At 65.8% G+C, this 57,671-nt stretch carries 49 protein-coding genes and 4 pseudogenes (1 of these 53 running past the window's edge); 39 read left to right on the forward strand and 14 right to left on the reverse strand.

Annotated elements, in window-relative coordinates; all coding sequences use genetic code 11:
• The 17 genes and pseudogenes from B8W69_RS23180 to B8W69_RS23260 form a co-directional block, all read left to right on the forward strand.
• A pseudogene (locus B8W69_RS23180) lies at positions 1-530 on the forward strand (hypothetical protein); the annotation flags it as partial.
• Positions 527-2,602, forward strand: coding sequence for a peptidoglycan D,D-transpeptidase FtsI family protein (locus B8W69_RS23185; protein WP_085292101.1), 2,076 nt, complete (start codon positions 527-529; stop codon positions 2,600-2,602). The pseudogene B8W69_RS23180 and the gene B8W69_RS23185, both read left to right, overlap by 4 nt.
• A gap of 129 nt (positions 2,603-2,731) precedes the next feature.
• Positions 2,732-4,324 (forward strand): UDP-N-acetylmuramoyl-L-alanyl-D-glutamate--2,6-diaminopimelate ligase, encoded by a 1,593-nt coding sequence (locus B8W69_RS23190; RefSeq protein ID WP_085292102.1) that lies wholly within the window; start codon positions 2,732-2,734, stop codon positions 4,322-4,324.
• The gene (locus tag B8W69_RS23195) at positions 4,321-5,889 is read left to right on the forward strand and encodes a UDP-N-acetylmuramoyl-tripeptide--D-alanyl-D-alanine ligase (RefSeq protein WP_085292103.1); all 1,569 of its coding nucleotides are present in this window, start codon (positions 4,321-4,323) and stop codon (positions 5,887-5,889) included. Before B8W69_RS23190 ends, B8W69_RS23195 begins: the two co-directional genes overlap by 4 nt.
• Positions 5,886-6,965, forward strand: a complete 1,080-nt coding sequence (gene mraY, locus B8W69_RS23200; RefSeq protein WP_085292104.1) for a phospho-N-acetylmuramoyl-pentapeptide-transferase — start codon at positions 5,886-5,888, stop codon at positions 6,963-6,965. The genes B8W69_RS23195 and mraY overlap by 4 nt, the downstream gene beginning before the upstream one ends.
• The gene (gene murD / locus B8W69_RS23205) at positions 6,965-8,434 is read left to right on the forward strand and encodes a UDP-N-acetylmuramoyl-L-alanine--D-glutamate ligase (protein ID WP_085292105.1); all 1,470 of its coding nucleotides are present in this window, start codon (positions 6,965-6,967) and stop codon (positions 8,432-8,434) included. Before mraY ends, murD begins: the two co-directional genes overlap by 1 nt.
• A gap of 7 nt (positions 8,435-8,441) precedes the next feature.
• Positions 8,442-10,157, forward strand: coding sequence for a putative lipid II flippase FtsW (gene ftsW, locus B8W69_RS23210; RefSeq protein WP_085292142.1), 1,716 nt, complete (start codon positions 8,442-8,444; stop codon positions 10,155-10,157).
• Positions 10,154-11,380: an undecaprenyldiphospho-muramoylpentapeptide beta-N-acetylglucosaminyltransferase gene (gene murG / locus B8W69_RS23215; RefSeq protein ID WP_085292106.1), complete on the forward strand. Its 1,227-nt coding sequence runs from the start codon at positions 10,154-10,156 to the stop codon at positions 11,378-11,380. The genes ftsW and murG overlap by 4 nt, the downstream gene beginning before the upstream one ends.
• Positions 11,377-12,843, forward strand: coding sequence for a UDP-N-acetylmuramate--L-alanine ligase (murC, locus tag B8W69_RS23220; protein ID WP_085292143.1), 1,467 nt, complete (start codon positions 11,377-11,379; stop codon positions 12,841-12,843). The genes murG and murC overlap by 4 nt, the downstream gene beginning before the upstream one ends.
• The gene (locus B8W69_RS23225) at positions 12,840-13,844 is read left to right on the forward strand and encodes a cell division protein FtsQ/DivIB (RefSeq protein WP_085292107.1); all 1,005 of its coding nucleotides are present in this window, start codon (positions 12,840-12,842) and stop codon (positions 13,842-13,844) included. The genes murC and B8W69_RS23225 overlap by 4 nt, the downstream gene beginning before the upstream one ends.
• A gap of 272 nt (positions 13,845-14,116) precedes the next feature.
• Positions 14,117-15,277 (forward strand): cell division protein FtsZ, encoded by a 1,161-nt coding sequence (ftsZ, locus tag B8W69_RS23230; protein WP_065030825.1) that lies wholly within the window; start codon positions 14,117-14,119, stop codon positions 15,275-15,277.
• A 79-nt stretch (positions 15,278-15,356) separates the two neighbouring features.
• On the forward strand, positions 15,357-16,064 hold the full coding sequence (gene pgeF, locus B8W69_RS23235; protein WP_085292108.1) for a peptidoglycan editing factor PgeF: 708 nt from the start codon (positions 15,357-15,359) through the stop codon (positions 16,062-16,064).
• 5 nt (positions 16,065-16,069) lie between these two features.
• Positions 16,070-16,846, forward strand: coding sequence for a YggS family pyridoxal phosphate-dependent enzyme (locus tag B8W69_RS23240; RefSeq protein WP_085292144.1), 777 nt, complete (start codon positions 16,070-16,072; stop codon positions 16,844-16,846).
• Between the two features lie 66 nt (positions 16,847-16,912).
• Positions 16,913-17,557 (forward strand): cell division protein SepF, encoded by a 645-nt coding sequence (locus tag B8W69_RS23245; RefSeq protein WP_085292109.1) that lies wholly within the window; start codon positions 16,913-16,915, stop codon positions 17,555-17,557.
• A gap of 153 nt (positions 17,558-17,710) precedes the next feature.
• On the forward strand, positions 17,711-18,001 hold the full coding sequence (locus tag B8W69_RS23250; protein ID WP_007770770.1) for a YggT family protein: 291 nt from the start codon (positions 17,711-17,713) through the stop codon (positions 17,999-18,001).
• Between the two features lie 282 nt (positions 18,002-18,283).
• Positions 18,284-19,090: a DivIVA-like cell division protein Wag31 gene (gene wag31, locus B8W69_RS23255; protein ID WP_085292110.1), complete on the forward strand. Its 807-nt coding sequence runs from the start codon at positions 18,284-18,286 to the stop codon at positions 19,088-19,090.
• Positions 19,091-19,181: 91 nt separating this feature from the next.
• Positions 19,182-19,517, forward strand: coding sequence for an SUR7/PalI family protein (locus tag B8W69_RS23260; RefSeq protein WP_085292111.1), 336 nt, complete (start codon positions 19,182-19,184; stop codon positions 19,515-19,517).
• 19 nt (positions 19,518-19,536) lie between these two features.
• Here the strand turns inward: B8W69_RS23260 and B8W69_RS23265 are convergent.
• A pseudogene (locus B8W69_RS23265) lies at positions 19,537-20,214 on the reverse strand (phosphoribosyltransferase); the annotation flags it as partial.
• Between the two features lie 112 nt (positions 20,215-20,326).
• Here B8W69_RS23265 and B8W69_RS23270 point away from each other — a divergent pair.
• The 5 genes and pseudogenes from B8W69_RS23270 to B8W69_RS23280 all read left to right on the forward strand — a co-directional run.
• Positions 20,327-20,545, forward strand: coding sequence for a hypothetical protein (locus B8W69_RS23270; protein WP_133058020.1), 219 nt, complete (start codon positions 20,327-20,329; stop codon positions 20,543-20,545).
• Positions 20,546-20,753: 208 nt separating this feature from the next.
• The gene (locus tag B8W69_RS30060; RefSeq protein WP_110882034.1) at positions 20,754-20,981 is read left to right on the forward strand and encodes a nucleotide-binding domain-containing protein; all 228 of its coding nucleotides are present in this window, start codon (positions 20,754-20,756) and stop codon (positions 20,979-20,981) included.
• Positions 20,982-20,994: 13 nt separating this feature from the next.
• Complete coding sequence (locus tag B8W69_RS31590; RefSeq protein ID WP_245843347.1) at positions 20,995-21,150, forward strand: hypothetical protein; 156 nt, start codon at positions 20,995-20,997, stop codon at positions 21,148-21,150.
• On the forward strand, positions 21,147-21,341 hold the full coding sequence (locus tag B8W69_RS31595) for a hypothetical protein (RefSeq protein WP_245843348.1): 195 nt from the start codon (positions 21,147-21,149) through the stop codon (positions 21,339-21,341). The genes B8W69_RS31590 and B8W69_RS31595 overlap by 4 nt, the downstream gene beginning before the upstream one ends.
• Before the next feature lie 96 nt (positions 21,342-21,437).
• Positions 21,438-22,269, forward strand: a pseudogene (locus B8W69_RS23280) (integrase core domain-containing protein); the annotation flags it as partial.
• Positions 22,270-22,573: 304 nt separating this feature from the next.
• Here the strand turns inward: B8W69_RS23280 and B8W69_RS23285 are convergent.
• From B8W69_RS23285 to B8W69_RS23310, 6 genes are all read right to left on the reverse strand, one after another.
• A complete protein-coding gene (locus B8W69_RS23285; protein WP_245843349.1) occupies positions 22,574-23,002 on the reverse strand; it encodes an NUDIX hydrolase N-terminal domain-containing protein in 429 nt (142 codons plus the stop codon).
• Positions 23,003-23,243: 241 nt separating this feature from the next.
• Complete coding sequence (gene dmpG, locus B8W69_RS23290; RefSeq protein ID WP_085292114.1) at positions 23,244-24,299, reverse strand: 4-hydroxy-2-oxovalerate aldolase; 1,056 nt, start codon at positions 24,297-24,299, stop codon at positions 23,244-23,246.
• Positions 24,296-25,243, reverse strand: a complete 948-nt coding sequence (locus tag B8W69_RS23295; protein ID WP_085292115.1) for an acetaldehyde dehydrogenase (acetylating) — start codon at positions 25,241-25,243, stop codon at positions 24,296-24,298. The genes dmpG and B8W69_RS23295 overlap by 4 nt, the downstream gene beginning before the upstream one ends.
• Complete coding sequence (locus B8W69_RS23300; protein ID WP_181447468.1) at positions 25,240-26,064, reverse strand: 2-keto-4-pentenoate hydratase; 825 nt, start codon at positions 26,062-26,064, stop codon at positions 25,240-25,242. The genes B8W69_RS23295 and B8W69_RS23300 overlap by 4 nt, the downstream gene beginning before the upstream one ends.
• Before the next feature lie 100 nt (positions 26,065-26,164).
• Complete coding sequence (locus B8W69_RS23305; RefSeq protein WP_220084568.1) at positions 26,165-27,004, reverse strand: alpha/beta fold hydrolase; 840 nt, start codon at positions 27,002-27,004, stop codon at positions 26,165-26,167.
• A 3-nt stretch (positions 27,005-27,007) separates the two neighbouring features.
• Entirely contained in the window at positions 27,008-27,958 is a 951-nt protein-coding gene (locus tag B8W69_RS23310) for a 3-carboxyethylcatechol 2,3-dioxygenase (protein WP_085292117.1), read from the reverse strand.
• A 285-nt stretch (positions 27,959-28,243) separates the two neighbouring features.
• Here B8W69_RS23310 and B8W69_RS23315 point away from each other — a divergent pair, with 285 nt between their 5' ends.
• The 4 genes from B8W69_RS23315 (at position 28,244) to B8W69_RS23330 (ending at position 32,891) form a co-directional block, all read left to right on the forward strand.
• Complete coding sequence (locus B8W69_RS23315) at positions 28,244-29,533, forward strand: LLM class flavin-dependent oxidoreductase (RefSeq protein WP_165762673.1); 1,290 nt, start codon at positions 28,244-28,246, stop codon at positions 29,531-29,533.
• The gene (locus tag B8W69_RS23320) at positions 29,530-30,345 is read left to right on the forward strand and encodes an alpha/beta fold hydrolase (RefSeq protein WP_085292119.1); all 816 of its coding nucleotides are present in this window, start codon (positions 29,530-29,532) and stop codon (positions 30,343-30,345) included. The genes B8W69_RS23315 and B8W69_RS23320 overlap by 4 nt, the downstream gene beginning before the upstream one ends.
• 102 nt (positions 30,346-30,447) lie before the next feature.
• Positions 30,448-31,242 (forward strand): 2-keto-4-pentenoate hydratase, encoded by a 795-nt coding sequence (locus tag B8W69_RS23325; protein WP_085292120.1) that lies wholly within the window; start codon positions 30,448-30,450, stop codon positions 31,240-31,242.
• Positions 31,243-31,280: 38 nt separating this feature from the next.
• Complete coding sequence (locus B8W69_RS23330; RefSeq protein WP_085292121.1) at positions 31,281-32,891, forward strand: acyl--CoA ligase family protein; 1,611 nt, start codon at positions 31,281-31,283, stop codon at positions 32,889-32,891.
• A 215-nt stretch (positions 32,892-33,106) separates the two neighbouring features.
• On the opposite strand, the gene B8W69_RS23335 is transcribed toward B8W69_RS23330, so the two are convergent.
• Genes B8W69_RS23335 through B8W69_RS23345 form a run of 3 tightly spaced genes read right to left on the reverse strand, consistent with a single transcriptional unit; the run spans position 33,107 to position 35,891 of the window.
• A complete protein-coding gene (locus B8W69_RS23335) occupies positions 33,107-33,592 on the reverse strand; it encodes a flavin reductase family protein (RefSeq protein WP_085292122.1) in 486 nt (161 codons plus the stop codon).
• On the reverse strand, positions 33,589-34,821 hold the full coding sequence (locus tag B8W69_RS23340) for a bifunctional 3,4-dihydroxy-2-butanone-4-phosphate synthase/GTP cyclohydrolase II (protein ID WP_110882035.1): 1,233 nt from the start codon (positions 34,819-34,821) through the stop codon (positions 33,589-33,591). The genes B8W69_RS23335 and B8W69_RS23340 overlap by 4 nt, the downstream gene beginning before the upstream one ends.
• 44 nt (positions 34,822-34,865) lie before the next feature.
• A complete protein-coding gene (locus B8W69_RS23345) occupies positions 34,866-35,891 on the reverse strand; it encodes an AraC family transcriptional regulator (protein WP_133058021.1) in 1,026 nt (341 codons plus the stop codon).
• Positions 35,892-36,371: 480 nt separating this feature from the next.
• On the opposite strand from B8W69_RS23345, the gene B8W69_RS23350 reads away from it, so the two are divergent.
• From B8W69_RS23350 to B8W69_RS32320, 8 genes are all read left to right on the forward strand, one after another.
• Entirely contained in the window at positions 36,372-37,385 is a 1,014-nt protein-coding gene (locus tag B8W69_RS23350; protein WP_085292125.1) for an AraC family transcriptional regulator, read from the forward strand.
• Positions 37,386-37,580: 195 nt separating this feature from the next.
• Positions 37,581-38,666 (forward strand): LLM class flavin-dependent oxidoreductase, encoded by a 1,086-nt coding sequence (locus B8W69_RS23355; RefSeq protein WP_085292126.1) that lies wholly within the window; start codon positions 37,581-37,583, stop codon positions 38,664-38,666.
• A gap of 351 nt (positions 38,667-39,017) precedes the next feature.
• Entirely contained in the window at positions 39,018-40,070 is a 1,053-nt protein-coding gene (locus B8W69_RS23360; RefSeq protein ID WP_165762674.1) for an LLM class flavin-dependent oxidoreductase, read from the forward strand.
• A 105-nt stretch (positions 40,071-40,175) separates the two neighbouring features.
• Complete coding sequence (locus tag B8W69_RS23365; protein WP_085292146.1) at positions 40,176-41,474, forward strand: lipase family protein; 1,299 nt, start codon at positions 40,176-40,178, stop codon at positions 41,472-41,474.
• Positions 41,475-41,787: 313 nt separating this feature from the next.
• On the forward strand, positions 41,788-41,952 hold the full coding sequence (locus B8W69_RS30730) for a recombinase family protein (RefSeq protein ID WP_165762675.1): 165 nt from the start codon (positions 41,788-41,790) through the stop codon (positions 41,950-41,952).
• 507 nt (positions 41,953-42,459) lie between these two features.
• Positions 42,460-42,687, forward strand: coding sequence for a Site-specific recombinase (locus B8W69_RS23370; RefSeq protein WP_085292147.1), 228 nt, complete (start codon positions 42,460-42,462; stop codon positions 42,685-42,687).
• Between the two features lie 195 nt (positions 42,688-42,882).
• The gene (locus B8W69_RS23375; protein ID WP_080691182.1) at positions 42,883-43,587 is read left to right on the forward strand and encodes a MerR family transcriptional regulator; all 705 of its coding nucleotides are present in this window, start codon (positions 42,883-42,885) and stop codon (positions 43,585-43,587) included.
• Positions 43,584-44,342: a hypothetical protein gene (locus tag B8W69_RS32320; protein ID WP_071509895.1), complete on the forward strand. Its 759-nt coding sequence runs from the start codon at positions 43,584-43,586 to the stop codon at positions 44,340-44,342. The genes B8W69_RS23375 and B8W69_RS32320 overlap by 4 nt, the downstream gene beginning before the upstream one ends.
• A 32-nt stretch (positions 44,343-44,374) precedes the next feature.
• Here the strand turns inward: B8W69_RS32320 and B8W69_RS23385 are convergent, their stop codons facing one another.
• The gene (locus B8W69_RS23385; RefSeq protein WP_133058023.1) at positions 44,375-47,152 is read right to left on the reverse strand and encodes a tetratricopeptide repeat-containing protein; all 2,778 of its coding nucleotides are present in this window, start codon (positions 47,150-47,152) and stop codon (positions 44,375-44,377) included.
• A gap of 994 nt (positions 47,153-48,146) precedes the next feature.
• Here B8W69_RS23385 and B8W69_RS23390 point away from each other — a divergent pair.
• On the forward strand, positions 48,147-48,572 hold the full coding sequence (locus tag B8W69_RS23390) for a PAS domain-containing protein (protein ID WP_051445881.1): 426 nt from the start codon (positions 48,147-48,149) through the stop codon (positions 48,570-48,572).
• A gap of 275 nt (positions 48,573-48,847) precedes the next feature.
• Positions 48,848-49,456, forward strand: a complete 609-nt coding sequence (locus tag B8W69_RS23395; RefSeq protein ID WP_133058024.1) for a hypothetical protein — start codon at positions 48,848-48,850, stop codon at positions 49,454-49,456.
• Positions 49,457-49,890: 434 nt separating this feature from the next.
• On the opposite strand, the pseudogene B8W69_RS31600 reads toward B8W69_RS23395, so the two are convergent.
• Positions 49,891-51,227: pseudogene (locus B8W69_RS31600) on the reverse strand (IS256 family transposase); the annotation flags it as partial.
• A 296-nt stretch (positions 51,228-51,523) separates the two neighbouring features.
• Here B8W69_RS31600 and B8W69_RS30735 point away from each other — a divergent pair.
• From B8W69_RS30735 to B8W69_RS23425, 3 genes are all read left to right on the forward strand, one after another.
• The gene (locus tag B8W69_RS30735; RefSeq protein WP_042911646.1) at positions 51,524-51,742 is read left to right on the forward strand and encodes a hypothetical protein; all 219 of its coding nucleotides are present in this window, start codon (positions 51,524-51,526) and stop codon (positions 51,740-51,742) included.
• Positions 51,743-52,093: 351 nt separating this feature from the next.
• On the forward strand, positions 52,094-53,272 hold the full coding sequence (locus tag B8W69_RS23420; protein WP_372506962.1) for a glycosyltransferase family 4 protein: 1,179 nt from the start codon (positions 52,094-52,096) through the stop codon (positions 53,270-53,272).
• Positions 53,269-55,398, forward strand: a complete 2,130-nt coding sequence (locus B8W69_RS23425; RefSeq protein WP_042911647.1) for an amylo-alpha-1,6-glucosidase — start codon at positions 53,269-53,271, stop codon at positions 55,396-55,398. The genes B8W69_RS23420 and B8W69_RS23425 overlap by 4 nt, the downstream gene beginning before the upstream one ends.
• Positions 55,399-55,549: 151 nt before the next feature.
• On the opposite strand, the gene B8W69_RS23430 is transcribed toward B8W69_RS23425, so the two are convergent.
• A complete protein-coding gene (locus B8W69_RS23430; RefSeq protein WP_042911648.1) occupies positions 55,550-56,011 on the reverse strand; it encodes an Hsp20/alpha crystallin family protein in 462 nt (153 codons plus the stop codon).
• Positions 56,012-56,427: 416 nt separating this feature from the next.
• Positions 56,428-57,671, reverse strand: partial view of an MFS transporter gene (locus B8W69_RS23435; protein WP_230493386.1) — the 3' portion only. The gene runs 13 nt beyond the window's last position; only the last 1,244 of its 1,257 coding nucleotides appear in the window; the start codon falls outside the window, past its right edge; it ends in the stop codon at positions 56,428-56,430.

A 57,671-nucleotide genomic window follows, 5' to 3' on the forward strand; every position in this document is an offset into this window, starting at 1 on the left:
CCCCCGGCGGCCCCGCCCCGGCCAGGTCCGGGCCCGAAGCGCTGCTGCGCGCGCCCGACGGCGCGTCGACGGTGGGCGGTCAGCACCTGCCGCCGGCGGTCCCGCCGGTGCCCGGCGCGCCTGCCGCACCCGGCGTGCCGGTGCCGGGTACGCTGCCCGGCATGCCAGGCGGACCGGCGACGGGTGCATTGCCCGGCATGCCCGCTGTTCCGGCCACCGGCGCGTTGCCCGGTACGCCCGCCGGCCCGGTCACCGGGCGCGCACCCGGTGTGCTGCCGGGATTGCCGACGCCGGGACTGCCCATGCCGGCCGGACCGGCGACCCCTCCAGTGCCGGCCGAGGTGCCGATTCCCTTAGGCGGGTTGCCGATTCCTGCTCCCGGCCAGATGCCGGCGCCGTTGCCCGCCGAGATTCCGGTCCCGCTGCAGCTGGGCCGCCCGGCGACGCCGGCCCAACCGATGGCCCCCGCCGCGCCGGCTAACGGCCTGCCCGGGCCGGCGCTCGGCGCGCCGCCAGGTGCGCCCAGGTGAGCCGCGGAGAATCCCCGCGGGCACGCCGGTCACAGTCGGCACGGCCGACACGTGGTCCTCGTAAGGATCTGGCGGGCAAGGGCGTACGGCAACCCAAGCATCGCCCGAAACCGCAGCAAGCCGACGTCGGCCGAGAAGTGAAGGAGCCGAAGCGATTCCGGAAGGCCAAGCAGGCCAAGGGCGTCGGGGCGGCACAGCGGTCCGTGTCGGTGACGGCCGGGCACTCGGCGCGGGAGCGTCGCACCCGCCAGGTCGTGGAGTTGACCAGCCGCGGTGGGTCATTCGTCTTCCGGCACCGCGCCGGCAACGTGGTCATCCTGGTGCTCATGCTGGTGGCCGCCTCCCAGCTGTTCGTCCTGCAGGTGACCAGCGCCCCGTCGCTGCGCGCCCAGGCCGCCGGCCAGCTCAAGGTCACCGATGTGGAAAAGGCGGTGCGCGGCAGCATCATCGACCGCCGCAAAGACCAGCTTGCCTTCACCATCGAGTCGCGTGCGTTGACGTTTCAGCCGAAACGGATCCGCAAGCAGCTGGAGGAAGCCAAGGCCAAGAACTCGACCGCCCCGGATCCGCAGCAGCGGTTGCGCGATATCGCCAAGGAGGTCTCCAGCCGCCTGGGCAACAAGCCCGACTCGGCGACCGTCTTGAAGAAGCTGCAAACCGACGACAACTTCGTCTACCTGGCGCGCGCCGTGGATCCCGCTGTCGCCAGCGCGATCTCGGACAAGTATCCCGAGGTCGGTTCCGAACGCCAGGACCTGCGCCAGTATCCGGGTGGATCGCTGGCGGCCAACATCGTCGGCGGCATCGACTGGGACGGTCACGGCCTGCTGGGGCTGGAGGAGGCCATGGACTCGGTGCTGTCGGGCACCGACGGTGCGGTCACCTATGACCGCGGATCCGACGGTGTGGTCATCCCCGGCAGCTACCGCAACCGGCATCGGGCGGTCAACGGCTCGATGGTCCAGCTGACCCTCGACGACGACATCCAGTTCTACGTGCAGCAGCAGGTTCAGCAGGCAAAGAATGTGTCTGGCGCGCACAATGTTTCGGCCGTCGTGCTCGACGCGAAGACCGGCGAGGTGCTGGCCATGGCCAACGACAACACCTTCGACCCCTCCCAGGACATCGGTCGGCAGGGCGACAAACAGCTGGGCAACCTGGCGGTGTCCTCGCCGTTCGAGCCCGGCTCGGTGAACAAGGTGATCACCGCGTCGTCGGTCATCGAGTACGGCCTGTCCAATCCCGATGAGGTGTTGCAGGTCCCCGGCACGATCCAGATGGGCGGGGTGTCCATCCACGACGCGTGGGATCACGGCGTGATGCCCTACACCACCACCGGCGTGTTCGGAAAGTCCTCCAACGTCGGCACTTTGATGCTCGCCCAGCGCGTCGGCCCGGAGCGCTTCTACGACATGGTCCGCAAATTCGGTCTGGGGCAACGCACTAACGTGGGCCTGCCGGGTGAGAGCGCCGGGCTGGTGCCGCCGATCGACCAGTGGTCGGGCAGCACCTTCTCGAACCTGCCCATCGGCCAGGGTCTTTCGATGACGCTGCTGCAGATGACGGGCATGTACCAGGCGATCGCCAACGACGGCCTGCGGATACCGCCGCGGATCATCAAGGCCACCATCGCCCCCGACGGCACCCGTACCGAGGAGCCGCGCCCGGACGGCGTGCGGGTGGTCTCGCCGCAGACGGCGCAGACCGTGCGCAACATGCTGCGTGCCGTTGTGCAGAAGGACCCGATGGGATACCAGCAGGGCACCGGCTCGGCCGGCGCGGTCACGGGCTACCAGATGGCCGGCAAGACTGGTACCGCGCAGCAGATCAACCCGGCCTGCGGCTGCTACTTCGACAACGTCTATTGGATCACGTTCGCCGGGATGGCCACCGTCGACAACCCCCGGTACGTCATCGGCATCATGATGGACAATCCGGAGCGCAACGCCGACGGCACGCCCGGACACTCGGCGGCTCCGCTGTTCCACAACATCGCCGGCTGGCTCATGCAGCGCGAGAATGTACCGCTGTCGCCCGACCCCGGCCCGCCCCTGACGCTGCAGGCCACCTAGCGGCGATCGCCAGCACGGTCGCAGCGGGTCGCTGCCAGACGGCCGGGGCCGGGGACCTCCGTGGAGCCGCCCGGCGGCCCCGTCGGCGCGCGGTTCGCCTCCCGCCCGGTTGCGGCTAGGTAGGGTGTCATGGCCGATCATGAGGATCACGCGGCGTCGGAGGGAGGTGTGACCGTGCCGGTGCCCACCGGGTTACGCCCCAGCGCCGCGGCGGGCGCGCGGCTGCCCGCCCTGGCCGACCAGATCGGCGCGGTGCCGGCCGACTCCCCAGGCCAGGGCGGCGTCGTGTCCGACGTGACGATCACCGGCGTGACGCTGCGCGCCCAGGACGTGCGGCCCGGTGACCTGTTCGCCGCGCTGCCCGGCCTGACGACCCACGGGGCCCGCTATGGCGCCGACGCGATCGAACGCGGCGCGGCCGCCGTGCTTACCGATCCCGCCGGTGTCGCCGAGATGACCGCGGCCGGCGCCCCAACCGTGCCGACGCTGGTGCACCCGGACCCCCGCGGCGTGCTCGGCGCCCTGGCCGCCACGGTGTACGGGCGCCCGTCCGAGCGGGTGGCCGTCATCGGCGTCACCGGCACCTCCGGCAAGACCACCACCACTTATATGGTCGAGTCCGGTCTGCGCGCCGCCGGCCGCAGAGCCGGGCTGATCGGCACCATCGGCATTCGCATCGACGGCGCCGACATCCCCAGCGCGCTCACCACTCCCGAGGCCCCCGCACTGCAGGCGATGCTGGCGGCGATGGCCGAACAGGGCGTGGACACCGTCGTGATGGAGGTCTCCAGCCACGCGCTGGCGTTGGGTCGGGTGGACGGAACCGGCTTCGCGGTCGGCGGTTTCACCAACCTGTCCCGCGATCACCTCGACTTTCACCCGACCATGGAAGACTACTTCGACACAAAAGCCCTGCTGTTCGACCCGAATTCGCCGCTGCGGGCGCGCCGCGTGGTGGTGTGCATCGACGACGAGGCCGGGCGGGCGATGGCGGCTCGGGCCGGCGACGCGATCACCGTCAGCGCCGAGGGCCGGCCCGCGAATTGGCGCGCCGTCGACGTGGCCCCGATGGGCGCCGGGGGACAACAGTTCACCGTCATCGACCCCGCCGGAGCGAAGCATCAGGTCGGGGTTCCGCTGCCCGGGCACTACAACGTCGCCAATTGCCTTCTGGCGCTGGCCCTTCTGGATGCGGTGGGGGTGTCGCCGGAGCGGGCGGCGCCGGGACTGCGGCAGACCCGCGTGCCGGGACGCATGGAAAAGATCGACGCCGGGCAGGACTTCCTGGCGCTGGTCGACTACGCCCACAAGCCGGGCGCCTTGCGCGCGGTGCTGACCACGCTGGCTCGTCCGGGCCGCCGCGTGGCGGTGGTCTTCGGCGCCGGCGGCGAGCGTGATCCGGGCAAGCGGGGGCCGATGGGCGCGACGGCCGCCGAGCTGGCCGACCTGGTCGTCGTCACCGACGACAATCCGCGCGGTGAGGACCCGGCGTCGATTCGCCGCGAAATCCTGGCGGGTGCGACCGAAAGTGGTTGCGCGGCAGAGGTTGTCGAGGTGGCTGACCGGCGTGATGCGATCAGGCACGCCGTCGCCTGGGCGGGCGCCGGTGACGTGGTGCTGATCGCCGGCAAGGGCCACGAAACCGGGCAGCGCACCGGCGACGTGGTCCGCCCGTTCGACGACCGCGTCGAGTTGGCGCAGGCGTTGGAGGATCGCGCATGATCGACCTGACCATCGCGCAGATCGCCGAGATCGTCGGCGGCACTTTGTCCGACATCTCGCCGCGCGACGCCGCGGAACTGCGCGTCACCGGAACCGTCGAATTCGACTCGCGCGCCGTCAAACCCGGCGGGCTATTCCTGGCGCTGCCGGGGGCGCGCAGCGACGGCCACGACCACGCGGCCTCGGCCGTGGCGGCCGGCGCGGTCGTGGTGCTGGCCGCGCGGCCGGTCGGGGTTCCCGCCATCGTCGTCACACCCGAGGGGGCTTCGGGATCGCGGGCCGGGGTGCTCGAGCACGACCCGGACGGCTCGGGGGCGGCGGTGCTGGCCGCGCTGGCCAAGCTGGCCCAGGCGGTGGCCGCCGAACTGGTGGCCGGCGGCCTGACCATCGTCGGCATCACCGGATCGTCGGGAAAGACGTCGACCAAGGACCTGGTGGCAGCGGTCCTGGCGCCCCTGGGCGAGGTGGTGGCCCCGCCCGGGTCGTTCAACAACGAGCTGGGGCATCCGTGGACGGTGCTGCGCGCGACCGCCGACACCGACTACTTGGTCCTCGAGATGTCGGCCCGGCATCCCGGCAACATCGCCGCGCTGGCCGACATCGCCACACCGTCCATCGGGGTGGTGCTGAACGTCGGCACCGCGCACCTCGGCGAATTCGGCTCACGCGAAGCCATCGCCCAGACGAAATCCGAACTGCCGCAATCCGTCCCGGCGTCCGGGGTGGTGATCCTCAACGCCGACGATCCGGCCGTGGCGGCCATGGCGAACGTGACCGCGGCCCGGGTGGTCCGGGTCGGCCGCGCCGAGCGCACCAACGCGGGCCCCAGCGAACTGTGGGCCGGGCCGGTGTCGCTCGACGAGCTGGCCAGGCCGCGGTTCACCCTGCACCGGCGCGAGGCGTCCGGGGTGACGCAGGTGCAGGTGCAACTCGGCGTCTACGGCGATCACCAGGTGGGCAACGCGCTGTGCGCGGCCGCGGTTGCGCTGGAATGCGGCGCCGGACTCGAACAGGTGGCCGCCGCACTCGCCGGCACGCGGCCGGTGTCGCGCCACCGCATGCAGGTCACCACCCGCGCCGACGGGGTTACCGTGATCGACGATGCCTACAACGCCAACCCCGATTCGATGCGGGCCGGGTTGCAGGCGCTGGCCTGGATCGCCCACGGCGGGGGCGCGGGCGGCGGCCAAAGCCCAGCCGAAAAGCGCAGGAGCTGGGCGGTGCTCGGCGAGATGGCTGAGCTGGGTGAGGACGCCATAGCCGAGCACGATCGCATCGGCCGGCTGGCCGTGCGCTTAGATGTGTCTCGACTCGTTGTCGTGGGAAGTGGGAGGTCGATGAGCGCCATGCACCACGGAGCGGTCATGGAGGGTGCCTGGGGCGCAGCCGATAAGGGGGCCGTCAACGTCGCCGACAGCGATGCCGCGCTGGCTCTACTGCGGGCCGAGGTGCGACCGGGCGACGTCGTGCTGGTCAAGGCGTCGAACTCCGCCGGACTCGGCGCGCTGGCCGACGCGCTCGCCGCCGAAAACTCAGCAGGCTCTGCGGGCGGGACGCGCGGATGAGGCAGATCCTGATCGCCGTCGCCGTCGCACTGACCGTGTCGATCCTGCTGACCCCGGCGCTGATTCGGCTGTTCACCCGGCAGGGCTTCGGCCACCACACCCGCGAGGACGGCCCGCCGACCCACCACGCCAAACGCGGCACGCCGTCGATGGGCGGCGTGGCCATCCTGGCCGGCATCTGGGCGGGTTACCTGGGCACGCACCTGGCCGGGATGGCCTTCGACGGCGAGGGCGTCACCGTCTCGGGTCTGTTGGTGCTGGGCCTGGCGACGGTGCTCGGCGGCGTCGGATTCCTCGACGACATCATCAAGATCCGCAGGTCGCGCAACCTCGGCTTGAACAAGACTGCCAAGACGATCGGGCAGGTCGCCGCCGCGGTGATCTTCGGCGTGCTGGCGCTGCAGTTCCACAACAACAACGGCCTGACACCGGCCAGCGCGGACCTGTCCTACGTGCGAGAGATCGCCACCGTCACGCTGGCTCCGGGCCTGTTCGTATTGTTCTGTGTGGTCGTCGTCAGCGCCTGGTCCAACGCGGTCAACTTCACCGACGGACTGGACGGGCTGGCCGCCGGGAGCATGGCGATGGTCACCGCCGCCTACGTGTTGATCACGTTCTGGCAGTACCGCAACGCGTGCGTCACCGCGCCCGGGCTGGGCTGCTACAACGTGCGCGATCCGCTGGACCTGGCGCTGGTCGCGGCCGCCACCGCCGGCGCCTGCATCGGCTTTTTATGGTGGAACGCCGCGCCCGCCAAGATCTTCATGGGCGACACCGGGTCCCTGGCCTTGGGCGGCATCATTGCGGGCCTCTCGGTCACCAGCCGCACCGAGATCCTCGCCGTCGTGCTGGGCTCGCTGTTCGTCGCCGAGGTCAGCTCGGTTGTGTTGCAGATCTTGACTTTTCGCACCACCGGGCGCCGGGTGTTCCGGATGGCGCCCTTTCATCACCACTTCGAACTGGCCGGCTGGGCCGAGACCACGGTCATCATCCGCTTCTGGCTGCTCACCGCGATCGCCTGCGGGCTGGGCGTGGCCCTTTTCTACGGTGAGTGGCTGGGCGCGATAGGTGCCTGATGAGCGGTCTTGAGGCCCCGCTGGAACCCCTGGCGCCCGGTGCGCCGGTGCTGGTGGCCGGCGGCGGGGTGACGGGCAAGGCGGTGCTTGCGGCGCTGACGAGATTCGGCGCGGCACCGACGCTGTGCGACGACGATCCGGCCAGGCTGCGCGGCTACGCCGACGCGGGGGTGGCGACCGCGTCCACCTCGACGGCCACCGACGAGATCTCCCGGTACGCGCTGGTGGTCACCAGTCCCGGCTTCGCGCCGACGACGCCGCTGCTGGTTGCCGCGGCGGCGGCCGGGGTGCCGATCTGGGGTGACGTGGAGCTGGCCTGGCGGCTCGACGCCGCCGGCCACTACGGGCCGCCGCGGCGCTGGCTGGTGGTGACCGGGACCAACGGCAAGACGACCACCACGTCGATGCTGCACGCCATGCTCACCGCCGGCGGCCGGCGCAGCCTGCTGTGCGGCAACATCGGTGACCCGGTGCTCGACGTCCTGGAGCAGCCCGCCGAGCTGCTGGCCGTCGAGCTGTCCAGCTTCCAATTGCATTGGGCGCCTTCGCTGCAACCGGAGGCCGGTGCGGTGCTCAACATCGCCGAAGACCACCTGGACTGGCATGGCAGCCTGGCCGCCTACGCCGCGGCGAAGGCGCGGGTGCTCGATGGCCGGGTGGCGGTGGTGGGCCTGGACGATGCCCGGGCGGCGGCGCTGCTGGACACCGCCCGGGCGCCGGTGCGGGTCGGCTTCCGGCTGGGCGAACCGGCGGCGGGGGAGCTGGGCGTGCGCGACGGCCGCCTGGTTGACCGTGCCTTCGCCGACGATCTGGCCCTGTTGCCGGTCGAGTCCATCCCGGTGCCGGGCCCGGTCGGGGTGCTCGACGCCCTGGCCGCCGCGGCGCTGGCGCGCTGCGTCGATGTGCCGGCCGAAGCGATCGCGGCCGCGATCGCCTCCTTCCGGGTGGGTCGGCACCGGGCCGAAGTCGTGGCCGTCGCCGACGGCATCACCTACGTCGACGACTCCAAGGCCACCAACCCGCACGCCGCCGAGGCGTCCGTGCTGGCCTACCCCCGCGTCGTCTGGATCGCCGGCGGCCTGCTGAAGGGCGCGTCGGTCGATGCCGAGGTCGCCAGGATGGCGTCGCGGCTGGTCGGGGCGGTGCTCATCGGCCGAGATCGGCAAGAGGTTGCAGAGGCGTTATCGCGACACGCGCCGGATGTCCCCGTCCTGCAGGTTGTGACAGGCGAGGATGCTGGTATGGATGCGACTGCTGTGGTTTCTGGGGCAGATGTGACAGAAGTGAAACAAACGGGTGACGATTTGGGGTCGGCGGTGATGAGCGCGGCGGTGGCCGCGGCGCGTACTGTGGCGCAGCCCGGTGACACCGTCCTGTTGGCACCTGCGGGCGCATCGTTTGACCAATTCGCGGGTTACGCCGACCGTGGCGACGCGTTCGCGGCCGCCGTGCGCGCGGCGCTCCGGTAGGGCGGGCGTGGGTAACGCACTGGCCCGGTTGCTGGGCCGGGGGAAAGACACTACCGAAACCGCCACGGCCGAGCCTGGGCCGGCCGAGGACGCCGACGCCACGGACGACACCGCGGAAGCCAAGGCCGAGCCGGAAGCCAAGGCCAACAAGGCAGACAAGCCACGAAAGGCCAAGAAGGACAAGGCCGCCGCCGACGAGGGCGGTTCGCACAGCCGGTTCGGCGCCTGGCTGGGCCGGCCCATGACGTCGTTTCACCTGATCATCGCCGTGGCCGGGCTGCTGACCATTCTCGGGCTGATCATGGTGCTCTCGGCATCCGGCGTGCGGTCCTACGACGCCGACGGATCCGCCTGGGTGATCTTCGGCAAGCAGGTGCTGTGGACCGTGATCGGGCTCATCGCCTGCTACGCCTCGCTGCGGATGTCGGTGCGGTTCATCCGCCGCGTCGCGTTCACCGGCTACGTCGTCACGGTCATCCTGCTGGTGCTGGTGCTCGTACCGGGTATCGGCAACCTGGCCAACGGATCTCGTAAATGGTTCGTGGTCGCGGGCTTCTCCATGCAGCCCTCCGAGTTGGCCAAGATCGCCTTCGCCATCTGGGGCGCGCACATGCTGGCCGCCCGTCGCCTGGAGCGGGCGAGCCTGCGCGAACTGCTGATTCCGCTGGTGCCGGCGGCGGTGATCGCGCTGGCGCTGATCGTGGCGCAGCCCGACCTCGGGCAGACGGTGTCGCTGGGCATCATCCTGCTGGCCCTGCTGTGGTACGCGGGCCTGCCGCTGCGCGTGTTCGTCACCTCGTTGCTGGCCGTCTTCGTCGCCGGCGCGGTCCTGGCCATGTCGGCGGGCTACCGGTCGGACCGGGTGCGGTCCTGGATCAACCCCGAGAACGACCCGCAGGACACCGGCTACCAGGCCCGGCAGGCCAAATTCGCGCTTGCGCACGGCGGTATCTTCGGCGACGGCCTGGGCCAGGGCGTGGCCAAATGGAACTACCTGCCCAACGCCCACAACGACTTCATCTTCGCGATCATCGGCGAGGAGCTCGGATTCATCGGTGCCTTCGCGCTGCTGGTGCTGTTCGGGCTGTTCGCCTACACCGGGATGCGGATCGCCCGCCGCTCGGCCGACCCGTTCCTGCGGCTGCTGACCGCCACCACGACCATGTGGGTGCTGGGCCAGGCCTTCATCAACATCGGCTACGTCATCGGCATCCTCCCGGTCACCGGTATTCAGCTGCCGCTCATTTCCGCCGGTGGAACATCGACCGCCGCAACGCTTTTCATGATCGGCATCATGGCCAACGCGGCTCGTCACGAACCCGAGGCGGTGGCCGCGTTGCGGGCCGGCCGCGACGACAAGGTCAACCGGATACTGCGGCTGCCGCTGCCCGAGCCCTATTCGCCGACGCGCCTGGAGGCGTTCCGCGATCGCAAGCGTGCCCGCCCGAAGTCGGCCGAGCCGCCGCGCAAGGGCGCCGGCAAGCCCGGGCGCAAGGCCGCCCGCCAGGCCCCCCAGAAGGCCTCCCAGAAGGCCTCCCAGAAGGCCGAAGCACCGCTGCGGCCGGCCCTATCGCGTACGGGCGGGCGGCCCGCTCGCCAGACTGGGGGTACCGCTCGATCACGGGCGAGGCATCATGGATCTGGCCAGCGCCGCGTCAGCCACGCGGCCGGCCAGCGTCAGCCACGACGCGCTCGCGCACTGGAAGGTCAGCGTTACGGGTGAATGACACGGTCAACAAGCCGACCGGCGGGCGGGGGGTAAACCCTTCGCCCGCCGGTGCCGCGTTGTCGTCTTTTAAGCCGGTGTCGGTCGTGCTCGCCGGCGGGGGAACCGCCGGTCACGTCGAGCCGGCAATGGCCGTCGCCGACGCGCTGAGCGCCCTCGACCCGCAGGTCAGGATCACCGCGCTGGGCACTGCCCGGGGGCTGGAGACCCGGCTGGTGCCCGAGCGCGGCTATGACCTCGAGCTGATCACGCCGGTGCCGCTGCCGCGCAAACCCAGCGGTGACCTGGCCCGCCTGCCCTCGCGGGTGTGGCGGGCGGTCCGGGAAACCCGTGCCGTGCTCAGGGCGGTCGACGCCGACGTGGTGATCGGTTTCGGCGGGTACGTGGCGCTGCCGGCCTACCTGGCCGCCCGCGGGGTCTCGCCGCGCAAGCCGCGGGTGCCGGTGGTGATTCACGAGGCCAATGCCAGCGCCGGGCTGGCCAACCGGGTGGGTGCCCGCACGGCCGAGCGGGTGCTGTCCGCGGTGGCCGACTGCGGGCTGCCCCGAGCCGAGGTGGTCGGGGTGCCGGTGCGCGCGACCATCACCTCGCTGGACCGCGCGGCGCTGCGTGATGAGGCGCGCCGCTTCTTCGGTTTCGCCGACGACGCCCGGGTGTTGCTGGTGTTCGGGGGCTCGCAGGGCGCGGCCTCGCTGAACCGGGCCGTCTCCGGGGCGGCCGCCGGGCTGGCAGCCGCCGGCGTGGCCGTCCTGCACGCGCACGGCCCCAAGAACACGCTCGACCTGCCAGAGCCCCAGCCCGGCGACCCGCCGTACGTGGCGGTGCCCTACCTCGACCGGATGGACCTGGCCTATTCGGCCGCCGACCTGGTGATCTGCCGGTCCGGTGCGATGACGGTCGCCGAGGTGTCGGCGGTGGGCCTGCCGGCCATCTACGTGCCGCTGCCGATCGGCAACGGGGAGCAGCGGCTCAATGCGCTGCCGGTGGTCAACGCCGGTGGCGGCATGATCGTCGCCGACGCCGACCTGACGCCGGAGCTGGTGGCCCGGGAAGTGGCGGGGCTGGTGGGCGATCCGCCGCGGCTGGCGGCCATGACCACCGCCGCCGCGCGGGTCGGGCATCCCGACGCGGCGCGCCAGGTCGCCCAGGCGGCACTGGACATCGCCAGGAAGGCGCAGCTCGGCCGCCCGAGTGCCCGGTGGACCAGGGAAACCTCGTGAACACCGAGCAGCTGCCGCCCGAGCTGCAGCGGGTGCACATGGTCGGCATCGGGGGAGCCGGGATGTCGGGCATCGCCCGCATCCTGCTCGACCGCGGCGGCCTGGTGTCCGGCTCGGATGCCAAGGAGTCCCGCGGCATTCACGCCCTGCGGGCCCGGGGCGCGCTAATCAACATCGGGCACGACGCGTCCTCGCTGGATCTGTTGCCCGGCGGTGCCACCGCGGTCATCACCACGCATGCGGCAATCCCGAAGACCAATCCCGAGCTCGTCGAGGCCCGGCGGCGCGGCATTCCGGTGATCCTGCGGCCCGCCGTGCTGGCCAAGCTGATGGACGGCCGCACCACGCTGATGGTCACCGGCACGCACGGCAAGACGACGACGACGTCGATGCTGATCGTCGCGCTGCAGCATTGCGGGCGCGACCCATCGTTCGCGGTCGGCGGCGAGATGGGCGAGGCCGGCACCAACGCCCACCACGGCAGCGGCGACTGCTTCGTCGCGGAGGCCGACGAAAGCGACGGCTCGCTGCTGGAGTACACGCCGAACGTCGCCGTGGTCACCAACATCGAGACCGATCACCTGGATTTCTACGGCAGCGCGGATGCCTATGTCGCGGTGTTCGACGCGTTCGTGGAGCGGCTGGCGCCCGGCGGGGCGCTGGTGGTGTGCGTCGACGACCCGGGGGCCGAGGCGCTGGCACGGCGCACGGCCGAGCTGGGCATCAGGGTGCTGCGGTACGGGTCCGCGCGCGCCGGCGACGAACTGGCCGCGACGTTGTTGTCGTGGCAGCAGCAGGGCACCGAGGCCGTCGCGCAGATCCAGCTGGCCCCCGAACTGGACCCGGAGCAGCACCCGCGGGTGATGCGGTTGTCGGTGCCCGGCCGTCATATGGCGCTCAACGCGATGGGGGCGCTGCTGGCGGCGCTCGAGATCGGCGCGCCGATCGATGCGGTGCTGGACGGCCTGGCCGGCTTCGAGGGCGTGCGCCGCCGGTTCGAACTGGTCGGCAGCGCGTTCTCGGTGCGGGTGTTCGACGACTACGCCCACCACCCCACGGAGATCGTCGCCACGCTGGCGGCGGTCCGCACCCTGCTCGAGCAGAGCGGTGACGGCCGCAGCATCGCGGTGTTCCAGCCCCATTTGTATTCGCGGACAAAGGCTTTCGCCGAGGAGTTCGGGCAGGCCCTGGACGCGGCGGACGAGGTCTTCGTTCTCGACGTCTACGGCGCCCGCGAACAACCGCTGGCCGGTGTCAGCGGGGCCAGCGTCGCCGAGCACGTCAGCGTGCCGGTGCGCTATCTCCCACACTTCGCCGCGGCCGCCGAGCAGGTGGCCGCCGCCGCCGGGCCCGGTGACGTCATTGTCACGATGGGAGCCGGCGACGTGACCCTGTTGGGGCCCGAGATCGTCACGGCGCTGCGGGTGCGCGCCAATCGCAGCGCCCCCGGGGCGTTGCGATGACGGAGCCGGACGACCCCGTCCCGGCCAGTGCGGTCGGCGATCCGGCGGAGGGTCGGCCCGCCGGCGATGCTGACGACGACGGCGGCGCTAACGACAACGCGGTCACCGAACCGCTCGCCACCGGAACGGGCGGGGCCCGGCCGGGGGCCGACGCGGGCGACGGGCAGGGGGCCGACCAGGCCGAGGTCGAGGGGCCCCGCCGGCGCGCCCGCCGGGAGCGGGCCGAGCGCCGCGCCGCACAGGCCCGCGCCACTGCCATCGAAGAGGCCCGCCGCGAGGCGAAGCGCCGCGCCAGCGGACGGCTGGCCAACGAGCCCAAACCCGTTGCGCGGGGCGTGGTTCGGGGCCTGAAGATGCTGCTGGTGACGGTCCTGCTGGTGATCGTCGGCATCGGGCTGGCCCTGATCCTCTATTTCACCCCCGCGATGTCGGCCCGCAACATCGTCGTCGTAGGCACCGGGGTGGTGACCCGGGAAGAGGTCCTGGACGCGGCGCGGGTGCGGATCGGAACGCCACTGCTGCAGATCAACACCAACCAGGTCGCCGACCGGGTGGCGGCGATCCGGCGAGTGGCCAGCGCGCGGGTGCAGCGCCAGTATCCGTCGGCGCTGCGCATCACCATCGTCGAGCGAATTCCGGTGGCGGTCAAGGACTTTCCCGACGGCCCGCATCTCTTCGACCGCGACGGCGTGGACTTCGCGACGGGGGCGCCGCCGCCGGCGCTGCCGTACCTCGACGTCGCCGATCCCGGGCCGAACGACCCGGCGACCAAGGCCGCCCTGCAGGTGCTGACCGCGCTGCGTCCCGAGGTCGAGGGCCAGGTCGGCCGCATCGCCGCCCCCTCGGTGGCCTCGATCACCCTCACGCTGGGCGACGGCCGGGTGGTGATCTGGGGGACCACCGACCGCAGCGACGAGAAGGCCGAGAAGCTGGCCGCGCTGCTGACCCAGCCCGGCAAGACCTACGACGTGTCCAGCCCGGACCTGCCGACGGTCAAGTAGCGATCTTCATCACGCCGCGCCGGGCGATGCGCCGTCGAACAGCGCGCATGCCGCCCGATGCGGGAAAATTGCCCAAAATTTGCGGGACGCGTGTCGGCGCGCCTGCGGGGTTAGGGCGCGCCGTACCCATACCGTTCTGGTTGCGCGGAACTACTTGACATAACTCTAACTCTATGGTTGAGGTTGAGGGTTTGCCAGGTAGGCCCGCGAACGTCCGGAGGAGCCCACCGCCGGGAGAGCTGAGCCAAGCCCATCAGGGAGGAAGACGAATGATGACCCCCCCGCATAACTACCTGGCCGTCATCAAGGTCGTGGGTATCGGTGGCGGCGGCGTCAACGCCGTCAACCGGATGATCGAACAAGGCCTCAAAGGCGTGGAGTTCATCGCGATCAACACCGACGCGCAGGCGCTGTTGATGAGTGATGCCGACGTCAAACTCGACGTGGGGCGCGAGTCCACGCGCGGCCTGGGGGCCGGGGCGGACCCGGAGGTCGGCCGCAAGGCCGCCGAGGACGCCAAGGACGAGATCGAAGAGCTGCTCCGCGGCGCGGACATGGTGTTCGTCACCGCCGGCGAGGGCGGCGGAACCGGCACCGGCGGGGCGCCCGTCGTCGCCAGCATCGCTCGCAAGCTGGGAGCGCTGACCGTCGGCGTGGTCACGCGGCCGTTCTCGTTCGAGGGCAAGCGGCGCGGCAACCAGGCCGAGAGCGGCATTTCGGCGCTGCGCGAGAGCTGCGACACCCTGATCGTGATCCCGAACGACCGGCTGCTGCAGATGGGCGACGCCGCGGTATCGCTGATGGACGCCTTCCGCAGCGCCGACGAGGTGCTGCTCAACGGTGTGCAGGGCATTACGGACCTGATCACCACCCCGGGTCTGATCAACGTTGACTTCGCCGACGTCAAGGGCATCATGTCCGGCGCGGGTACGGCACTGATGGGTATCGGTTCGGCCCGCGGCGAGGGCCGCTCGCTCAAGGCCGCCGAGATCGCCATCAACTCGCCGCTGTTGGAAGCCTCGATGGAAGGCGCCCACGGCGTGCTGATGTCGATCGCCGGTGGCAGCGACCTGGGCTTGTTCGAGATCAACGAGGCGGCCTCGCTGGTGCAGGACGCCGCCCACCAGGACGCCAACATCATCTTCGGCACCGTGATCGACGACTCGCTGGGCGACGAGGTGCGCGTCACCGTCATCGCGGCGGGCTTCGACGCCGCGGGCGCCGGCCGCAAACCCGTGATCGGCGGCAGTGCCGATAAAGAAGAGAAGACCGGCGGTGCGCACCGGATCGAGTCGGCGAAGGCGGGCAAGCTCACCTCGACGTTGTTCGAACCGGTCGACGCGGTGAGCGTGCCGGTTCACACCAACGGCTCGACCTTGAATATTGGCGGCGATGACGATGACGTCGACGTGCCGCCGTTCATGCGTCGCTGAGAACATGCCCGTGACCCTGGACCCCCGACCGCTGCCGTCGGGGCCGCCTGGCCGACAGCGAAATCCGGATACTGGTCACGTGAGCGTTCGCATTCGGCGGGTGACCACCACCCGCGCCGGTGGTGTCTCGAAGCCGCCGTTCGACACCTTCAACCTGGGCGACCACGTCGGGGACGACCCGGCGGCGGTCGCCGAGAACCGTGCCCGGCTGGCCGCCACCGTCGGCCTGCGCGCCGGCCGCGTGGTGTGGATGAACCAGGTCCACGGTGTTCGGGTGGAGGTGGTCGACGGGGCGCGCGACACCGCGGTTGACGACACCGACGCGCTGGTCACCCGAACCGCGCGCCTCGCCCTGGCGGTGGTCACCGCCGACTGCGTCCCGGTGCTGATGGCCGACGCGCGCGCCGGCGTGGCCGCGGCGGTGCACGCCGGCCGGGTCGGCGCCCAGCGCGGGGTGGTAGCCCGCACGATCGAGAAGATGCTGGAGCTCGGCGCCCGGGCCGAAGACATTTCGGTGTTGTTGGGCCCGGCGGTCAGCGGCCGCAATTACGAAGTGCCCGCGGCCATGGCCGACGAGGTCGAGGCGGCACTGCCGGGCAGCCGGACCACCACCGCCGCCGGAACTCCCGGACTCGATCTGCGGGCCGGAATCGCCTGTCAGCTAACGGATTTGGGTGTGACGGCAATCGACATCGATCCGCGGTGCACGGTGGACGACGCTGCGCTGTTCAGTCACCGCCGGGATGCGCCGACCGGTCGGCTGGCCTCACTGATCTGGATGGAGTGACCGCGATGGCGGTACAGGTACCCGCCGGGGGAGACCGCGAATCGGAATTGACGCACGCATTGGCGTCTGTGCGCTCTCGCCTTGCGGCGGCGGCGGAAGCGGCGGGCCGCAATGTCGGCGAAATCGAAGTTCTGCCGATTACCAAATACTTCCCAGCAACCGATGTTGTGACTTTGTCCCGATTGGGTTGTCGCGTGATCGGCGAATCGCGGGATCAGGAAGCGACGGCGAAAGTGGCCGAAGTCACCCGATTGCTGGCGGCATCCGGACGCGCGGATGTGGCAAATCCGCGCTGGCACATGGTCGGTCATATCCAGCGGAATAAGGCCCGATCGGTAGCGCGCTGGGCGCACACCGCGCACTCCGTCGACAGCGCGCACCTGGTGTCCGCGCTCGACAAGGGCGTTGCGGCGGCGCTGAACGACGGCCGCCGCACCGCCCCGATGCGGATCTACGTTCAGGTCAGCCTCGACGGCGACGAGTCGCGCGGCGGCGTCGATATATCCCGGCCGGGGGCCGTCGACCAGGTGTGCGATCAGGTCGAGGACTCCAAGAACCTGGACCTGATCGGGCTGATGGGGATTCCGCCGCTGGACTCGGACCCCGATGAGGCCTTTGACCGGCTCCGATCTGAGCATCGCCGGGTTCTCGAGTCGCATCGCAACGCCGTCGGGCTGTCCGCCGGCATGTCCAACGACTTCGAAATTGCCGTCAAACACGGTTCGACATGTGTGCGTGTCGGTACCGCGTTAATGGGTCCACGGCGGTTACCGTCACCGTAAGTAGTCACTGCAGTAACAGCTTTATCACTAACACCAGAACTCCCAGGGGCTAGAAGGGTCAACGCAATGAGCACACTGCACAAAGTCAAGGCCTATTTCGGTATGGCCCCAATGGACGACTACGAGGACGAGTATTACGACGACCACGCGCCGTCCCGTGGTTTTCCGCGCCCGCGATTTGACGACGGATACGGTCGCTACGAGCAAGACGACTACGACGACCCGCGCCGCGAGCCCGCCGACTACGCGCCGCCCGCCGGCTACCGCGGCGGCTACGGCGACGAGCCCCGTTACGGTGCCGTCCACCCCCGCGAGTTCGACCGCGGCGAGCGCGGCGGCCCGCGCTTCGGCTCGTGGTTGCGCAACTCCACCCGCGGAGCTCTGGCGATGGACCCGCGCCGGATGGCGATGATGTTCGAAGAGGGCCACCCGCTGTCGAAGATCACCACGCTGCGGCCCAAGGACTACAGCGAGGCCCGCACCATCGGCGAGCGTTTCCGCGACGGCACCCCGGTCATCATGGACCTGGTGTCGATGGACAACGCCGACGCCAAGCGGCTCGTCGACTTCGCGGCCGGCCTGGCCTTCGCGCTGCGCGGCTCCTTCGACAAGGTCGCGACCAAGGTGTTCCTGCTGTCGCCCGCCGACGTGGACGTTTCCCCGGAGGAGCGTCGCCGCATCGCCGAAACCGGTTTCTACGCTTACCAATAGACGCGCCCGCCGCCCGCTTCCCGGCGGTCGGCCGGCCCCGGGGCGACGTGAGATAAGGCCTCTTACCCGGAGTCGGTACGCTGGCAGGCGCCGCGCTGGTCCGCGGCGCTTGGCATCGCTGAGCATCTTAGAGGTAAGGTCGGGGCACTTCAGTTGGTGTTGTTCTTTCAGATCCTTGGGTTTGCGCTATTCATTTTCTGGCTGCTGCTCATCGCTCGGGTCGTCGTCGAGTTCATCCGCTCGTTCAGCCGGGACTGGCATCCCACCGGCATCACCGTGGTGGTGCTGGAGATCATCCTGTCGATCACCGATCCACCGGTGAAACTGCTCCGCAGGCTGATCCCGCAACTCACCATCGGGGCGGTCCGATTCGACCTCTCGATCATGGTGCTGCTGCTCGTCGCGTTCATCGGCATGCAGCTGGCGTTCGGCGCCGCGGCTTAGCCTCCATGGCCCGCGCGTGTCCCGCCGGCAGGCCCGTCAGCGTCGACCCATTCCGGCCCGGAGACGGTTCGGCCACGTTTTAGCGTCGGTTTGGTTCCGCCGATTTAAAATTTCTCAGGTTTCGGATTTTATTGGCCTCACTGTTTGAAATTGGCTCTTATTTATTGGGCTAATCAGCAACCGTCGCGCCTGGTGTGACAGGATGGACGGCAGTTGCACTACGGCTACCACTGCGTTCTACACTTTCCAGAACGTTCGACAGGAACTTGAGGGGACGAAACAATGCCGCTTACACCAGCCGACGTCCACAATGTGGCGTTCAGTAAGCCACCGATCGGCAAGCGGGGCTACAACGAAGACGAGGTGGATGCCTTCCTCGATCTGGTGGAAGCCGAGCTGACCCGGCTCATCGAAGAGAACAGCGATCTGCGTCAGCGGATCGAGGAGCTGGACCACGAGCTCGCCTCCGGTGGTGGCTCGGCCGCTCCGGCCGCCGCCGCGCCCACCCAGGCCATTCCTGTGCGCGAGCCCGTCCCCGAACCGGAAGCGGTCAAGCCGGCGCCGGGTGCAGCCCCTGCCGCGGCGGCCAGCAACGAGGAACAGGCCATGAAGGCCGCTCGGGTGCTGACGCTGGCGCAGGACACCGCCGACCGCCTGACCACCACGGCCAAGACCGAGTCGGAAAAGATGCTGGCCGACGCCCGCGCCAACGCCGACCAGATCCTCAGCGAGGCCCGCAGCACCGCCGAGACCACGGTCACCGAGGCCCGGCAGCGCGCCGACGCAATGCTCGCGGATGCGCAGACCCGCTCCGAGGCCCAGCTGCGGCAGGCCCAGGAGAAGGCCGACGCCCTGCAGGCCGACGCCGAACGCAAGCACTCCGAGATCATGGGCACCATCAACCAGCAGCGCACCGTTCTGGAAGGCCGCCTCGAGCAGCTCCGTACGTTCGAGCGCGAATACCGCACCCGGCTCAAGACTTACCTGGAGTCTCAGCTGGAGGAACTCGGGCAGCGCGGATCCGCGGCACCCGTGGACTCCAGCGCGGACGCCGGCAGCTTCGACCAGTTCAACCGGGGCAACAACTAGCATTTCGGGCGTGCCGGTCGCTCGCCGAGCTTCGGGGTTGGCACACTAGGACTTGAAACCGCGGTCCCGCTCGTCGCTTGGAGGATGACTGATGCTCATCATTGCGCTGGTATTGGCCCTGATCGGGCTCGTCGCGTTGGTGTTCGCGGTCGTCACCAGCAACGAGCTGGTGGCCTGGGTCTGCATCGCCGCCAGCGTGGTGGGCGTGGTGCTGTTGATCCTGGATGCGTTGCGCGAACGCCAGCGGCGTGACCTGGGCGGCGACGAGGCCCAGGTTGCCGATGAGGCCCAGACCGACGAGGGCGACTACGTCGACTACCCCGAGGAAGTCCCCGGTGAGGGCGAACCCGCGACGACGGGGGAAACCACGCCGACCGAGGAGTCCAAGGTCGTGGCCGAGGGCCGCGGCGACGAGCCCGCCAAGTAATTCTTCGCCCGTTCAGGCCTCAGCCGGTCGGCGTGGTGAGCAGCTCGCGGACCTCGTCGTCACTGATCTGATGGAAATCGTCGTAGACCTGCCCGACTGCCTCGAACCCGGGCGGCATGGTCGCGCACACCACATCGTCGGCCTCCTGCGCCAGCTCGCGGCAGGTCGACTCCGGCCCAACCGGAACGGCGACCACGATCGATTTCGGCCCGGCGGCCCGGATGGCACGCACGGCGGCGAGCATGCTTGCGCCCGTTGCGATTCCGTCGTCGGCCAGGATGACGATCCGGTCGCGCACGTCGGCGATCGGGCGACCGCCCCGGTAGGCGTGCTCGCGCCGGAGCAACTCGGCCGTCTCGCTGTCGATCACCTCGCGCACCTGCTCGTCGCTGATGCGCAGGCTGGCCACCACGTCCTCGTTCATCACCAGGCCGCCGCCGCTGGCCAGTGCGCCCATCGCCAGCTCCGACCACCGTGGTACCCCGAGCTTGCGCACCAGGAAGACGTCGAGCGGCGCCCTGAGTGCGGCGGCGATCTCCCAGGCCACCGGCACACCGCCGCGTGCCAGACCGAACACCAGCACGTCGTCCCGGCCGCTATAGGCCGCCAGCTGCTGCGCCAGCGCGCGTCCGGCCTCGCGCCGGTCGACGAACGTCTTCGGTGGGGTCCGCCGGACAAAGCCACTCGATGAGTTCATTCGTTACCGCTCCCGGCTGATGGACTTCTCTCCAGGCTACGTGCGTCAGGCCGAGCGCGGTGGCAAAGTTCGGGTTGGCTGCAGTGTCAGCACGACCGGGAGGATCCGCGAGATGAGACGGCGTTACGGCACCTACACGGCCTACAGCATCGCCTGCGCGATCGTCTGGGCGGTCATTTTGGCGGTGGTTTCCACGGCGGGCGACGCCGCCTCCCGGCATACGTTCCTGCTGGTGTGCGGCGGGTGGGCCATCGGGTGGTTGTCGGCGACGATCGCCAGGGGCGTTTACCCGCCACCGAAGCGGCGACACGAATTCAGGTCTTTGAGTTGAGTCGATGATCAGCAGCTTTCTGGCGGTTGGCGAATGACTGCGGCTGCGCCGGCAAGGTCGGGTGTCTTGGCAGCGTCAGGTGCCCTCGGCGTCTGTACCAGGGAAGACGAACCCGCTGAAATCTGGAGTTCGGTTGGCCTATGTCGCGGCATAACGGAACTCGATCAGCGGTCCGCGATTCAACGCCTGTCGTGCGTACACCTTCACGATGTACGGCCAGCGCCAGTGGGATGTCCCGCAACGGTACAAGGACAAGTGGAAGGTCTTGAATCGCGGTGACGTAGCAGGGAAGCCAAGCGCGATACGGGGTCAGCTTATTAACGAGGACAGCCAGACGCACGGCGAATCAACGAGGTTAGGCTCGGCGGCCGTTGCCTCTGTTGTCCTGCATTGGTTCGCAAAGTGCCGCGTTTGTCATGGCGCGAAATATTCCTAATCGAGAAACGGATGTGTGCAACGCAGCGGTCGAGCCCCTGCGCTCGCGACTGCCCCCGTCCTGGCGCGTTGAGACCGACATCGAACCGGACCGCGCCTTCGATTTCCGGATGACATTGACCACCGACGAGCGCGCCGCCGTCAACTTCCTGGCCGAAGTGAAGCTGTGACTAATCGCCGCCCGGTGCAGGACCTCACAAGGCAGTTGCGCACCGTGGCCGGCGCCTTCGGCGACGCTCCTCTGCTGTACGTCAGCGAGCACGTCAGCCTGCCGCTCCGGCGTGAACCGGACGAGGCCAATATCAACTGCCTGGACACGACCGGCTGGGTCAGCCTGACGGCCTCCGATCGCCGGTGCTGATTCGCCTAGAGGGTGCGCCCAAACCGCCGCGGTCCCCGGAGTCGAAGGCCACCGTCCGCCTCACCGGCCCCGCCACAGCGCGCACCATCCGCACCCTCTTCGGCCGACCACCACCGTGGGGAGGCGGAGGACGCTAAGCGTCCCAGGGCCCTCGGACGCGAGAACACCGCCCTCAAGCGGTTGTTGGCCGATGCCGAGCTGGAGAAGGACGCGCTCCCGCCGGACGGCATCTGGATCGGCAAGAGCCGGCTGGCTACGTGTTTACGCCAGGAAGCATCCCCGCCGCGGTTTCCGGCCCGCTTACCATGACGCCCGCGGCGAGGGGTGGATCGTCAATCACAAGAAGATCCAACGGCTTTGGCGTGAAGGGGATTGCGGGTGCCGCAGCGGCGCAAGCGTAAACGTCCCGGCATCTCGACGGCCCGGCCGACCATGACCCCTGATGCGCCCGACCGGGTGTGGCGGTGGACTTCCAGTTCGACGTCACCACCGACGGGCGGCTGATCAAGATCGTGTCGATCATCGAAGAGCACACCCGCGAATGCCTGGGCGGGATGGTCGAGCGCTGTATCACCGGCTATCACTTCATCGACGAAATGGACCGGTTGGCCGCCCAGCGCGGGCGCCTACCCGACGGTGCTGCGTTGCGACAACGGTCCCGAATTAGCTTGCGGCGCAATGGCCGACTAGGTGGACAGCCAGGTCGGGTTGCACTTCATCCAGCCGGGTGAGCCCTGGCGTAACGGCTACATCGAATCGTTCAACTCCCGCATCCGCGACGAATGCCTCAACATCAACAGCACTGTTCACTGCCCCAGGCCCGCGTCGTCATCAGTGACTGGAGACACGACTACAACGACCACCGCCGGCACTCATCGCTGAGCTACCAAACCCGGCCCGCTACGCTGCCACCTGTACCCGCCGATGAAGGTTCTCGCGTGCTGCGGAATAGTTCTCGGGGATGTGGCTTAGGCCAACGCCAAAGCTGTTGACGCAAAAAAGCGTTTGCGGACTCAGTCGAAGACGGTTGCGAGGTCCGGGTTCAGCCAGTGGGTGTGCATGAGGCGGAGTTGGGCCTCCACGACCGATGTCGACAGTGGGGGCAGCGCATCGAGGTCAAACCAATCAATCGCCGACGTTTCGGTGAGATCGGGTGGTACTCGGCCGCGTTCGCTGCACAAAAAGAACAGCTTGTAGACGTGAAAGATGGGAAGCGGCCCGGACCGATGTCCTTATTTGTCCTGATCGATTACGGCGACAAGTTTATCGATGTCAACGATGAGACCGGCTTCTTCTCGCACCTCTTTCGCGACCGCCTGCGCAGGGCTTTGGAGAACATCGCACCAGCCGCCCGGCAGCGTCCAGCAGCCGTCCGCGCGCTCCTGAACGAGCAAGACCTTTTGGCTTGGATTGAAGATGGCGCCCCGCACGGAAACTTTGGGGGTCATGTGGCCGCTGTCCAAAGAGACAACGGCACGCACCTGCGCAACGTTGCCACCGCCGATCAGGCTGATTAGTTCCTCGGCGCACTGACGTACTTGGCAGTAGCGCTGCCGGTCAAAGGGGTCGTTGGCGTAAGTGGGCCCGTTTTGTGCGACCGCCAGCAGAGTTAGTGCATGGCGACGGATCTGCTCGGGGGCATCTGGATGCGACGAAACCATAATCTTCAGTCTGCAAGACCCCTCGGCCGCTCAAGACCTGGGGTAAGTGGCACAAGGTGTGGTGGTCCCGCCTTTTACATGTGAAACGCCAATGCTGCCGGGCTGCAGACGGTTCCACCACCCTCGAACTGGCTGTCGTCATGGCCGATTACGTTCTACAACACAGAACATGCTGCCACAGCTACCTCGGTAACAACAGCTCGACAGCGTTCGAAACGCTCTGTCATTGCGAGATCGTGGGCTACGAATACGACCCGAGTTTGCCTTTCAGATCAAGTGCGACTTCGGTGATGAGGTCTTCTTGACCGCCGACCAGCCCCCGTTTGCCGACCTCCAGCAGGATCGCGCGAGTATCGACCCCGTACTGTTTCGCGGCGGATTCAGCGTGTCGCAGGAAGCTCGAATACACCCCCGCGTATCCGAGGGTGAGGGTCTCCCGGTCGACCTGCACCGGACGATCCTGCAGCGGCCGCACGACATCGTCGGCGGTGTCCTGCAGCGCGAACAAATCGCAATTATGCTTCCAGCCATGCAGATCCGCCACGGCGATGAAGGGTTCGATCGGACAGTTACCGGCACCCGCACCGTGACCGGCCAGGGAGGCGTCCACCCGGACCGCACCTTCTTCAACGGCCACAACGGAGTTCGCGACCGACAACGACAGGTTCTGATGGGCATGAATGCCGATCTGCGTGTTAGGGTTCAGCATGTCGCGATAGGCCCGGATACGGTCGCGAACACCGTTCATCGTCAAGCGGCCGCCGGAGTCGGTGACGTAAACACAGTGCGCCCCATAGGATTCCATCAGCTTGGCCTGTGCCGCCAGCTGGGCGGGTTCGGCGAGGTGCGACATCATCAGGAAGCCGGACACATCCATGCCCAATTCGCGGGCTTTGCCGATGTGCTGGGCCGACACGTCGGCCTCGGTGCAATGGGTGGCAACCCGGACCGAGCTGACCCCGAGCCGGTGTGCTTGTTCGAGTTCGCGGACCGTGCCAACGCCGGGCAGCAGCAGCGTCGTGAGCTTGGCGCGGTGTACGACGGCCGCGGCTGCCTCGATCCATTCCCAGTCGGTGTTGCTGCCCGGGCCATAGGTCAGGCTGTGTCCGGCCAGCCCGTCACCGTGGGTGACTTCGATGGCGTCGACGCCGGCACTGTCGAGTGCGCCCGTGATCGCTGCGACCGTTGCCGGGCTGATCCGGTGGCGCATGGCGTGCATGCCGTCGCGGAGTGTGACGTCCTGAATGTAAAGCGGTGCACCGTCGAGTGCGTTCGGACGGTCCTGGGTGGCAGTCATCGCGTGGCCTCCTGCAAGGTTTTTTCGGCGATCGTCTCGGCAACCTGCAATGCCGCGGACGTCATGATGTCGAGGTTGCCGGCATACGCGGGCAAGTAGTGAGCGGCGCCTTCGACCTCCAGGAACACCACCACCTTCCACAGACCGGGTCCCAAATCGGCGCCACCGGTCAGCGTCGCGACGGACTCGGCGTCGTCGAGTTTGGTGAACTGCACATCCTGCTTGAGCCGGTACCCGGGCACATAGGCGGCCACCTTCTGCACTATCGCCAGGATCGTTGCGCGGATACGGTCCTGGTCGGGGTCGGTCACCAGGGCGAGCACGGTGTCGCGCATGATTAGCGGCGGCTCCGCGGGGTTGAGCACGATGATCGCCTTACCGTGCGCCGCGCCACCGACTCTTTCGATTGCCGCCGAGGTGGTTTCGGTGAATTCATCGATATTGGCCCGGGTGCCCGGGCCGGCCGACTTGGAGGCGATGCAAGCGACAATCTCGGCATAGTGCACCGGCGTGACCGATGAGATCGCCGCAACGATCGGGATCGTCGCCTGGCCGCCGCAGGTGACCATATTGACGTTTGGCGCATCAAGATGTTCATCGAGGTTGACGGTCGGCACGACGTAGGGGCCGACGGCGGCGGGAGTCAGGTCGATGAGCCGTTTCCCGAATGGCCGCAAGGCTTTTTCGTTGGCGACGTGGGCCTTGGCTGAGGTGGAGTCGAAGATGATGTCGATGTCAGCGAAGTCGGGGTGGTCGATCAGCCCCTGGACACCGCTGTCGACGGTACTGATGCCCATCCGGCGGGCCCGCGCCAGGCCGTCCGAGGCGGGGTCGATGCCGACCAGCACGGCGATGTCGACATTGGTCGCCACCCGTTTCAACTTGATGACCAGATCTGTCCCGATGTTGCCGGATCCGATGACGGCTGCCTTGACGCGACTCATAACCCGTTGTCCTTGCTCGATGGGGTGGTGAATGTGGCAGTTGCACTGCCGATTCCGGAGATGGTGGTGGTGTAGGTCGATCCGGGCGTGACCGGGACCATCGGTCCCAGCGCGCCGGACAGGACCACCTCTCCGGCGCGCAACGGTGCCCCGTAGGCCAGGCCGGTGTTGGCTAGCCACGCCAGCGCTTCCCACGGGCTGCCCAGACAGTCCGATCCCTTACCCCGGGAAACCACCACACCGTCGGCGGTGGTAGTCATGCTCACGTGGGCGAGGTCGGGGGCGTCGGCCCGGTTGACGCGGTCACCGAGCACATACAGCCCCGACGACGCATTGTCGGCAATGGTGTCGGCCAGGCTGATGTTCCAGTTCGCCACTCTGCTGTCGACGATCTCGAATGCCGCGTAGATACCGTCGACGAAGTGCGGCGCTTGATCGGCGGCGATATTGCCCGTGATGTCGGCGCTGAGCACGAAGGCGATCTCGGCCTCGACCTTGGGCTGCAGCAACCGCGTGAAGTCCACCGCGGCGTCTGCCGAGCAGTCCATATCGTCGGTTAGCACCCCGAAGTCGGGCTGGTCGACGCCCAGTTGCTGCTGCACGGCCGTCGAGGTCAGCCCGATCTTGCGTCCGACGATGCGCCGGCCCGAAGCCAGCAGCGTCTCGATATTGCGTTGCTGCACTCGATACGCGGCATCAATGTTGTCGCTGCCGATCAGATCGCGCACCGGCGCACAGGGTTCGCGTGTCCTCGACGCCGCGGCGAGCCGGTCGGCCGCATCGGTGACCGCTTGTGAATTGACCATCGTCATGTCCGTCACGCTAGGAGTTGGGTGATTCGCCGGATAAGCCGGAACTTCTTGCGCCCGAGGTCCGCACCGGAGCGCTGGCGCTGGGACGCTTGCTCGCGCGAAGCGCGCGTTAGCGGGCGCGCAGAAACGCGGAGATCATGGTTCCGAGTTGCTCGGCGACCTCGAACTGCGCCAGGTGTCCCGCCCGTCCGTACACATGCAGGTCGGCATGGGGAAGGTGTTGCGCGAGAAAGAAACTGCCCTCGATGGGGATCGTCGCGTCACCCTTACCGTGAATGACGAGCGTGTCCTGTTCAAGCCTGCGCAGTACGGATTCGTCATACACCGGTGCGGCCTCGCCGGCGCCCATCGAAGATTGGAAGGACCGCCGGACCTCGGGGCGTAACGCGGTGGCCAGGCGGGCGCTGAGGTACGAGTCGATACCTGGCGGCAGGGCGCTACCGGGATAGAGCTGACTAGCGACGAATTCCCTGATGCCTTCGGCGGTGGGATTGTCGTAGAACCCGGTCAGCCGTTGCAGTGTGGGCTTGACCGGCGTCCCGCCGGCGGCGATGAGCACCACCTTGCCGAACAAGTCGGGCTTGCGGGTCAGCAGTTCGAGGGCCAGACGCCCCCCGTAGGAATGCCCAACGAGGTCGACCGGTCCGATCTTGAGCGCGTCGATGAGTGCCAGGATGGTGTCGGCCCGCAGGTCCAGCCACGGTCCCGGACCGGCGGGCGGAGCTTCGGGGTGGCTGCTGTCGCCGAAGCCGACGAGGTCGGGAATCAGGCAATCATGTTGCGCCACGAACGGAAGAAGCGGACGAAAGCTCTCCCATCCGGTGGCTCCCGGTCCGGTTCCGTGCAGGAAGAGCGCGGGTGTGGCGTTCGCCATGCCGCACCGGCGCAGGCGGATCACATGGTCGTCGATTGCAACATCGAGTTCGGTGTGCTCGGGCATGGAGGTCATGAACTAGCCAATCTGTCGGGGTATTGCCGTGGTGACCGCGAATGCGATGATCCATTCGGGCACCGGTTGATAGAACGAGTACGTCGAGTCGTAGGGGCCGCTGGCCGCCAGGGCAGCGTGCGCCGCGACCCACGTCCGGACTTCGTGTATCGAGTTGCCGGCGCGGGCGGTGAGCTCGGCCGTGCTGAACGCGTCGAACCGCTCGAGTTCGCCGCTGGCGAGCAAGTCCAGAAACTCGCGATCGAACTCGGGATTGAGGGGAATCAGGTCCAACTGCCCGGCCGCGAAGCTCTGGCCAGCGGCCAGCACAGCTTCTTCCCGTCGGCGCTGTTCCTGTTCCGTGCGTCGCCGTGAGATCAACACGTCGGCGACCTCAGGCGGTGACTCGCGCAGAACCGGGACCAGCGGATCGTGCGAGAGGCCGCCCGAACCCACCACCAGCACTTTGCAATCGAGCTGACGAATGAAGGTCCCCACTGCGGCGCCGAGCAGCCGAGCGCGCCGGGCGGGTCCGAGAGGGGTCGCCACCGCGTTGATGAAAATCGGGATCACCGGCTTGACCGCGGTGCCGCCGAACAATGCTTCCAGCGGCTGGGCGATGCCGTGATCCACAACCATCGCCTCGGACATGGCGATGTCCAAATCCGCGGCGAACAAGTGCTCGATCAGGGCATCGGCTTGCTGCTGGGGGACTGGGAGTTCGCCGGCGGTGGTGTCATAGTCGCCGATCGATCGCGCTGCGGTGCCGACGCAGAACGGCGGCATCACGTCGTAGCGAAATCCCTGATAGTGGTCCGGCCCGAAAATCACCACCAGGTCGGGATCGAACTGAGTGGCGAAATCCCTGGCATGCGCGAGTGCGTCATCGACGCGGCGTCGAACATGGGTGCCAGGGTCGGCCCGATGCAGCAGGGGGCTGTGCGAAAGGCAGGACAATGCAACGTTATTCGCCATCTCAAATGATCCCGTCCACTTCTCAAGAAGACAAATCCGGTGGGGAATTCTCCGCACCATTTCTTGGCACATGGAACGTTCGTCACTGCGCCGCGGGTCCCGCACCGAACATCCTGCCGTGTGGTGTGCGGCCAGGCTGTCCTATTCCCGCGCACCGTCATCCAGATTTCGCCGCACTCGCCTCGCTCGCGGTAGGGCACGGGTCGGTGCAGAGGCGCCAGATCCGCTGTGCGACAAATGAGTAGAGCATATTTCCGGTGCGCTCAGGCGGGCGTTTTGTGGCTGATGGGCATCGGATTGTGGATATTGCGCCAGTCACATCAAACCTACGATCGAGTCAAGGGACAAACGCCAATCCGACATTGCCGCAATCAAATCGGCGCAGATCGGTATCACGAAGGAGTGACCTTGCAATTCTCGATTTACCTGTCGATGCTGTATGCGGACCCAAAGCTGTTCGAGAACAACGCGGGTTGGCCGGCCTCGCCAGCCAAATACGATCCAGCCGTGGGTGAACACTCGGTTGACGTCCTTCTTGAACAGGCTGAGCTGGCCGAGGACCTCGGCTTCGACATGGTTTCGGTATCTGAGCACCACTCGTGGCCGATTAACCAGGCCGCGAACCCCTCGGTGTTGGCGGCCGCGATCTGCCAGCGGGTCAAGAAGCTTCGCATTGCCCTGATGGGCCCGCTTGCCGCGATCAACAATCCCGTCCGGATCGCCGAAGAGGTGGCCATGCTCGACGCCATCTCGAAGGGACGGATCTCGCTGATGCCGCTTCGTGGCACACCGAACGAATTCGTCTCATACGGAATCAACCCCGACGAGACCCGCGACCGCACGCGTGAAGCCCAGGCACTTATTGAGCGCGCGCTCAACGAGCCGGAGCCCTTCAGCTGGGAAGGCCGCTACTACCGGTTCCCCACCGTCGCGATATGGCCCGGCCAGTCGCAAAAACCCATCCCGATCTGGTCTTCGGGCAACAGTGAAGGCTCTGTGGTTTACGCGGCCCGGCACAAGTACCGGCTGGGAATCTCGTACTACCCGTTGCAGATGGCCGCCGAATTGACCGAACTCTATCGGGCCGAAGCGAAGAAGGCCGGCTGGGAGCCCACGCCGCACGACATTCTGTACCGCTCGTATGTCGCGTGTGCCGACACCGACGAGGCCGCACGAGAACTCGAGAAGCGGTACTACGGCAACCTGGGACTGGCGGCATCGATGATGGGTCGTGCCTCGGCAGCGATGAACTCGATGGAGCTGACGAAGATCACCGCGGAGAACGCGGCCGCGGCAGCCGAGATCGGTACCGACGCCGATGGCAAGAACATGAGCAAGGACGCCGAAAGTAAGTTCGCCCTAGGCGATCTGCACTTCAAGGGATCGCCGGTCACCATGATCGATCAGTTCACCGAGTGGTACGAAACGACCGGCATCGGGGTGTTCGACTGCGGGTTCTCCGGTGGCGGACTCACCACCGAGGAAGCCAACTCAGCGTTAAAGCTCTTCGGCACCGAAGTGATGCCGGCACTCAAACATCTTGGTGCAGAAAAGATCGCGGAGGAAATTCGATGACCACGACCACAGCAACTGCGATTGGCGCCGTCCAGACACGGGAGTCGGCGATCACTGTGGACGGGTACACCGTGCGCTACTGGGAGGCCGGCAGCGGACGCCCCATCGTCTTTCTGCACCGGGGCAGCGGACCACTGTGGTCGCCCACGCACGACCTACTCAGCGCATCGCATCGCGTCATCATGATCCAGTTGCCCGGATTCGGCAATTCCGACTACGTGCCGGCCGGCACCACGAAGGACTATGCGGCACTTGTTCATCGAGCTGCCCTCGAAATCGCCGGCGGTTCTTACGACCTTGTCGGAAATTCCTTCGGCGGTCTCGTCGCGGCGTGGATGGCCGTCCAGTTCCCGGCGGATGTCCGGTCGGTGATTCTCGTCGGCCCCGCGATCTTCGTGCGGCCGGGAATGTCGATCGACGCCACCGAGGAGGCGTTCGATCGCATCACTGCGCTGGAGAAGGCCCACCCGGAGCGGCATTACCCACAGCCGCTGTCTTCGGAAACGAAGGTCAAGCATCTGCAGGTACTGCAACGCCTGCTTGTAGCGGAGGACCCCGAGTTGTTGGCGGGCCTGGCCACGCTGAGCGTGCCCGCCCTAGTGCTCTTCGGCACCGAGGACCAGATCACCCCGCCCGACTTCGGACGCAAGTATCCGGCGCTCAACGCTGCGATCTTCCTGTCCTTCGTCTATGACGCGGGGCACGCGGTCGACGGCGACCGGCCTGAGTCGCTCGCTCACACGATCGGACTGTTTACTGAGCACGGGTTCGACTATCTGATCGAACGCGGCCGGACGTTGCTTTTTCCGTAACCCGGTGACCGCCGGAGTGTGGGCGGCGGCCCACGCACTGGCGGCCACCGCCATCGTCCAATCTCCGTGCACACCACAACGAAGGAACTAGCGACACGACACATGAGTACCCCAGCCTCTACATGGACCGTCGAAGCCGCGGCCAAGATTCTCCTCGAAGCCGAGGCAACCCGCACCGACCGTCATCCGATCACCGATGACTGGCCGGCGCTTGATCTGCAGACCGCCTACCAGGTCCAGGCGGCATTGATCGCCGATAAAGTTGCACACGGCGCGAAGATCGTCGGCGTCAAACTCGGACTGACCTCGGCCGCCAAGCAGCGGAGGATGGGCATCTCGTCCCCGCTGACCGCCTGGCTCACCGATGACATGGTCTTAGAACCCGGTGCGCCGCTGAAGATCAACGACCTGATCCACCCGCGCGTTGAGCCAGAGATCGTCTTCGTTCTCGATAAACGTCTGGCAGGTCCAGGGGTGACCCGCGAGTCCGCGCTAGCGGCCGTCGGGTCGGTGTACTGCGGTCTGGAGGTGATCGACAGCCGCTACACGGACTTCAAGTTCACGCTGCCAGACGTGGTCGCCGACAACGCATCGTCGGCGAAATTCGTTGTCGGCGAGCTGAAATGCGACGCCGGTGAACTCGATCTGGCGCTGGAGGCCTGCGCGTTGTCGGTGAACGGCAATGTCGTGGACTCGGCAACCGGCGCCGCCGTGCAGGGCCATCCGGCTGAGGCCCTCGCACTGGCCGCGAACGCCCTGGCCGAACGCGGTATCGCGCTGGAATCCGGCTGGATTGTGCTGACCGGAGGCATGACCGACGCCGTCTTCATCGAGCCCGGTAACCAGATCGCCGCTGAGTTCACCCACCTCGGCTCGGTGGCGATCGCGGGCGCGTGAGCCCGGCCGTTCACAGATCAGAAAGTCGATCCGATTCGATGAGCACCACAGTAAGCAACGTCCCGCTGACCCCGTTGGCCCTTCTGGAGCGGGCCGCGCAGGTGTGGCCGGACAAGGTGGCGATCACCGACGGGGAGCGGCGCATAACGTATCGCGAGTTCGCCGCGATGACCCAGCGGCTGGCCCACGCTCTGATGTCCCGTGGGCTCGGAAAGGGTGACCGCGTCGCGTACCTGATGCCCAACATCGCCGAGATGCTGGTGGGGCATTTCGGTGTTCCGCTCGCCGGTGGCGTTCTGGTGACTGTCAACACGCGACTGTCGCCCGGTGAGATTGCCTACATACTCAGCCATTCGGCCCCACGCTTCGTCATCGTGGACTCCCGATTGGCTGCGCTCGCGCAGGCCTCGGTCCAGCTCACCGAACCGGCCGAATCGCGACCGCAGGTGATCGTCACCGGCAATATCGATGTGACGCTGCCGGCGGAATGGCTCAGGTACGTACCGTTCACCTCGGTAGCCGCCGGTGAACTGAGCTGGTCGGTCGCAGACGAAAACGACGCGATATCGCTCAATTACACGTCGGGGACCACAGGTCGGCCGAAGGCGGTTGTGTACACCCATCGGGGTGCCTACCTCAACGCGCTGGGAGAGGTGATCCACTCGCGACTCACCCCGCAGTCGGTTTATCTGTGGACCCTGCCGATGTTTCACTGCAACGGCTGGTGCACCCCGTGGGCGGTTACGGGTATCGGTGGTTCGCACGTGTGCCTTCCCGAAGTGCGCGGTGAGGAGATCTGGCGACTCATCGACACTGAGAACATCACTCATCTCAACGCAGCTCCCACCGTGCTGACCATGATGATGAACACCGGAGCAGCGCACCAACTCGATGGTGAACTGTGCGTCACAACGGCCGGTGCCCCGCCAAGCCCGTCGACGATTGCGCAGATGGAGGCACTCAATTTTCGCATCGTTCACGTGTACGGGCTCACCGAAACGTATGGCCCATTTGCGATATGCGAAGAGCAGGCGGCATGGTCGGCTCTGCCCGACGAGCAACAAGCACGCCGCAAGGCCCGCCAGGGTGTACCCATGATTCAGGCGGGTCGGTTGCGTGTGGTCGATGACCACATGCGTGACGTTCCGCGCGACGGTGCGACGATGGGCGAGATCGTCATGCAGGGAAACAATGTCATGGCCGGTTACTTCAATGATCCCGATGCCACCCGGGCCGCCACCGAGGGCGGCTGGTTTCACTCGGGTGATCTCGCGGTGATGCACCCCGATGGCTATATCGAGATCCGGGACAGGGCGAAGGATTTGGTGATATCCGGCGGTGAGAATATTTCATCGGTAGAAGTCGAGCAGACGCTGATGAGCCATCCGGGTGTTCTCGAAGTGGCTGTGATCGGGGTGCCCGACGAGAAGTGGGGTGAGCGGCCTAAGGCGTTCGTGGTGCGCCGACCAGGTTGCGCACCCTCCGAACATGAACTGATCGAGCATGTCCGTGCTCACCTGGCTCATTTCAAGGCGCCGCGTGAGGTACTCATTGTCGACGGGTTGCCGAAGACGTCGACCGGAAAGGTGCAGAAGGCGGTCCTTCGGGCACCGGAGTGGCAAGGGCGCGCGAGCCTGGTGCAGGGCTGATCGCGTAATACCAACGTCGCCGGTCTACCCGATGAGGGTGGACCGGCTCCGTTTATTCATTGTCCCGTCGCAGTTGCGCTGATTTGGTTTAGTAACGGCCGCCAACACCATGATGGGCTATTTCGTGGACGGCGAACATGGCATCAAGTGGATTACCGGCCGATTCAACGGACTTCCCACCACACCCAACTGTGCAGACCTACCCTCGCCTCGGCCTAGGCGAGAGTACGAAAGCCACTCCGGTGAAAGACGATTGGCGCGACTTCGGTGTGCGCGGTTACGTCGCTGACCCGTAGGAGCACGATGGTGTGGTCGCCGGCCGGCACCAGCTGCTCGATGCTGGTCGTCAGCCACAGACTGGCTCCCTCGATGAACACCGCACCGCCGGAGGACACCGTACTGACATCCGCAAATCGATCGCCCGTTTTGGCGGCCAGGGTGCGTGCGGCCCGGTCGTGCGTCTCGCCGAGCACGCTGATGCCCAGCTGTGGAAGGCCCTGCAATTTCGGCCAGGTCGTGGAGGTGTTCTGCACGCAGAACGACACCAGCGGCGGTTTCAATGACACTGGAACGAACGTGCTGGCCGCCAGTCCTACCCGGACGCCGGCAGCTTCACCGGCGACGGCGACGACGCTGGATGGTAAGTGTCCAAAGGCGTCTCGCAATACCATCGGTGTCAGGTCGGGGCTCTGGATGATCATGCGGTGCCTTCCCGGCGTGGCAGGTCGAGCAGGTGTCCCATCCGGTCGCGCTTGGTAGAAAGGTAAGCGACATTCTGTGGCGTGACCTGAGTCTGGATGGGTACGCGTTGCACGACGCGAATGCCGTAGCCGTCCAACCCGTAGTATTTCTGCAGATTGTTGGTCATCAGCAGCACGTCGCGGATGCCCAGATCGGCGAGAATTGCTGCACCGATACCGTATTCGCGCGCATCGACGGGCAGGCCCAGTGCGATGTTGGCCTCGACGGTGTCCAGGCCGAGATCCTGTTGGAGTTGATAGGCCCGTAATTTGTGGCCCAGCCCGATGCCCCGGCCTTCCTGGCCGCGCAGATAGACCAGGACTCCGCGACCCGCCGCGGCGATATCGGCCAGCGCGGCCCGAAACTGCGGCCCGCAGTCGCAGCGCAGTGATCCGAAGAGGTCTCCGGTCAGACATTCACTGTGGACGCGAACCAGTACGGGTGCACCATCGTCGACCGCTCCGAGAGTGAAGGCGACGTGCTCAATGCCGTCGAGCACGCTCTGGTAGGAGATGGCGGTGAAGTCCGCGTCCGCGGTCGGGATGCGGGCTTGACCGCCGCGTGTCACGAGTTCGGCATGGGCCCGGCGGTACCGGACCAGGTCGGAGATGGTGACCACGGGCAGGTTGTGCTGGTGGGCGAACGTGACCGCGTCGGCCCCGCGCAGCATCTCGGTTCGGTCGGGGGAGACGAGTTCGCACAACAGTGCCGCGGGTTGCACGCCCGCGAGTTCGCACAAATCCGTTCCGGCTTCGGTGTGTCCGGCACGCTTGAGCACCCCGCCGGGTCGGGAGACTAACGGCATCATGTGGCCGGGCCGGGTGAAATGAGCGGCCGTCGCGTCGGAGTCGGCGAGCGCGCGCGCCGTGGCGGCGCGGTCGTGTGCACTGATGCCGGTGGTCGTGTCGGCCAGCACATCGACACTGACCGTGAAAGCCGTGGCCATCTTGTCCGTGTTCTCCTGCACCATCGGGGAGAGGTTGAGGTCCTCGGCCCGCGCGGCACTGATGGATGTGCAGAGAAATCCGGACGTATGCGCCAGGAAGAACGCGACTTTGTCAACGGTGGCGAACTGTGCCGCCATGATCAGGTCGGCTTCATTCTCCCGGTCGTCGTCGTCGAGCACCACCACGGCAGCACCCGCTGCTACGGCCGCTATTGCATCTGTGATGTCGGAGTACACAACCACTCACATTCTGCGATCGCCGGTTGGGTCGGATGTTGCGAAACCATTTATCCCACAACGCTAATCAGTGATATCTCTGAGAAATATCCACAATGCGCCACCGGTGAGCCACCTTCCGCGTTAGCGGCGCTGCAACGTCTGCGACGGGGTTTCGCCATAGCGTTCTGGTACGTCGCGGCGAAGCGGCCCAGATGGGTGAAGCCCCACCGATGGGCGATCGCGGTGACGGTCGTGGTGCCAGGGTCGCACTGTTGCAACTCGGTGCGCGCACGTTCGAGGCGCACTCGGCGGACATAAGCCATCGGTGCCACCCCGACATGCCGGGCAAAACGCTGCTCCAGGGCGCGCAAGCTCAAGCACGCGAGGGTCGCGACGTCGGCCGCCGTCGCGACTCCCATGGGGTCCGCCTGGATGGCATCCACGACGTCGCCGACCGCGGCATGCAGCGTCGGGCGGCTCGGTTCGGACAATTCGTCGGAAAAGTTATGTGGCTGAGCCAGAATCAGGCTCGAGGCGACTAGCCGGGCCAGTTGGGCGGCCAGCACGGGGTGTTGTGCCAGGCCCCTGGGCCGTACCGCCTCGTCCTGGGTGAGGCGCAGCGCCCGCATGAAGTCGTACGCCCGGGCAGTGGTCAGATCCATGGTGTGCGCGAAATGAATCGGGCCCGGAGCCGGCCGGCCGAGGATGGTGCCCAGTTCGGTTTCGATGGCGAAGCGATCGATGCGCAGCGCAGTGATTGTGCTCTGTTCATTCCACCGCTCGAAGCGTAGCGGCTCGGTAGGACTGAGCATGGCACCGGTCGACGGGGTGATGACCGTTGAATCGTCGCCGCTGCTGACCAGGATCGAGCCGCGCTGCGCATAACAGAAGACGTAGAACGACTTCGTCGGCGGCGCAGCGATGAGAACATCTGCGTCAAAAGCAATCTGGCCAAACAACAGGCTCTCCACATTGGTCATGTTGAACGTCAACCTGAAGTCTTGAAGGTCAGCGGCGACCATGCGGTGCGCGGAATACGCACGCGTCAATAGGTCGTTGGCTTCGTCGACATTGGTGGTAGTGGTGCTCGCCATGGGCGCGGAGTCGTCCGCCGGGGCGTTTTCCTGGTGCGTGTCGATACAGGTCAACACGGTCGTCCCGACGTCACGGTGCGTGCATCACGTGATCGGAGGCGCCGGCCGGCGCAGTGATCGACCGATCTCATTTCTTGTCCCGTGTGTGGCAATGTCCCGTTTGATTCAGCGCCACAGTACGAGTGTGGTCAGCCACATGTCCGTCCGGATTTCGCCGACCAGTAGCCGGTTTTCGCAGGAATCGGTCGGGCACCGAGTATTGCCCGGCAAGCGCCGATGCAGTGGTCCGGGCGCGGTGAACGGATAGTTTATTGCGATATTCGGACACTCGATATGATGTGACGTGGGGAATATCACGCTCTGCCCGCGACAGAGTGAGTCGGCGTGCTATCTACCTCTGTAGACACGGCCGGATCCGAAGATGCAGGGTGGACGGGCTCGATCGTCGACTCGAACCATTCGGCCGTGAGAGGAGTGAGGGTGACTGCATCGCAGATCATGCAGCAGGGCAGCTCGGTTGCCGACCTGTCGGTTCTCGACGACTGCACGGAGACCTCCGATCCCGACGAAGCCGCTGACCTCTTGACGCGCGCGTACGCCCCACATCAGCTCCGGGCCAACGTGCCCACCCATTTCGACTTCGAATTGCGGATGACTGAGACCGAGCGCCTGCGCATCGGGCGGACCCGGATCGTCGGTGGCGTGACCATCGATGTTCCCCCGACATCGAGCTTCTATGTGTTCTGCTATGCGCCGAGCGGAACCATCCGAGCGGCATCGGGCCAGAATTGTGTCCAGGTGAGCCCGACTACGGGTTCGGTCATGACGCCGACCGAGCCATGGCGATTCGACCGCTGGACCGATGACAGTGCGCTGCTGGCGATGCGAGTCGACCGGGCCGACCTGGAGGACGACCTGGGCGCCATTCTCGGCAGGCCGATCGGCCCACCGATCAGGTTTCACCCGGAGATGGATCTGACCGATCGCTGGGGCCAGGACTTCCTGCGCACGTTGCAGATCGTGCGCAACGAGATCCTCGACCCGGAGGGCCTGACCCGCCATCCGGTGCTTGCCTCCCGCTTCGAGCAGTTGCTCCGGTCGAGTCTGTTGCTGAGCCAGAGGCACAATTACTCGGATGCACTGCGCGAACCTGCGGAAGTGCCTATACCGAAGGCGATCCGCGACGTCGTGGCCGCGATCGACGCGGACCCGCTGGCGATCACCACGGCCGCGGATCTGGCCCGGATCGCGTGTATGAGCCTGCGCGCACTGGAACAGGGGTTTGCACAATTCATCGGGGTCCCGCCGATGTCCTTCGTGCGGCGAACGCGACTGCGCAACGTGCGTGAGGAGTTGTTGAGGTCGGACCCCGAAGTGGTGACGGTATTCGGTATCGCGCGCCGGTGGGGCTTCAACCACATGGGCCGGTTCGCGGCGTACTACGAACAGCAGTACGCAGAATTGCCGTCTCAAACGCTGCGCCGTAGCCGTTGACCGCGCAGTCGTAACGGGCACTGTCCGGTCAGTCGTCAATTTCGAAATCGGATACGGCTGCACGAAATCCGGACATTTTCCTGATAATCCGCGGGATAGATTGCACCCGTTCGAGAAGTGTGCTCTGCACCAGATCAATTTCTGTGCTGAGACATATTGAGCCGCAACTTGTTCCATCGGTAATGGGAGAACTCAATGACAAAGTCGTGGATCTTCGAGATCTTCAACTATCCCTTCAACGCAGATCCGGCCAAGTTTGATCCGCAGCTGTGCAAGGAACTCTACGACTGGAAAATGGAGTCGTGGATTGCAGCGGAAAGTCTCGGCTTCGATGGTGTCTTCTTCAGTGAGCACCACTTCAGTTCCTACAACGTGAGCCCGTCTCCCAACCTTCTGGTCGCTGCGCTGGCGCAACGGACGCGATCGCTTCGGGTCGGAGTCATGGCGAATATCACCGCGTTTCACAATCCGCGCCGGTTGGCTGAGGAAGCCGCGATGCTGGACTACCTTTCCGGTGGCCGCCTCGAGGTCGGGCTCGGCCGCGGCGTCGACGAGCAGGAATTCCTGAAGGAAAACATCCCCATGGAGGAAACCCGGCCCCGGTTCGAAGAATCTCTTGAGCTCATCACAAAGGCTTGGTATCAACCAACTTTCAGTCATCACGGTAGGTTCTTCCACTACGACGAGGTGAGCATCTGGCCGCGGCCCCTGCGCGATGAGCTGCCGTTGTGGATCACCGCGCTGAGCCCGGCGACGGTCACCTGGGCGGCCGAGATGGGCTACCGCATCACCTCGGTGTTCCAATCCACGGCAGAGCTGAAGAAGGTTTTCGGCACCTATAAGAGTGCATCGGTGGGCGCGGGACGTCAGCCCGGTGCCGGTGACATGGGGGTGTGCCGCAACGTTGTCATCGCCGATTCGGACCAAGAGGCGCGCGATATCGCCGAACCGGCGCTCGGTTTGCTGTTCGGTTTGTTCAAGGAGGCCGCGGTTTTCCATGACGTCGACCATGTACCGGCGGGCTACGAGTTCTACTCGTCGTTCTTTCGTCCGTTTGTCGGGGGTGAGGTGTCGTTCGACGCCCTGATCGATATGGGGATCATCTGTGTGGGGTCACCGAGTACGGTTCGGGACCAGATCGTCGCGCAGGTCGATGAGATCGGGTGCGGTCATTTCCTGAACTGGGGGTCGTTCGGGAACATGACACGTGACCAGACCCTGCGCTCCTACGAGCTGTACAGCCGGCATGTGATGCCGGCATTGGCGGGCGGGTCTCGCTGAGGGCCTAGCCAGGGTGCTGCCGGGCGAGTGCCGGCAGCACCCTGGGCGCAAACCTGTGTCATGTTTGGACAATGGATTCCGGTCCGTGACGCCGGTGAAGTAAACGCGGCAACTGTCACCTGTCGGATCTGCTTCAGTTCTCGATGTCGTCGACATGCGCGAGTGTATTGCGCTGCAATCAAACAGTATTGACGCGCCATCGCGGAATTGGTTCTGCGCTAATCGGATAGCGACCTACGTTCTTCGGACTTCTTTGGCAATCGCCCTCAACGATACTCGGTGCCCATCAGCTGAATGGCCGAGAAGGCGTCAACCATCCTGTGAACATTGCATGAAATGGAGTGTCAAATAATGCGATTCGGTGTTCTGTACGACTTTCGCAATCCGCCGCACGACAAATGGTTCACCCCTTGGGGCGAATTCTATGGTGGGGCCTTTGAGCACATGGCCGCGGTGGAAGAAATGGGCTTCGATGCCATAAGCCTTGCCGAGCACCATGGTGATCCCGATGGGTATAACCCCGGCATTACCGCCACCCTGGCCACCGCCGCCGCGCGGACCTCGCGAATCAGAGTCGGCACCAACATTATTCAGACGCCATTTCACCATCCGGTGCTGCTTGCCGAGGAACTTGCGGTTATCGACATCATGTCCTGCGGACGGCTGGATGTCGGCCTGGGCCAGGTCGGGCAGACCTTCAACATGGAATTCGGCATGTTCGGCATGAACCCGCGCTATCGGCCGAGCCTGCTTGACGAAAGCCTGGACGTGATCATCGGGGCGTTGACCGAAGACGAACCCTTCGACTACCACGGCAAACGCTTCGACCTGAAGGGGGTGTGGATCAACCCGAAGCCACAGCAGAAGCCATTGCCGATCTGGGTGGTTGCAGCGTTCTCGCAGAAAGCGATGGACAGGGTGGCCAGACGCGGTCTCGACGTCGGCGCTGCCGGCGGCTACTTCCTGGGGCTGACCGGCGGCGACACCTGGCAACAGTGGCTGGACGGCTGGCGCACCGCATGCGTCCGCAATGGGCGTGATCCCAACTATGCGCGGATCAACACTTTCGGCACGTGCTTCGTGACCGACGATCCCGAACGGGCGTGGCACAAGCATCGCGAAGGGCTGCTACACAGCTTCAACTATCAGCGACAAGGTGTCCGGCCGTACGCCGAGATGATGCTGAACACCATTCCACAAGTGCCAGAAGATATCCCAGGATGGCAAGGACTCTTCAAGACCCCCGAGCAGGCGATAGCGGAACTGGTCGAAGCCTACGGCAATGACAACGCTCCCGATGAATTGCACCTGATGGCGACCAAGGCGGGGCTGGGGTGGGACGAATCAGCTGAGTATCTACGGAATTTCGCCGAGCAGGTCATACCCGCGGTCGCGGATCTCTGACGGCCAGAGAAATAAGAGACGGATTGATGAAAGGTGAATGTGACCGTGGGTAGCGTTGGGGATTTCGGTTCGGTGTCCGTAAAGCCTTGGCATAAGGTGTTGTTGATGACGGTGGTGGCCGTGCTCGCCACGGTGGGCGCCGTAGTTCCGGGCATGCATGGGGCTCCGGCGGCCCATGCCGACGAGGGACGGTTTGAGCAGTTCTACACCCCACCTGACCCGCTTGGGGCCGGTCGCAATGGCGACGTGATCCGCACGGAGCCGGTGCATCTGGTTCTGGAGCCCTCGGGTCAGCTGGGTGCTTTTGTGGGCACCGGGACCCGGATCATGTATCGCAGTACCGACGCCACCGGGAATCCGGTTGCGGTGACCGGTACCTATATCGAGCCCGACCGACCATGGCCGGGAAGTGGGCCACGGCCGTTGATTGCCTACGCCACGGCCCCATACGGAATGGGAGAGCAGTGTGCGCCCTCGCGCCTTTTTGACCAGGGTATTCATGCCTCACTGGACACTGGGTTCGACGTGATGTTCAACCTTGAGGAGGGCTTCGTCGCCACGCTGTTGGCTCGCGGCTTCGCCATCGTCATCACCGACGGCGTCGGATCGGGGGTTCACACCGCGGGCTCTCCGCAATGGCTGAATCGGGTCGCCGCCGGAACCGCACTGATCGACGCGGCACGTGCTGCCATGAAACTGCCCGGCACTTCGCTGGACCGGCATGGGCCGGTGGCATTTTGGGGATGGCTGTCCGGTGGCCAGGCGTCGCTGTCCGCCGCGGAGCTCGCCGGCAGTTACGCTCCTGAGCTCGACGTCGTGGGCACGTACGCGAGCGGCGCGCCCACCGATCTGTCGCAGGTGCTGGCGCCCATCGATGGCAATTTCCTCGCCGGCGCCGCCGGCTGGCTGTTGCGTGGTGTCATCGCTTCCTACCCGCAAACCGAAGAGGCAATCGACCAGGTGTTGACGCCCCGCGGCAAGGAGATGCTCGCCAACACCGGCCGCCAGTGCATGCTGCAGACCGGAATCGACTACATGTTCCGGCATTTGGATGGCTGGTTCAACATCGACATCTACCAAGCCGTGAAGGTCGACCCGTTCAAAAGCCTGTTGGCCGCGCAGCGCATCGGCAACATCAAGCCGACCGGCCCGGTGTATCTATCGCACAATCGCTGGGATTCGTTCGGCCCGTACGCGGCAGTTGTCGATACCGCACGGGATTGGTGCCGGATGGGCGCAGACGTCACGTTGTGGACTAACGAGCAGCCGCCCTTCCTGAACAAGCTCGACGTAAATGCGCTTTTAGGAGCGTTCGTAGATGGCGAGCGGTCGATGGCGTGGATCGCTGATCGGTTCAACGGGGTGCCCACGATACCGAACTGCGGCGAAATCCAGACGGCGTGATGACGAACTGTTCAGCTCTGGGTGACGTGGCCTTGCTGCTGGTCGTATTCAGTCAGTTCGGACGATGTCATTCTGGACTGCATGGTCGCGATGCCCCTGGCGAGGCAGCCACGATCTCTGGACCCACCAGGTCGGCTGAGGAAGCGGAGAGGCACCCGACAGTCGCCAGGTATGTTGCGCGTGTATTGGTCTGCTGCACGAATAGGTGACACCTTGATACACGGATAGGTGGCACCTTGATACCAGTGAAGAAAATCCTCACAAGCCGGGGTCGCCGGTGGTTGCTGGGACGGTGTGCTTTCACCGAGCCAGTGTGACCCGGCACGGAATCGTCACCGTGACCCGTGAGGCTGGTCATTCGGCGATCCGCGCCATACTCGACAACCCGACACATCTGGGTGTGCGCGTCTGGGGTAAGCAGGAGAACTACGAAGTTCTGGTAAATCCTGACGACGTCGCTGCCGGGTATGAGACGTGACGTATGCGGTGGCGCGGCCAGGCAGAATGGGTCGTGCCGCGGCAGCGTACTTATGAAGCACTGATCCCTGACGATTTGGCTCAGGCTGTTCGTCTTCGCGCCCAGGCGCGGCGTGGTCCCGGCCTCGTGTGCAGCAGAGAATCGACGGTGCTGTAGGCGCTTCGGGGGATGTTGGTCTGCGCCGTGTACGGACGGCGGATGCAGGGCGCCGCTCGCTCGGACAGCGAACGACCCGCATTCTCGACCGCTGCGAGCTGGGTAGGTCGCGTTCTGTACCTGCCGAACTCAGTGATCACCCGCGCACGATCTACCTGCGTGAGGGCGTGGTGACAGCCCGACTCGACGAATGGTCGCCAGCCTGGCCGATCCGGAGGACTGGCCGGCGGGCAGGTGGTCGACCCGGTAGCAGGAGCTCGCTACGCCGCTTCGCGGCGGCGGCAGCAGCAGTAGTAGCTCAGCGAGGAGGGGGGCGAGGTTGCGGCTTCGATTGCCGCGGTGGAGACCGGTGTGGCCGTTGAGGACCTCATCGATGCGCTGTGTCGCCGCACTGCCCAGCGCGACGAACTGAAGGCGCGTGTTGTACGAGCCGAGAGGGCCTGCGTCGTGTCTGCTGCTCAGATCAACGAGTTGGTACAGGAATTGGGCGGGCTGTTAACGGTGCTTGGTGAGGCAACCGGGGCCGAGCGCGATCAGGTGTGCACGAGCCTCGGTCTGCGCCTTGATTATGATTTATAGCTGCGACAAGTCAAGGCGACAGCCGACTTGAGTCGTGCCGCCGGATGTGTCCGAGGGGGGAGTTGTCCACCTGCGACACGAGTTGAGACCTTCCAACTCGGTCGTTGACGGAACGGCCGATGGCCATCGTCATGAGTTTGAGCTGCATATATTGCGTAAATGCGTCCTCTGGTCGACTATATATGTGTGAGTGAGATGACGGCTGTGGCAGGTGCGGAGATCCTGGGGGTTTCGGCGCGGCAGGTCGCGCGGCTTGCCCGTGCGGGGGAGTTGACGGTGACGCGGACGGTTGGCGGTGCGTTGTTGTTGGATGGTGCGTCGGTGCATCGGCTGGCAAACCAGGTCCGCCACAATGGGCGCCCATGGACGCCGGCCACGGCGTGGGCGGCACTCGCGTTGCTCTCCGGTGAGCGTGTGGATTGGCTGGACGCCTCGGCGTTGTCGCGGCTGCGGCATCGGCTGCGGGCTGGCGGCGCGTCGCAGTTGTGTTGGATGACGCGTCGCCGCGCGTCGGTGCTTCGGATGCGTGGGTGGGGCACCGATACCGGGCTGCTGGCCTCGGGAGTCAGTGCATTGCACGATGAGGCGATGTCGCAGCTGTTCGATCTCACGGCTGTCGATGGGCGAGTCGAGGGTTATGTTCGTGCTCGCGATTTGGCCGGCGTGGTCGGCGCGGCCGGGCTTATCGATGACGTGGGGGGTGACGTGATCGTGCGGGTGGTGCCTGAGGATGCCGGCTACGCGGTCGACCACATCGTGACGGCCGCGGTGGCGGTCGACTTGGCCGAGTCGCTGGACACCCGTGAGTCTGCTGCGGGGATCGGTGTCCTGGAGGATCTGCTCGACCGGTTTCGTTCCGGTGACACCGGCCGGCGCGTGTCGGGACGACGGGACCGATGAGTCCGCAGGCCGAGAATCGACCGCTCTGGCAGGTGGATGCCCCGGCCGGCGGATGGCCGTCGCCGTGGCCGCAGCTCGTCGAGATCGCCCACGCCGTCCCCTGCACGCAGTGGACGCTGGTGGGTGGATTGATGGTGCAGCTGCATGCGGTGCGGGCGGGGTTGCCGCTGACCCGCGCCACGCGTGATGTGGACATGATCCTGCACATCGAGACCGGAGCGGCGACATTTGGTGGTGTCCGGCGTGACTTGGAACGCCTCGGATATCGCCTGCGTGAACCCGTCGGCAGCGGGCCGGTACACCGTTTCGTCCGTGGTGCTGGCGACGGCGAGACGGTCGATGTCATGGTGGCCGATCGCCTTCCGCTCAAGCTTCATCCGAAGGTGTTGCAGCGGAAGGTGTTTGCCGTCCCGGGTGGGACTTCGGCGCTGCGCAAGACGGTCAACTGTGAGGTGACTGCCGGCGCGGGCGCCGTCACGCTCAGCATTCCTGACGTGCTGGGCGCGTTGGTGCTCAAAGGCGCTGCCTACCTGGATGACTCGCGTGATCGCGGTCGCCATCTCGATGACGCGGCAGTGCTGGCCTGCGCAGTGACCGATCCGGTTGGTGATCGCGCTCGGATGATTGGCAGCGACCGCAAACGTATCGCCGCGCTGTGGACGATGCTCAGTGATCTTGGCCATCGATCGTGGATAGCTACGGGGACAAACTCACGACGAGGGCACGCAGCACTGCGAGTCCTGAGCGGCGGCTGACAATCCTGGGTGTTATCAGTGCTTCGAGTGTCCTAGCTGTCGGGAGGAGCTCCTCCCGACAAATCGCTGAGTTGGTTGTATCGCGCAAGTACGCGCTCCAGCGCGGATTGGAGACGATCGCGATGTGCGGGCAGCGTAGGGATCACCCGGTGGAGTTCTCGGCCAACTTTCTTCAAGGCTTCGTGCATGGATAGAAGTACGTAGTTGGCGTGCACGCTGGTGGAGACGAGAGCGTCAGTCGCGGCTAGCGCATTGTCGATATCGTCAGTATGGAGTTGGCACACGATCATCAACGCGTCGAGGAGCACGCCGTTTTCGATTGACTCATTGGCTTCCCGCCATAGGAGTACGTGACGAAGGAGTTCCTCAAACTGCCCCGCCTCGTAGAGACGATTCGCGAGATTGTTCTGTATCGCACCGCCAGGATTCGCAGAGGGGTCACTGTCCGCGATGCCGGCGAGTTCGGTCCGCGCTCCGGCTAATAGCGGCGAATTGCGGTGCAGATCGGTGCGATTGAGGTAGCTGAGGGTCTCGGCGGCGATTACGTAGCCGAACCTGCGTTTCGACTCGTCCGCGCTGGCTGTAGCTTCGCGAACCGCGACCAGGAGTGGGTTCACGAGTGTGGAGACCATCTCCGGGGCTGCCTCGCCGATGGATAGATCGCCGATCATGTTGCTGAGAATCTTGGCTCGGATGAGTCGCGCATGTTGCTCATGCAGCCACGGCGCCAGGTCCTGTGTTGCGGCATGACCGAGTTCAAGTGCCTGCTGCAGCCTGCCACGACTCGCTGCGCACGTGCTGAGCTCGGCGCGCAGAAGTGCTTTTGCGTAGGTGAATACACGGAGACTCTGCCTCGACATCGATGATAACGGCTCGTTCTCCGCGATGAGCGCCAGAAGATCATCGGCGTGGACGCGAAGCTGTTCGACTGCGAAGAATTCGCCTTGGTCGCGCAACTTTCCCAGCCACCCGACAAGGAAGTACATGAATACGGTGCACTGGGACTCTAGATAGCCGTGGGGTACAGCGGCCAAGTATGACCGGCGGAGAATGTCGTGTACGAGGGGATGGACCGCAACCGTCTCACTGACGGGTGTGCGGTTACCTTCCCCGTCGTTCACAACTCGCTGAGCGATGGACTGCGTGCGCAACGCAGACAGAACTCCCCGACGAACAGCTTGATCTACCTCGGTTGGTACCGGGAGGTTCGCAAGATCGACGTAGACTGATTCGTCTGTCGCCTGCAGAACGAAGTTGAGTGGCAACAGTTCTGGTGCAAGCAGACAGCCGATCTCCACGACGGCCCGCGCCGACCTGCCGTACACCTGCCCGGTTCGCGTGCCTTTTGCCAAGCTGCGGGCGGCATGCTGGATAGCTGCAAACGCCGTCGACGGGAAGCCGGGCGGTATCGATGCATCGTCGGCGAGCGCTTCCAAATCGCTGAAGTACTGCAAAGCCAACTCGTCGAGTTGACCCTCAGTGTTCTTGAAGTAGATCGCAGACATGCTCACAGCCAAGGGCACCAGACCCAAACGGACAACAATCTCGCGGATCGAATCGCGGGCACGGTCGAGATCTGCGGGCCCGATATCCGCATACGCTGCAAAGCAATCGATGGCTTCATCTTCGGTGAACTCAGCCACTTCGATAACCGGAGCAGTTGGCCACCAGTTGAGACTGTTATTGGATGCGACGATAATCGAGCCGTAACCTCGCGACGGGATGTATTCCTCGATATCTGTGCGGTTTTGGAGTCCATCGAAGATGAGCAACCAAGGGCCCGGGTGGCGGCCGAGGATGCCGGCGAACACCGGCCCGATTGTCGTGCCACCTGGGACGGTCTCGTTCAACTGCTCAATCAGATTGCGGATCTGCGGTTCGATGAAGTCAACGTCGCGACAGTCGACCCAACATATGAACGCGTACGAGATGGCTTCAATATGGCAATAGTCCGATGCAAGAACGGTTTTCCCGTTTCCTGTCCGGCCCGCTAACACCACGCGAGAAGGAGTCGACACTTCCTTCGTAAGGTCGAGATGGCTTTGAATCTCATTGAGGTAGCCCAGCCTGGGAACGGTCGACAGATAGTTGGGGATGTTGGTAATCGGTAAGCCCCAATCAAATCCGCCGGCGACTTGCGCGATCGCTGCGTCCGGCATGACGAGCTTGTCGAGGAGATCGAGGGCGGAAATTCTGCTTGGTTCTGTCCCCGCCGCAGCGCTGAAGATGAAGTCGACAAGGATCGAGACCAGCAGCTGGCAGGTGACGGTGCCTGGCGAGCGTCCACGCTCCACGCGGAAACCTTTGATCAACTCCGTGATTGAGTCGAACAACTCAGCCGTGCTTCGCGAGTCGAAGATGATGCGCGGTTCCGCAGCTCCAACAGGTGCCTGCGGGCCCGACGGCCAGGTGTACTCCGTCCGGCTCGCATAGGTCGTTTGCTCTATCGCCGCGTCGGCCAGGACGGGCGAGAGGGGCTTGTTCGTGAGCAGAATTCTCTCTTCAGCGGGGTGGATCACAAGTCGGTCGAAGACTTCTCCCGCAGCAGCCGGTTGCAGTGGGTGATCATCGGGCTCAGAGGACGACTTCACCTGCACGTTGTGCGATGGCTCGTCGTCGATCTCGACCGCGAAGTCGACTACATCGTCGTCTTTGCCATCGTCCTTCCTATGCAGCGGCTCGATCACCAGCGTCGTGTGCGGTATCAGAGCGAGGTTATTTCGAAGGAAGCCCAAGACGTATTCGGCCGTTACGAGGTACTGGTACCTGAGACCGAAGGCTGCGATACCACCGCCGCCCAACGCGACCATTCTGCTCCCCGTCGTTGTCAGGTACTTGGTCGCCAGACTATCCACCACAGTCCGGCTGAACCTTTACGTCCGCCAGTGTCACCAGGACGCGGCGCATTGAATCGCGGTGAGTCCGGAGACATGTCGAAGCAATTCACGGTCCTCTTGAATCCGTTACTAATCGGCAGGTCTGATCGCCTGCGACCTCGGTGGTCGCAGTGGTGAGTTCTTCGCGGCGGTGCTTTCGCCGCCGGCGTTAGTTGTGGGGGTCCGTGTCGGTGTCGAGTGGACGTAAGCAACCACGAAAAATCCGCTCCGATGCAGTTCGGAGCTGATTTACGGACACTGCCAGCTAACAAGATTGTGTCCGAGGGGGACTTGGCCATCTGCGACACGGGTCGAGACCTTTCAACTGAGTCTGACCTGACCAGTCGAGTTTGCGACGTGAGTCATCGGGCGTGCAGTGGATGCAAGCGTAGCGATCTCTCGTGCTGTTGCAGAGGGGGCGCACCGCTGCCACAACCGTGAGCATGGGCGTAGCTTCCCGAATCAGGGCGCCGACGCCGGTCCTTGATCAGACAAACGGACTTCAGATCGTCCTCGGGAAGGTCCGCCCGTTCCGCCTCGCCGAGGCTCATCTACAGACCTCTAATCATTGCTCAGCATCAGTAATCACTGCTCAGCATCAGGCGGTCTGACGGGTCACGTCGGGTCGGTTCGGGGTCGAAAAGATCAGGAGGTGGGGCCACATCCGTTTACGGACATAGACATGTCGGCTCGGTGAGCTACGAAGAATCATGCATTTGACATGAATTATCTCTGTTGCTAGGAACAGATTATCGCGACCAGCCAGATCACACTCGGAGCGCAAAGCCAGTGTCGAAAAGTGCAAACTATGTCGGGAGCTCGACAAAGATGGTGACGATTCCGATGTGCTACGTGACCCCGGAGGCTTCGCCGCGCCCACACGCCAGCCCAGACAGAGGCTTCTGCGGTGCGGGCAGGAGGTTGTGAAGTGGTTGACGACTTCGATGACGCCGCTGTGGTGGCTGGCACGGCGCAGCGGGTCGGTCGGTTCCGGTTTTTCCTTGATGGCCAGCGCTGGGAGTGGTCAAAGGCGGTTGCCCGGATGCATGGCTATGAGCCGAGAACGGTGACACCGACCACCGAGCTGCTCCTGCTGCACAAACATCCCGACGATCGCCAGCAAGTCACGGCTGTTTTGGATCGGGTGCTGCAGGGGGAGCCCTTTAACAGTCGGCACCGCATCATTGACACGGCCGGGCATACCCGCTTTGTGGTCGTGGTGGGTGACAGCATGGTCGACGAGTCGGGTTCGGTCATCGGCACTTCGGGGTTTTACCTGGATGTCACCACGGGCGATTCGGGAGGACATCACCACGACGATCTCGGAGACGGCGGTTGCGCGGGGGCAGATTAATCAGGCCCACACAGGTGTTCATCGTCGCCTACGGCGCTCGGGCCGCGCGCCTTCGATATCTTGGTGGCTGTTCCCAGGCGACCAACATCAAATTTCGACAATGGCGTGACCCTGCCCGATCGACTGGCCCGAGTCGATCACGCACTGTTCAGCATCGACTTGCACCACCTGCGGCCCGTCCGACGCCTGCAGGGCCGTTCGACGTAGCCAGGTTCTCGGGAGACGACCGCCTACCGGCCCAGGCCGTGCTTTCAGCGCAAACCTGCCCTTACAGCTTGTGGAAGTTTTCCGCTTGTGTTATCAGAAATATATGTCTGCAGCCATCGATCGTTATCCCTGATCGGGAGGTGGAGTCCCAACACCGCAGTAACGGTGAACTGGCGTCGGCAGCGACGGCCTGGGCCGAAGATCTGCCCGCGGCGGCTCGCGCGGCAACAGAGGCTTTTGTTTATTTGATGCGCCAATACCGGGTGCGCCCCTATGACATCGCCACGACTTGTAGTTCACGATTCGCGGATCGCGACGCGCCGCCCGCAGGGCGCTCTCACTTTGAGATCGTGTGCCATTTCGACGTGGCGGCACCATTTTGGCCCTTGACCGCCGACGCCGATCAGGTCTGCGGTTACGCCATTAGCTCCGATGGGCACTGCATCCGGTATGAGCGAACGTCCTTCTCAATAAGCCCGTATGCCTTCGGGTTTATTGAGCAGCGGGCTGAATTCGCCCCCGGCTGCCGAGAAGTGATCCGCCGCGCGACAGCAAGCAACCCTGCCTTCGTGTGCAAGGTGCTGCCTGCCCGCTCCGCTGTTCATGTTATCGCGAAGTATCTGATTGATGCAGCAGTGACACTAATCGAACGCCGCGGGCCCTTGGCGGTCGAGTAAATTATCGGGTGGGGTGCAGTGGGGCCAATGACCAGGCCGATTGGGTCGAGATGTGATCGGACAGCCTTACTTGCCGTCAACTTCTTTATGGCCGACATGTCGGCCGGCATGGGCCCGTTTTTGGTGTGGTGTTGCAGAGTCGTGGTTGGGGCACCGCCGCTACCGGTATGGTGGTCACCCTGGGTGCCATTGTTGGCATGGTCGCGGTCGCACCGGCGGGAGCGCTGGTTGATGCGACCACGCGCAAGCGGGCCTGTGTCGTCGCCGTCGGCGCGTGCACGGTGACGGCCTCTGCGCTGATCCTCTCGGCGCGACAGTTTTGGGTCATCGGTGCTGCGCAGGCCGCCATGTGTATTGCTGGGGTGACGATGGTGGCGTCCGGAATCCGGTGTAAATGAGGCCGATGAAGGTTCTGGCTTCGGTGGTTGATGTGACGCCGTGGCGCTGGCGGTTTCGGTGGTGTTGTTTGGGCAGTCCTGGTTGTGCTGGGGTCGCAGTTGGCGGGGTGGTTGCAGCAGGCTGCGGCGTAGGTCTTGCAGTTGACGCAGCCCCGCGGGGGTCATGGCGAGGCCGCGCCAGCCGCGGGAGGCGCGGTCGAGGACAGCCCAGGCGATGCTGATGCAGCTGGTTTCTCCGGGGAAGCGGCCGATTACCTTTGCGCGGCGCCGTGTTTCACCGAAGGTGCGTTCGATGAAGTTCGAGTGGCGGATGCGGTGATGGTGTTCGGCCGGGAACCTCAGATAGGCGGTCAGGCCTTCGCGATCGGTCAGCACGATCTTCATCGCCGCCGGATACGTGGTGCCGTAACGCTCGGCGAACGCGGTCAGCCGGGCGTCGACGAGCTCGACCAGGCGCGGACCGGGCCCGGTGTTGACCTCGGCGGTGTCAAAGCAGGCCCAGTAGCCGTCGCGGATCTCGGCCTGCATCCCGGCGGGGATCTTGACCAGAATATTGCGTAGCCGGTGGATGAGGCAGCGTTGCCGCAGCGCGGCCGGCAAGACCTGCTCGATCGCGGCAATCAGGCCGGCCGCGCCGTCGGAGATGACCAGCAGCGGGCACCCCAAGCCCCTGTCGCGCAGGTCGGTCAAGAAATCGGCCCAGGCGTCGGTCGACTCGCCGGCACCAGGGGCCAGGCCGACGAAGACGGGTTTGCCGTCGGTGGTGATGCCCCAGCCGGCCAAGACCGGCTCGGCCGGCGAGCCAGGATGTATCCGGAAGAACGACGCATCCAAGAACAGGTAGTCCAGCACCACCTCGTCGAGCCTCCGCGCCGCCCAGCTGTCGTACTCGGTCTTGATCGCCTGGCATACCTCGACACCGTTGATTTCGAGATCGCGGCCTGATCACCGAGCGCGTCGGCCAGGGTGGCCTCCACATCGCGCACCGACAACCCCCGCACGAATGAGGCGATCACCAGCGACTCCAGTGCGTTGGTCTTGGTGACGTGCTTGCCGAACAATCGCGAAGCGAACGCGGTGGTCGTGTCACGCAGCTTAGGCCGCTCCAAAGTGACCGGGCCGGCGGTGGTCTTGACCGTCACCGGCTGATAGCCGTTGCGTGACCCGGGCTGGGCATCCGGTGCCGCGGCGGCGCGCTGGCAGCGCTCCCGGCCCAGGAACTCGGTCACCTCGGCCTCCAGCGCGGCCTGCATCAGCAACTGCGCGCCGAGGCGGGCCACCTCCTCCAAGATGTCGGGCAGCTCACGATCGGAGGCGAACAGCTCGTCGATCTTGGCGCGAACACGATCGGTCGGTGATACTCGTGCAGGCACGGGCGTAGGTCCTTTCACTTCGATGACTTGGCGGTCTCGAAGCAGAACCTACGCCCGGCCCCCTTTTACACCGGCTTTCGGACGCGACCTCGCCCCGACAGTGATTGGCATCACCCTTGGTGTGGTGGGCCAGGCCGGGTTCACCGGCCAGAACGGTCGCGACCAGGCCTGGAATCACGCTGGCAATATGGCCGGTGCTGCGCTGTCGGGGCTGCTGGGCTGGCAGTTCGGGTACCCCGCGGTGTTTTGGTTGGCGGCGGCCGGCCACAGGCAGGTCGGTCAATGGCCGCGTCACGGTGTCGCGATACCTGCCGTCGCGCCCACAGTCCGGACAACGCGGATTCCTCACCACGGGGGTGCAGAAGATCGTGGTCTGGGTGTCGTCGACGGCGGCGTCGGTGATCGTCACCCCCAACTCGATCGTGCGCATGATCGTGTCGGCAACAACAGAGCGCGGGCAGGCATTGGCCTCGCGCAACGGGTCCCCTCGGTGGTGTTGGTGGAGCTTGGTGTAGGAACCCGCATCGTCACCCACCGAGGGCCCGCCTCAGCTCACCGACACGACACCCTTCCCCAGCGTTCCGCTAACCACCGGTGCACGCTCGATCACGAAGAGCCGGTTTGGCCGCGGCGCCAGCTCGTGAGTGGTGCTGGCTAACGCTGATTCGTCTCGCGATCGGTGGTGATCGCGCTCGGCTTTTAGGCACTCAGCAACGGGCCTCGTTGCGGCCGTCGTCGTGTGTGTGGCGGGCGGGGTGTCGGTGACGGTTGGGGTGTGTGGCGGGCGCGTGCACAGCGGGCCATAATTAGCACTCAAGGAATCGAAGTGCTAACGCTTGTGGATGTTGGGAAAGGAGGAAATCCGAGTGCGCAGCATCGATTTCGTGCAGGGTGTGTCGACGCATTCTCGGCCCGATGGTCGGGCCCGGCGGTTGCGGATTGTGCAGGTGGCGCCGCCGTATTTCGACGTTCCGCCGAAGGGCTATGGGGGTGTGGAGGCGGTGCTTGCTGATCTTGTGGATGCTTTGGTTGCTCGTGGGCATGAGGTGACGGTGTTGGGGGCTGGTGAGTCGGGCACGGCGGCGCGGTTTGTGTCGTTGTGGGATCGCACGATTCCGGATCGGCTTGGTGAGCCCTATCCGGAGGTCATGCATGCATTGAAGGTTCGTAACGCCGTCGCGGACCTCGCGGCGGATCAGGGCGTCGATATCGTGCACGATCACACCTTTGCCGGTGTGCTCAACGTGCCCGTCTACCGGGGGCTGGGCTTGACGACGGTGGTGACGGTGCACGGCCCCATTGATGCCGATCTGTACCCGTACTATCGCGGATTGGGTGCAGACGTGGCGTTGGTGGCGATCAGCGATCGCCAGCGCGAATTGGCCCCGGACCTGAATTGGGTTGGGCGCGTGCATAACGCGCTGGAGGTCGAGCAGTGGCCGTTTGAAACCGACAAGGGCGACTATGCGTTGTTCTTGGGCCGTTTCGCCCCGTATAAGGGTGCGCACCTGGCCGTGCAGGCCGCCCACGAGGCGGGCGTGCCGCTGGTGTTGGCGGGCAAGTGCTCGGAAGCGTCGGAGAAGGCCTACTTCGATCAGCGGGTGCGTCCGCTGCTGACCGGCAGCGATCACGTGTTCGGTGAGGCTGACGCGGTCAGCAAGCGCAAGCTGCTCGCCGGTGCGCGGTGTTTACTGTTTCCGGTTCAGTGGGAGGAACCGTTTGGGATCGTGATGATCGAGGCGATGGCCTGTGGCACGCCAGTGGTGGCGTTGCGCGGCGGAGCGGTGGCTGAGGTTCTCATCGATGGAGTCACCGGTGTGATTTGTGAGCAGCCGGCTGAGCTGCCGGCCGCGATCGAGCGGGCGGGCAGTCTTGACCCGCACGCGTGTCGTCGGCATGTCGCGGCGAACTTCGATGTGGCGCAGTTGGGTTCGGGCTACGAGCGGATCTATCGCCGGCTGCTGTACGGCGAAGAGATTACTCGGGCGGCGAGCAACCCGATATCCCGGCGGCGTGAGTCGACGGATGAGATGGTCACCGCATGAGTGACGCGCCCGCGGCGTTCAACACCAGTGCGCCGGCGCGTCTGGGGGCCGGCGCTGACACCGTCACCCTGGTGGAGGGGTCGACGTTTTGCCTGTCCGATTGTCTCGGCGACGTGGTCGCGGGCCGCGCGCATGGGTTGTTCTTCCGCGACGCGCGGGTGTTGTCTCGGTGGGAGCTTCGGGTCGACGGCCAGCCGCCCGAACCGCTGTCGGTGCAGCCGTCGGCGGGGTTTGCCGCGCAATTCGTGTTGCGCCGCGCCCCGCGCGGCGGCCAGGCCGACAGCACACTTCTGCTGGTTCGGGAGCGGCTGGTGGCCGACGGGTTGCGCGAGACCATCTCGGTGGAAAACCTCGACCACGAACCCACCGTGGTGGTGTTGCAGTTGCACGTCGACGCCGATTTCGCGGACCTATTCGCCGTCAAGGAGGGCCGCGCGGCGCGCGGTGGCGCCGAGGTGGCCGCCATCGACGGTGAACTGGTGCTGTTGGAGTGGGGCGATCGGGTCCGCGGCCTGCGGGTGACCGCCTCGGGGGAGCCGGTGGTGGCACCGGGGTGGCTGACCTGGCGGGTGGTGGTGGCTGCCGGCCAGCGCTGGCACACCGAGATCCTCGCCGAGCCGACGTGGGCCAACAACACCGTGCGAACCCGATTCCGTCGCGGCGAGAACCTGCAGTCCAGTGCCCCGGCGCGCAAACTGGAGGCCTGGCGGCACACCGCGACCACCGTGGAGGCGGGTCATCGCGTGCTCACCGAGGTGCTGCGGCAAACCGAAAGCGACCTGGGCGCGCTGCTGATGCATGACGAGAGCGGTCAGGGTCGTTCGTTCGTGGCCGCCGGAGCGCCCTGGTTCATGACGTTGTTCGGCCGCGACAGCCTGCTGACCGCGTGGATGGCGTTGCCGCTGGACGTCGGATTGTCGGTGGGCACCTTGCAGCAGCTTGCCGCGGTGCAGGGCCGGCGGGTGGACCTGATCACCGAGGAAGAGCCGGGGCGGATCATGCATGAGATCCGCCGCGGCCCGGCCAGCACCGACGTGCTGGGTGGCGCCGTCTACTACGGGTCGGTCGACGCCACCGTGCTGTTTGTGATGCTGTTGGCCGAAGCGTGGCGGTGGGGCGCCGACCCGTCAGTGGTACGCTCGCTGCTGCCGGCCGCTGATGCGGCGCTGTCGTGGGCCCAGCGTTACGGCGATCGTGATGGTGACGGGTTTATCGAGTACCAGCGCGCCACCGACCGTGGCCTGATCAACCAGGGCTGGAAAGACAGCTTCGATGGCATCAACGACGCCACCGGCCGCACCGCCGAGCCGCCGATCGCGCTGTGCGAGGTGCAGGGCTATCACTACGCGGCCCTGCTGGCGCGCGCCGAGCTGGCCGAGGCATTCGACGACCCCACGGGAGCCGGGCAGCTGCGCGAGCGCGCCCAGGCGTTGCGCACGCGGTTCCTCGAGGCGTTCTGGTTGCCGCAGCGCGGCTGGTACGCGGTGGCCCTGGACCGGCGCAAACAGCCCGTCGATGCGTTGACCAGCAACGTCGCGCACTGCCTATGGACCGGTATCGCCACCGATGAGCACGCCGCAACGCTGGTCAAACACCTGGCATCCGGTGAGATGGATAGCGGGTTCGGGCTGCGCACCCTGGCCACCACGATGGGCGCTTACAACCCGATGAGCTACCACAACGGCGCCATCTGGCCGCACGACACCGCGATCGCGGTGGCCGGGCTGCTGCGCTACCCGCATGTGCGCGAAGCCCACGTCCTAGCCCACCGGTTGGCTAACGGCCTGCTGGATGCCGCCGACGCGTTCGGCACCCGGCTGCCTGAGCTGTACTGCGGATTTCCCCGGTCGCAGTTCGGTTCACCGATCCCGTACCCCACCTCGTGCTCACCGCAAGCCTGGTCCAGCGCCGCGCCGGTCCTGCTGCTCAGATCGTTGCTGGGACTCGAACCGCACGTGCCGGCGCGCCAGATAGCGGTCACACCGCATCTGCCCGAGGCGTGGGGCCGCGTCGTGCTGACCGACCTGCGCCTGGGAGACGCCAGCATCGATCTGGAAGCCGAGGGTGACACGGTCAAAATACATCGGATGCCCGAGGACTGGCAGCTGCTCAGCTCCTCAGCATGACCCAGGTATCGCCGCGCTCGCTCCGTGCGCGGCACCGCCTGATCCGTAATCATCTGATGGTGTGGATTCGCTGCTGCCACAACGCCGCCCCCGACATGCGCACACAGACCCGCAGCGGGTATTGCCCGCCGCGGGTGCCGCAACCAGCGTCCTAGGCGGTTTCTGTGGGTGATTGCACGACTTGGCCTTCGATGACGTGTGGTGCCGCGCCGTGGGCGACCTCGATGCGGCGCGGCTTGGCCCCTTCGGCCAGCGGGATGCTGACGGTGAGCACCCCGTTTTCGTACGTCGCGCTGATCACTGAGGCGTCGATGCCCTCTCCCAGCCACAGATGCCGACGGTATTCGCCGAAGAACCGTTCGGCGGTCAGCCACTGCACCGATTCCTCGGAGCGGGCGGTGCGCCGCGCCGACACCGTCAGGGTGCCGTTGTCCACGCTGACGTCGATCGACCCCGGATCGACCCCGGGCAAATCGGCGGTCAGCACATAGTGGTCGTCGATCTTGCACAAGTCCATCGGCATGAACCGAGGACCGCGGCTCGACCCGACCGGCCCGGCCAGCACGTCACGCACCAGAGCGTCGAAATCAGTGAACGGATCGAAACGCAACACAGCAATCCACCTCCTGTCACACTCGGTGCCCGCCACCCTGGCGGGCAGCAAAATTACTGTGCGCCAACAACTTTAGCGCTCTCACCGGCCCGCTGCCAGACGCCGCCAGGCCCGCCGGCGCGCGGCCCTGCACCGGATACGGGCAACGACCGGTGTGCCAGAGCGGAACTCCATCGCAGCGCCCCGCAGCCCAGCTTTCACCGCCCCGACACGGGACCGGATGGGATGGTGGATGAGAACTGGTCGGGATTAGGGATGTGACGCGGCGGGAAACGGTGTTGTCCCGGAAGGCTTTCTCGGCTTCCCCTCCACCGCACACTGGGTGTCACCTCCATGGCAGTGCCCGCGAGCCCCATGGGGCCCCCGGACCATATCGCCGGGCACGTACCTTCCCCGTGACGGGTTGGATCCCTCGCTCACGTCGCCTCGACGGGGGCAGAGGCCAGTGAGATGTGGTTGCCGGTGCGACGCAGCATGGGCGCGAACCCGAGCCAGATGGCCAGCGATCCCATCGACAATCCGCCAAGCATCACGAAAGCCGCTGAAAAACCAAATATTTGGGCGGTGAACCCGCCGAGCACCGGGCTGAGAGCTCCCCCAAGTCCTTGGGCGGCCATGATCGCGCCTTGGCCGACGTTGATGTGGCCGGTGCCGTCGAGGATGCGGGCCACCAGCCCGGGCACCGCTACGGACAACATGCCCGCCCCGACGCCGTCGAGGATTTGCACCGGTATCACTCCCCAGGTCGTGATGACTCCGGCGGCGACGAGCGCGCGGATGGGTAAGGCGCTGAACGCGATCAGAATGGCTAGCCAGTAGCCATGAGTTTGCACAATCCTCATGGCCGCCAGGGATGCGGGGATCATCACGGCCTGTGCCACCACGACGGTGCTGGCCACGGTGGTGAACGCGTTGGCGTGGGTGGCGACAACGGCTAGCCCGTAGAGCGGCAGCATCGCCGCATTACCCAGCCAAAACAGCATCACGGCGGCGGCCAGCGCCAACAGCGGCCGGGACTTTACCAACACCCGTAGTCGTTTGACCGGGGGCTGCTCGCCGGCCAAGATCTCGCCGCGCGCGACATGATGGTTGATGCGACCGGCGGGGATTCTCAACACCGCGAGGACGGTGACCACCGCAAAGGCTGCGGCAAGCCAGAACACTCCGGCGTATCCGAACACCCAGCCCAGCAGACCTCCAATCGCGGCGCCGGCCATGTTGCCGGCGTGGTTGTACGCCTGATTGCGACCGTTTTGGCTGATAAACCCGGCCTGGCCCACCAGGCCCAGTGTGATGCCAATCACCGCCGGGGCGATCATCGCCCCGGAAACGCACATAACAGACTGCGCGGCGGCGACCACCCAAAACTGCCGCGACGTCAAAATCACCGCCGAAGCCGCCACGGCCGCTAGACCGACTACGATCACACAGGCGCGTTTGCGGGTGGTGGCATCAACCAGCGCCCCCGCGGGCGCCACCGTGCACATGCCGACAATCGCACCCAAGGTGATAACGGTGCCAATCGCCCCGGTGGTCCAGCCGCGGCTCGCGAGCAAGACACCCAGGAACGGGCCCATGCCGGCTTCCATGTCCGCCATGAAAAAATTGACCGCCTGCAGCGCGGCGCGATCCCGGATCGGCACCGTGAGCATCGACGTGG

This window comes from Mycolicibacterium vulneris (assembly GCF_002104765.1).
GTDB classification, from domain to species: domain Bacteria; phylum Actinomycetota; class Actinomycetes; order Mycobacteriales; family Mycobacteriaceae; genus Mycobacterium; species Mycobacterium vulneris.

What these genes read in the sequence shown, in the direction of transcription:
- B8W69_RS23295 (WP_085292115.1), bottom strand. Translation starts at nt 25,243, where the DNA reads ATGAGTCGCGTCAAGGCAGCCGTCATCGGATCCGGCAACATCGGGACA.
- B8W69_RS23375 (WP_080691182.1), top strand. Translation starts at nt 42,883, where the DNA reads ATGACGGCTGTGGCAGGTGCGGAGATCCTGGGGGTTTCGGCGCGGCAG.
- B8W69_RS23330 (WP_085292121.1), top strand. Translation starts at nt 31,281, where the DNA reads ATGAGCACCACAGTAAGCAACGTCCCGCTGACCCCGTTGGCCCTTCTG.
- B8W69_RS30060 (WP_110882034.1), top strand. Translation starts at nt 20,754, where the DNA reads ATGTACGGCCAGCGCCAGTGGGATGTCCCGCAACGGTACAAGGACAAG.
- B8W69_RS32320 (WP_071509895.1), top strand. Translation starts at nt 43,584, where the DNA reads ATGAGTCCGCAGGCCGAGAATCGACCGCTCTGGCAGGTGGATGCCCCG.
- B8W69_RS23245 (WP_085292109.1), top strand. Translation starts at nt 16,913, where the DNA reads ATGAGCACACTGCACAAAGTCAAGGCCTATTTCGGTATGGCCCCAATG.
- B8W69_RS23190 (WP_085292102.1), top strand. Translation starts at nt 2,732, where the DNA reads ATGGCCGATCATGAGGATCACGCGGCGTCGGAGGGAGGTGTGACCGTG.
- murD (WP_085292105.1), top strand. Translation starts at nt 6,965, where the DNA reads ATGAGCGGTCTTGAGGCCCCGCTGGAACCCCTGGCGCCCGGTGCGCCG.
- B8W69_RS23335 (WP_085292122.1), bottom strand. Translation starts at nt 33,592, where the DNA reads ATGATCATCCAGAGCCCCGACCTGACACCGATGGTATTGCGAGACGCC.
- B8W69_RS23425 (WP_042911647.1), top strand. Translation starts at nt 53,269, where the DNA reads ATGAGTGACGCGCCCGCGGCGTTCAACACCAGTGCGCCGGCGCGTCTG.
- B8W69_RS23355 (WP_085292126.1), top strand. Translation starts at nt 37,581, where the DNA reads ATGACAAAGTCGTGGATCTTCGAGATCTTCAACTATCCCTTCAACGCA.
- dmpG (WP_085292114.1), bottom strand. Translation starts at nt 24,299, where the DNA reads ATGACTGCCACCCAGGACCGTCCGAACGCACTCGACGGTGCACCGCTT.
- B8W69_RS23240 (WP_085292144.1), top strand. Translation starts at nt 16,070, where the DNA reads ATGGCGGTACAGGTACCCGCCGGGGGAGACCGCGAATCGGAATTGACG.
- B8W69_RS23305 (WP_220084568.1), bottom strand. Translation starts at nt 27,004, where the DNA reads ATGACCTCCATGCCCGAGCACACCGAACTCGATGTTGCAATCGACGAC.
- wag31 (WP_085292110.1), top strand. Translation starts at nt 18,284, where the DNA reads ATGCCGCTTACACCAGCCGACGTCCACAATGTGGCGTTCAGTAAGCCA.
- B8W69_RS23310 (WP_085292117.1), bottom strand. Translation starts at nt 27,958, where the DNA reads ATGGCGAATAACGTTGCATTGTCCTGCCTTTCGCACAGCCCCCTGCTG.
- B8W69_RS23260 (WP_085292111.1), top strand. Translation starts at nt 19,182, where the DNA reads ATGCTCATCATTGCGCTGGTATTGGCCCTGATCGGGCTCGTCGCGTTG.
- B8W69_RS23385 (WP_133058023.1), bottom strand. Translation starts at nt 47,152, where the DNA reads ATGGTCGCGTTGGGCGGCGGTGGTATCGCAGCCTTCGGTCTCAGGTAC.
- mraY (WP_085292104.1), top strand. Translation starts at nt 5,886, where the DNA reads ATGAGGCAGATCCTGATCGCCGTCGCCGTCGCACTGACCGTGTCGATC.
- B8W69_RS23320 (WP_085292119.1), top strand. Translation starts at nt 29,530, where the DNA reads ATGACCACGACCACAGCAACTGCGATTGGCGCCGTCCAGACACGGGAG.
- B8W69_RS23365 (WP_085292146.1), top strand. Translation starts at nt 40,176, where the DNA reads ATGACGGTGGTGGCCGTGCTCGCCACGGTGGGCGCCGTAGTTCCGGGC.
- B8W69_RS23360 (WP_165762674.1), top strand. Translation starts at nt 39,018, where the DNA reads ATGCGATTCGGTGTTCTGTACGACTTTCGCAATCCGCCGCACGACAAA.
- B8W69_RS23325 (WP_085292120.1), top strand. Translation starts at nt 30,448, where the DNA reads ATGAGTACCCCAGCCTCTACATGGACCGTCGAAGCCGCGGCCAAGATT.
- B8W69_RS23285 (WP_245843349.1), bottom strand. Translation starts at nt 23,002, where the DNA reads ATGGTTTCGTCGCATCCAGATGCCCCCGAGCAGATCCGTCGCCATGCA.
- ftsZ (WP_065030825.1), top strand. Translation starts at nt 14,117, where the DNA reads ATGACCCCCCCGCATAACTACCTGGCCGTCATCAAGGTCGTGGGTATC.
- B8W69_RS23195 (WP_085292103.1), top strand. Translation starts at nt 4,321, where the DNA reads ATGATCGACCTGACCATCGCGCAGATCGCCGAGATCGTCGGCGGCACT.
- B8W69_RS23345 (WP_133058021.1), bottom strand. Translation starts at nt 35,891, where the DNA reads ATGGCGAGCACCACTACCACCAATGTCGACGAAGCCAACGACCTATTG.
- B8W69_RS23225 (WP_085292107.1), top strand. Translation starts at nt 12,840, where the DNA reads ATGACGGAGCCGGACGACCCCGTCCCGGCCAGTGCGGTCGGCGATCCG.
- B8W69_RS23270 (WP_133058020.1), top strand. Translation starts at nt 20,327, where the DNA reads ATGAGACGGCGTTACGGCACCTACACGGCCTACAGCATCGCCTGCGCG.
- B8W69_RS23315 (WP_165762673.1), top strand. Translation starts at nt 28,244, where the DNA reads ATGGGCATCGGATTGTGGATATTGCGCCAGTCACATCAAACCTACGAT.